Raw genomic sequence first — 42,856 nt, 5'->3', positions numbered from 1 at the left:
GATCTAGTTTCTAGATCTATTTTTCCGATGCCCCCCTTTTTGAGGCTGGTTGGTGGGGGCGCGATGGAATAGATCTAGTTTCTAGATCTATTTTTGCAAAATTGGTTAGTTTGATGGAAATAGATCTAGTTTCTAGATCTATTTTTCCGATGCCCCCCTTTTTGAGGCTGGTTGGTGGGGGCGCGATGGAATAGATCTAATTTCTAGATCTATTTTTGCAAAATTGGTTAGTTTGTCGGAAATAGATCTAGTTTCTAGATCTATTTTTCCGATGCCCCCCTTTTTGAGGCTGGTTGGTGGGGGCGCGATGTAATAGTGTGGTGTCTGAGCTAGCGGCACAAAGCCTCCGCTTCCGGACAAGTTATAATTTTTCGTTAAAGCCGTCCAATTCACGCAACTATTCCTGCAAACCTTGCGTTTATGAGGATAATTAAACCATATTAGAAAAAACAACATTAGGATACTGAAAGGGAGGATTAAGGATGCGAAGTAAAGCGGCTGCTGCGTTGATGCTGGCAGTATTACTGCTGTTTGCACCCGCTGCCGGGGGACCGTTCAAGAAGCTGGTTTCCGCGGAAGCTGATATTCATCTTGTCGTGCGTGGTACAGCTTTATCTACCGACGCTTTTATCGAGAATGGCAATACCGTTGTCCCTTTGCGAGAAATTTCGGAAGCGTTAGGAGCGGAAGTCAGCTATGAAACTGGAACGGACGGCAAGCAGATCATAACGTTGAAGCGTAATGACCGCACCGCTTCCCTTACGATCGGCTCCGCCGTTATGACCGCAAACGGAAAAAGCATTCGATTAGAAGCACCCGCACGTCTTCATTTTGACGTTACGATGGTTCCGCTTCGTGCGATTTCCGAGTCGCTGGGCACGGTCGTAACGTGGGATGCTTCGAAGCGCATCATATCGATTGACGATCCGATAGAGCTGCCGACGGTTGGCTCGGAAGAGAAGCTGCGCGAGCTCATGGAAACGATGAGCGCTCAAAATCGGATCGTTAACAAATCAGGCGTTGTGGCAGATGGAAGCATCAGGGAAGAAAGCGCTGAAATCGCCGCTCCCGCCTCGGATGAATCAAAAAACAGCAGCGACTATTCGCAAACGAATGTACAGGTTGGCGGAGTAGATGAGGCAGACTGGGCCAAAACGGATGGCCGTTTCATTTACCAGCTTAGCGGCTCGCGCGTGCTCATTTCGGACATTGCAGATTCCGCGAGGCCGAAGCTTGCGGCAACCCTCGACTATACGGCAAAGGATGGCTTCAACCCGCAGGAGCTATATGTTGATGACAAACGTTTAGTCGTCATTGGACAGCGTCAAGTCAGACTGCCTTATCCTGCCGCTGGCGGAGACCAACCTGTAACCGGCGGTGCGGCTAGCAGAGAGAGCGGACTTGCTGACGATGCCCCTTCCGATGCAAAGCGAGGTATATGGATGCCCGTACCGATGCTCTCAACGGTGAAGACGTTTATTTACGAGCTAAATGAGGCGGGGCAGCCTAAGCTTGTGCGCGAGACCGAGCAAGAGGGCAGCTACAGCTCCTCACGCAAAATCGGCAGCGCCTTGTATGTCGTAACGAACAAAAACAACTATTCGTATCCGTTATATGATACTGGCAAGGACGGCGGCAATACTGCAAAAGATCAGCTCCCTGCCTCCTTTCAGCCTCTGTATAGCGATTCGGCGGAATCCAGCGAGCTGAAATCGCTGCCTCTTGATTCGATTCGCTATTTCCCTGAATCGCCTGATGCGAATATGCTGCTCGTTGGCGCTATCGATCTTGATGCCGCTGACCAGCCTTTGCAATTATCCGCATATCTCGGCTCAAGCCAGACCATTTACGCCTCTGAAAAGCACTTGTACGTTGCGATCTCCAAATATACAGCCGAAGGAGACGCCTATAAGCAGGAGACGCAGATTCATAAATTCCGTCTAGATCAAGGACGAATCGTCTATATCGGTGAAGGCTCGGTTCCCGGCACGATTTTAAACCAATTCTCCATGGATGAGCACGAGGGCTACTTCCGGATCGCTTTGACGAAGGGCGATATGTGGGCAAGCGGCAAAGACGGCTCAACCAATAATCTTTATGTGCTGGATGAGAAGCTTAACACGGTCGGAAAGCTGGAAGGCTTAGCGCCAGGCGAGCGCATTTACTCCGTCCGCTTCATGGGCGGCCGCGCTTACATGGTTACCTTCCGCAACGTTGATCCTCTGTTTGCGATCGACCTAAACAATCCGGTTAAGCCCGCTGTTCTAGGACAGCTGAAAATTCCCGGCTACAGCGACTATCTGCATCCTTATGACGAGAACCATCTTATCGGCTTCGGCAAAGAAACGGTTGAAATTCCGTCGAAGGGAATGGGCGCGAACGAGACGATGGCCTTTTACCAAGGGATGAAAATAGCCCTGTTCGACGTCTCCGACGTTAGTCATCCGAAGGAAAAATTCAAAGAAACCATCGGTGATCGCGGTACGAATTCCGAGCTGCTGCAGGATCACAAGGCGCTTCTCTTCTCCAAGGAAAAAGGGCTTCTCGCTTTTCCGGTTGAGCTGCTGGAAATTAAGAACAAAGAAACGATTAAGTCCGCCGACTCTCTCGCTTACGGGGAGTTCACTTATCAAGGAGCCTATGTGTATGGCATTGACTTGAAGAAGGGCTTTACGCTGCGCAGCCGAATTACGCATCTGACAGCCGAGGATCTCGCAAAAAGCGGGCAATACGGCTACGATTACAATAAAGCCGTACGGCGCATCCTCTATGCGGGAGATACCCTGTATACGCTGTCCGATCATATGCTCAAAGCAAACAATCTGTCGAGCTTAAAGGAAAGCGGGTCGCTCGCTTACCCGGCTAAGCCGAAGGATAGCGCCATATATCCGGATGGCCGGCAAGTACAGCCAATGCAGATTACCGAATAACCACCCATTCATAGCCCGCCCATCGAACAAAAGATCGCCGCGTCTATCCTAAAAAGGGTAGCTCGTGAGCGATCTTTTGTTATTTCCATGGGAGGAACGATTCCTTACTCCGAAACGGCATGCCTGTAATCAAACCAATGGCCGCGATAAGGGGCAGGCTCATCTATATTAATGCCGAGCTGCTCAGCAGCTACCCTTGGCCAAAAGGGGTTCCGGAGCAGCTCCCTGCCAACCGCGATCAGATCTGCACGCCCGTTTTGCAAAATTTCTTCGGCTTGCAAGCCTGATGTGATCAGCCCGACTGCCGCAGTTGGTAGACCTGAGCCGCGCCGGATCTGCTCCGAATAGGGTACCTGATATCCAGGATAAACCTTTGGTTTGTCCGGATACACGCCTCCGCTGCTGACATCAATCAAATCAACGCCCAGCTCCTTCATCCGCGATGCATAATACACATAGTCTTCTACCCGATTCCCCTCAGGACCGTATTCTTCAGCCGACACACGCACAAACAAGGGGCCGTTCCAGACGCCGCGGATTTCCGTAATGACCTCCTGCAGCAGTCGAAATCTTTTTTCCCTTGTGCCGCCGTACTGATCTTCCCTCTTGTTCGTATATGGCGAGAGAAAATCGTTAAGCAAATAGCCATGCGCGGCATGAAGCTCAATAACATCGAATCCAGCGGCTGCCGCTCGTATGGCTGCTGCCTTAAAGGCATATATCACATCCTGAATTTCTTCCAATGTGAGCACTCTTGCCACTCTTTCTCTATCTGCGATTTCCGAGGCGGATACCGCCATTCCCTGCCTATTCGTTTTACGTCCGGCCAGCCAAAGCTGGATGCCAGCCTTTGATCCCTGTGCGTGCAATAGCTCCGTCAATTCCTTCAGCTTGGGAATGTGGTCGTCGCTCCAAATGCCAAGCGATCCGCTGTCCCTCCCCTGCTCCATCACCGCGCTTACCTCCAGCATGATCAATGCTACCTGCCCAAGCGCTCTAGCACCATAATGCAGCTTATGCCACTCTGTCACTTTTCCATCCTCGCCAGCGGCCAGCGTTCCCATAGGGGACATCATGATGCGATTTTTGAGCTCCACATTACGAATGGTAAATGGCGTAAACAGCAAACTCATATCGTCTCTCTCCTCTCATAAACCTTTACAAAATGTATCTTCATTTTATATGATAATTTTCAAGTGTTGAATGGAAAAACAACGGACTTATCCTCAATTCATCTTTATTTTCATCATAAAATAATGCCCTTACTTATGTTTTTAAAGGAGATGTTTAAATGGACCAGCTTGACCAAAAAATCATTGCCATCATGCAGGAGCAAGGGAGGATTTCACTGACGGAATTAGGAAAATTAGTCGGGCTCTCTCAGCCTGCCGTCACGGAACGGGTTCGAAGACTGGAAGAAAAAGAAATCATCAGCCAATACCGCGCCGTTGTCCCCGCACAAAAGATCAATAAAACGATGACTGCCTTTCTGCTCTTCCATACTAAAGATTGCGAAGGACTTGTTAAATTTTGCAAGCAGGCCGACGATTTAGTGGAGTGCCACCGGATAAGCGGGCAATACAACTATTTGCTGAAGGTCGTAACCGAATCCATGCAGTCGCTGGAGGCATTCATCAACGCATGCGGCAAATACGGCGATTCCACGACGATGATCGTCATGTCTACCCCGATTGACTACAAGCCGCTTATTCCTCTCCTTGCGGAATAATGTCCGGTTCTTTTATTTCTGTACAGTATCTACCAATGATCGTCAAAAATTTGTTACACTAAGAGCAAATTATTTATTAAAGGATGATGACGATGTCTGATCATAACGACCGTGATGAGCTCGCAGATCGCCGTCGCAATAAGCTGAAGGTGCTTCATTTTGATGCGAATGGAAAAGATTTAGTTGAGTCCGAGAAACCGGATGAGACTTTCGCCGATGTGGGTGGACTTGAAGATGTGAAGAAAAAAATTCGCATGAACTTTATTTTGCCGCTGAAGCAGCCTGAGCTGTTTGCGGCCTATGGCAAGGAAGCGGGAGGAAGCCTGCTGCTCTACGGTCCTCCCGGCTGCGGCAAAACCTTTCTTGCTAGAGCAGTTGCCGGTGAAATAGATGCGAACTTCATGCATATCGAGCTGCAGGCCATCCTTGGCATGTACGTTGGGCAGAGCGAGAACAATTTGCATGATATTTTCGAGAAAGCGCGTGAAAATAAGCCCTGTGTCATCTTTATCGACGAGCTCGACGCAATGGGCGGCAGCCGCAACCAAATGCGTCAGCATCATGACCGCATCCTCGTCAATCAGCTTTTGATGGAGCTTGACGGGCTTCGGACATTTAACGATCAAGTATTTGTCATTGGCGCGACGAACACGCCTTGGTACCTCGATTCGGCGCTGCGCAGACCCGGCCGGTTTAACCATATGATTTTTGTACCGCCGCCGGAAGAAAATGAACGGGAAACGATACTGCAGCTGAAGCTTTCAGGCAAGCCGCTCTCCTCGCTCGATTTGAGCAAAATCGCGAAGGAAACGAAGCATTTCTCAGGCGCTGATCTGGAGCAAATCGTGAAGGATGCCGTTGAAGGCGCATTGGAGAGAACACTTGAATCCGGTGTTATTGAGCCGATCTTGCAGGATGATTTGAAGAAAGCGTCCAAGCAGCGGAAAGCGACAACGCTTGACTGGTTTGCCACTGCCAAAAACTATGCAACGTTCAGTGATGTCAACCAAGACTATCAAATCGTGCTCGATTATATGAAAAAAAATAGTTTAAAATAATCGACTAATTGCGAGGTAGGCATTTCTATGATAGAGAGAGCTATAAGCAGCCAGCGACATGATCGCATTCAACAGCTGATGCAGTGGAATAAATATAAAGAGGCTTCCGAGGAAGCGCTCCAGCTTATTCGGGAAACGCCATACGATCCGGATGCTTATGCGCTGCTTGGCCATGTGTGCCTCCGTATGGAGAACTATGATCAGGCCATTCACTGGTCCGGCGAGGCGCTGCAGCGCGACCCGGAAAACGAGCTTGCCTGGTTCGTTCGCGCCAATACGTATTACGAAATGGAACATTGGAAGGACGCATTAGAAGCCATAGACGAAGCGCAGCGAATCGATCCCTATGAGCCTCATTATTTTTTCTTGCGTGCTAATATAAGCAATAAGAAAGCAAAATTCAATGAGAGCAGAGATTACCTGTTAAAGGGGCTCGAAATTTCCCCTGAAAATCCGCTCTATTTGGCTAATTTAAGCTACACGGAAGCTCTGCTGAAAAATAACTCCGAATCTAAACGTTTGTCGAACGTCGCTTTGCGTTTAGAGGTAGAATCGGATTTGGTCTATTTATATTTGGCTTGGTCCGCCGAACAGCGGAGTGATTATGACGATTATTTGCTCATGCTCAAAAATGCGATCAGGCTCGATCCCGACAACAAGCAAATTCGCCAGGAATTTCTTAAGGGGCTGCAAAAAAACTATACGTTCTATCGCATCATGCTTATGCCTGGCAACCTCATTAAGAAAATGAAGCCATGGCAAGTTTTTCTAAGCTGGATCGTGCTTTGGTTCTTATTCAGACCGCTCGTCATCGTCTTTATCGTCCTCTATATCATTACCCACTGGGTAACCAGGCTGCTTGTTCATGTCAAAGTTTTTGGCTGGACGCGCCGAAGGTAGTATTTACCATCTGCAACAACATTCCAATAAAAAGGCGGTTAGCAAAATGGCACAGCCCTATGATTTGCCCCTTGATCAATTACGTGAATATAAGCCGGCTTTGACGCGTCGAGATGACTTTGAAGATTTTTGGACTGCGACGCTGTCCGAATTAGCCAAAGTACCGCTTGCATACGAGCGCACTGAACTGAGCTATCCGGTGAAGGGCATAAAGGTTTACCGCGTCTTCTACCAAGGCTTTAATGACGCGAAAATCGAAGCGCTTCTCGCTTTGCCAGACCAGAAAGAGCCACTGCCGGGCATCGTCTCCTATCACGGCTACAATTGGTGTGTTGACGGCGATGTACATGATACGGTTAATCTTGCCTTGAAAGGCTATGCCGTTCTCAAAATGTTCTGCCGCGGCCAGCACGGAGAGAGCCAGGATAATGTCATTTCATCTAACGGGCATGTTGCGGGCTGGATGGCCAAGGGCATCCAAAACAAAGAGGAATATTATTACCGTGCTGTCTATATGGATGCGGTGCGCGCCATTGATGTACTAGCGGCTATGCCGGAGGTTGACGCTAGCCGAATCGCGGTAACAGGCGGCAGCCAAGGCGGAGCGATTACGCTCGCAGCAGCTGCGCTATCGGACGTTCCTAAGCTTGCGGTTGCAGATCACCCTTACTTATCGGATTTTGAGCGCGCAATCGACGTAACGCCGCGCGGGCCATACAGCGAGTTGAATGACTACTTCCGCCGCCATTCGGGCAGCCCAGCGATCGAGACCAACGCGAAGGAAACGTTGAGCTATTTCGACATTATGAATTTAGCGCCGCGCATTCGCTGCTACTCATGGCTGACGATCGGCCTCATAGACGATATTACGCCTCCATCTACCGTTTTTGCCGTCTATAATCATTTAGCCTGCGAGAAAGACATCGCCGTCTATCGCTACTTCGGTCATGAGCTTGTACCCGGCTCCATTGCGCCGCGCCTGCAATTATTTATGGATTACTTGCAAAGCTAGAGTCATGTAAGACAAAGAGATTTACACAATAAGATATTATTGAAATAAAATATACCAAAATTAAAAGCCTCCAAACCCGCTTCGGAAGTGGAGTTGGAGGCTTAGCTTTCTGATCATTCGTGTTTTAAAGTGGGACGACAAAATTCCCAACAGGACTATTTGGAACAGTCCCTTAGCGATTGCCGGTTTTACCAACCGGTTTTTCGTTTATTCCGCCGACTAGTTGCTCCGCCATAAGCGCATGGGTAATTATTCGGATGCCCCGTTTCACCCATCCCATCCCGCTCCGCATTGGCTTGGATCGAACAAGAAGGTGTGTACCCTGGAATCCCCTGCTTCACGAATTAGCCTAAAGGCCTCGTGTATATGCTCCTTCACTGGCGAAGCTTGAAACGGCCCAAGCGTCATAAAAATATGAGCTTCTTGACTTGTCCCATTTGGAACAGGCGATTTTCTACATCTGATGCCGCTGAATCAAATCCCTCTTCAGTTCCCATAATGCTTCGCTTAAATTGACGCGATACGCTTCAGCGTTCAGCTTCCTCAAATATTGCGGCCAAAACAACTCAAACTGTCCCTGGTGGTAGCTGCGGATTTGCTCGAGGCTTGGCAGCTTGTACACCAATTCCCCCTGAACAAAGATAGGTTTTAATAACGGAACTGCTTTATAATGCTCAATGAATTTGTGAATATAAGGATGAATGGGGTCAAAAAGCTTAATTCGCTCGCCCCTTTCAAGATGCTGCTCCCCTTTAAGCGTAATATAATCCGCCTCTGCTTTTCCGGTTTGCGTATTTACAATGCGGTACAGCTCCTTGAAGCCTGGAGTCGATACCTTCTCCGGGTTAGCCGAAATTTTAATAACCGGCTCGTAGCTGCCAGCCTTCTCACGCGCGACCAGCTTGTACACGCCGCCGAGCGACGGCTGATCCGTAGCGGTAATCAGCTTCGTCCCAACGCCCCATACATCAATCTTTGCGCCCTGTGATTTGAGATTAGCGATAATCCCCTCATCCAAGTCATTGGAAGCAACGATTTGCACGTAGGACAACCCCGCTTCATCCAGCATCTTTCGCGCCATTTGCGATAGATACGCGAGGTCGCCGCTATCCAAACGGATCGCATTCATCCGTTTTCCTTGCTTCTCTAATTCATGGGCAATTTTTATTGCGTTCGGAACCCCGCTTTTGAGCGTATTATAGGTATCGATCAGCAGCGTCACATAGTCAGGCAGCGATTCTGCATAGGCGCGGAAAGCCTCTTCCTCCGTGTCATGTCCCTGTATCCAAGAATGAGCATGCGTTCCTTTGGCAGGAATGCCAAAGAGCATGCCCGCTCGCATATTGGAAGTCGCATGGAAGCCGGCAATATAAGTGGCCCTAGCCCCCCATATGGCAGCGTCAGCCTCTTGCGCGCGCCTCGTCCCGAACTCAAGCAGCACATCATCCGGCGCAACCTGCTTAATACGTGCAGCCTTCGTCGCGATCAGCGTCTGATAGTTCATGACGTTAAGGATCGCGGTCTCTACAAGCTGCGCTTCAAATATGCGTGCCTCCACGCAAAGCAGCGGCTCGCCGGGAAAAACAAGCGTTCCTTCCTCCACCGAATAAATATTGCCCGTAAAACAAAACTCGCGCAGCGCGTCCAGAAACTCTTCCTTGTAATTCTCCTCCTGGGTACGCAAATAGGCAATTTCCTCATCGCCAAAATGGAGCGAGCGGATATAGTCCGCGATTCTCTCTAATCCCGCAAATACGGCAAAGCCGTTGCCGAATGGAAGCTTGCGGAAATAAGTTTCAAATACCGCTTTCTCATTCATCGTTCCTTGCAGCCAATGCGCGTACATCATATTGATTTGATATTTGTCGGTATGAAGTGTCAAATTATTATAGCTCATCCCATTAACTCCCTTCCTTAGTACTCTTTCCTTAAGTCGTATCGATCACTCAAAATAACAAAAATACGCCCTAGAGAGCGTCAATGCCGTCTCGATGGCGTATTATGATTTCAGCTTTTGCCCGCCAGATAATCTCTGAATCGCTTTGCTGATCCGGTCTATTCTCGTTTCAGCCTTCTTCGCCGCTTCAATCCAGCTGACGTATTCTTTCTGATAAGAGTAGGCGAGATTTTGAAAAAAAGCTCCTGCCGCCTCATTAGCCGCTAGCTGATGGGCAAAATCGTCCGGCAACGATATCCTGCGTTCATCCTCGTCGCGTTCCATTGTAACACTAACTTCGCTGCCTGCCTCTGCCTTTGCTGCATCTCTTAACGCTTGGTTAACGACCATATAATGCATCCCGTTGCCATGAGGCATTAGCGACCCTTTGTAGGCAATACCATTTACCGTCCCTTTTACCGCGACCTGCGATTTAGAGCCATAATGCTCCTCTACGTCAAATGGTACCTTCACATATGTCCACGCCCCAACAACCGCCGGTTTCACCAAAACCGCTTCAAAGTGATGGACTTTCATTTGAACCAGCCCTTTTCCTTGAAACGAGTAATCGCTTCAATGCGGTTGCTGACGTCAAGCTTATCGAGAATGACAGATATATAGTTGCGAACCGTTCCTGTCGTAATGAATAGCTCGCTCGCTATTTCCTTCGTATTTTTCCCGTCTGCAACAAGTACAAGCACTTCCTTCTCCCGCTCCGTTAACGGATTCTCCTGGCCGTATGCCTCATCGACCAGTTCAGAGGCGAAGATCCGCCTTCCCGCCATGACGCTCCGAATCGAATTGGCAAGCTCCTCACTTGGGCTGTCCTTCAGCAAGTAGCCGCTCACGCCTGCTTTGAGCGCTCGTTCAAAGTAACCCGACCTAGCAAATGTCGTCAAAATAATGACCTTGCAGCCCTGCCCCTTCAGCTCCTCGGCAGCATCGAGCCCCGTCTTAGCCGGCATCTCAATATCCATAATGCAAATGTCTGGCTTATGCTGATGCACTAAACTTATGGCGTCTTCTCCATTGCTCGCTCTTCCGACGACCTTCATGTCCTCTTCAAGATCAAGCAGCGAAGCGAGGGCGCCCAATAACATGCGTTGATCCTCAGCAATGACGATTCGAATCATAACCCTCAATCCCTTCGTTCGCTAAGCGTTAGTTTTGTTTGATCACATTCGGCACTTTGATCACGAGGGTCGCCCCGTCATCATTCACGATATCCAAGCTCCCGTTTACAAATTCAAGCCGCTCCCTCATGCCTTGAAGGCCATGTCCGCCGCAATTTCTAGCCGAATCGGGGATGCCGACGCCATTATCCTTCACCTTAAGCAGAAAATCGGTGCGCGACGAGTCAATTTTCACCGTGCACATGGAGGCTCCGCTATGCTTCACGACATTCGTGACTGCTTCCTTCAAGCACATGCTGAGTACATTTTCAGTCAATAGATTCGTTTGGCCAAGCTTTAAATCGCCTTCGAGCTCGAACTCAATTTCAGCCGCCTTCAAAATCTGCTTTACCCGAAACATTTCGTCCTCAAGCCTCGTGCCGCGCATCTGCGTCACCATTTCCCGCACTTCCTTTAATGCCATTCTCGCCGTCTGGCGTACGTCATTAATTTCAGCCTGCGCCTGTGTCGGATTTTTGACCATTAGCTTCCCCGCCAGATCGCTCTTTAGTCCGATCAGCGAAAGCTTCTGTCCGAGCGTATCATGCAGATCCCGTGCGATCCGCTGCCTTTCCTCAAGCTTAACCAGCTCCGATATTCGCTTATTCGCATCCTCAAGCTGGCCCTCGAGCTGCCCCTGCTTATTTCGGCTGTACGTATTGAACGGAAGCAGAATCACGACGATCAAGCTTATGAGAATGAAGGGAAACTGGGTGAAAAACAACGAATTTTGAGTAGCAAAGCCATAGTTGACCGTAACGAACGTACTTACGATATGAATCGTGTACAGGGTGAAGAAACCGGCTCGATTCTGAATGTTTCCGATAAAGAACGCCAAAAAAATCGAAAAATAGACGTAGCTGAACAACATCGTCATCGCAATCGATATGACGATTTGCACACTCGTCCAGAAGTATACGAGCCATCCTTTGGAAACGAAGGACAACCGATAACAAATAAAGAACAGGATGATCATAATTATGCCGGATACGACCTCATAGGGCGAGGAAGACCGAAAAATAAAATAAAAAGGCAGAATACAGAAAACTACCCAAACGTATGGGCTGAGGCCTGTTTGTTTATGAAAAATCTGATACCACTTGTTCATGGTCTTCCACCCTTTTTCTATGCCATGCAATGTTTACGTTTGTCGTTCTAATCATTTTATCATATACGTTTGTACAAGTATTTATTTTCCTGGTAAGCGCCATAAACGCCAGAAGCCAGCCTATAACGGCCTGGCTTCTGTGAGTCATGTCTCTATTTACTTAAACTTCAAGCTTGGCTGCGTTGCTTTGAGCTTCTCTGAAGCGGATTCCATTTTCCGAAGACGGTGCTTGATTCCTTTGAAGCTGACAAACTTTTTGTCGGTTTCATCCCATAAGCGGAATTGGAGCGATTCCAAGCTTTCGCTAATCGTAATCGTCGTCGCTCTGTGGAGCGGCGGCGTTGCATTATGCGCTTTTTCCAAGTAATAATTCGGCACTTTCGGGCTCAAATGATGGACATGGTGGAAGCCGATGTTGCCTGTAATCCATTGCAGCACCTTAGGCAGCTTGTAGTAAGAGCTTCCGTCAACGGCAGCCTTTACATAGCTCCATTCGTCTTCATTTTCAAAATAAGAATCCTCGAATTGGTGCTGTACATAGAACAACCAGATGCCGAGCAGACCCGATACAAAGAACACAGGACCTTGCACAAGCAGGAATGCTTGCCAGCCGATTGCCCATATAAGCGAAGCGTACAAGCCTACGATCAAAGCATTCGTTAAATAAGTATTCATTTTTTCCTTGCGTCTCGCGCCTTTTACGTTAAAACGATATTGAATTAAAAATACGCCAATCGGACCAAGCCCAAACATAACGAGCGGATGACGATACATCCGATAAGCGATGCGGCGCATCAAAGGAGCTGCTGCATATTCTTCTATGGTAAGAATCCACAAATCGCCAGTGCCGCGTTTATCGAGATTACTGCTCGTTGCGTGATGAATGGAATGTGAATTTTTCCACTGTCTATAAGGAACAAGCGTCAAAACGCCTGTAATGGTACCAATTATGTCATTTGCCTTTTTGCTTTTGAAGAACGAGCCGTGGCAGCAGTCATGGAAGATGATGAACGTCCGAATCACGAAGCCAGAAGTAAGCAGCACCAAAGGAACAGTAAGCCAGTACGATATCGAGAGACTATAGTAAGCGGCAAACCAGAGCAGTACGAGTGGCACTAAGGTGTTAATAAGCTGTCTGATGCTCGACTTTAAATCTGTTTTCTCAAATGGGGCAACTTCTTTCTTTAGGTGAGCTAATTTCGGCTCTGTCATCGCATTCTTCCTCCTCTATATGACGCTTGGAGAGTATCCCGGACGTCTAACGCAGTATTCTAACTTTATTGTAAAGAAAAGTGTAAGGTGATCACAGTCATAAACGTCAATACGAAAGCATGACAGATGTCATATAGCGAGCTGGAAAGTTACCGGATTTATGTAACAAGTCCCAGAAAACAACAATAAAGGCTATCTGGTAGATGCTTTCGCCTCTTCCAGATAACCTTTTATGCGGAACCTGTGGACTAAAAACTAAATCGCCCAATTCCCTTTACGGAAAATCGGTACACTTGTTCCGTCCTTCGTAATCCCGTCGATGTCCATCTCTGCGGAGCCGATCATGAAATCGTTATGCGTAATGCTTGCGTTGACGCCGTGCGCCTCAAGCTCTTCCGGTGACATCGTTTTGCCGCCCTCAATGTTGAAGGCATAGCCGCTGCCTATCGCAAGGTGGTTCGATGCATTCTCGTCAAACAGCGTGTTGTAGAACAAAATGTTAGACTGCGAAATCGGCGACTCATGCGGTACGAGCGCGACCTCCCCAAGGTAATGCGAGCCTTCGTCGATATCGACCAGCTTCTGCAAAATCTCTTGCCCTTCCTCTGCCTCTACCTTCACGATCCGGCCATTCTCGAACGTCAGCTTGAAACGATCGATAATGTTGCCGCCATAGCTTAGCGGCTTCGTGCTTGAAACGTAGCCGTTTACGCCTGTTTTCAGCGGTACAGTAAATACTTCCTCTGTAGGCATGTTCGCCATGAAGGGAACGTTGTTTACATTCGTGCTGCCCGCCGCGACCCAGATATGCGTCTCAGGCAATTCAATCGTAAGATCCGTGCCCGGAGCTGTGTAATGCAATTTGTGGAAACGGTTCTTGTTCAGCGTCTCGCCTTTGCTATGTAGGTTTTCGTTATGCTCTTCCCATGCTTTAACCGGATCTTCCGCATGCAACCTGACGGAATCGAAGATCGCCTTCCATAGCAGCTCAACGGCTTCCTCTTCCCCTGCTTGAGGGAATACCTTCGTTGCCCATTGCTTGCTGGCGGCCGCAACGACTGTCCAGCTTACTTTGTCGGATTGAATCGCTCTGCGGAATTCTTTTAACCCTTGGCCCGAAGCCTTCTGGAAGCTCGAGATACGGCCCGAATCGATCCCTTTCAGCAAATCGGGGCTTGAGGACACGATAGAGATAAAAGCTGCCCCGCGCTCTACGAACGAGTTACGCTTGCCCGTCTCCCATTCAGGGAACCGCGTGAAAACCTCATCCGCCGCTTTCTCATACTTTAATCGGGACAACGAATCATCGGTCCAATCGACATGTACATTGCTCGCGCCTGCCGCATAGGCTTTGCTTGCTACAAGGCGAACGAGCGCCGCATTATCGACAGCCCCTGTTACGAATACCTCTTGTCCTTGCTGTACGTTCACGCCGATTTTTACAATTAGTTCCGCATACTTATCTAAATGTTGTTCAAAATTCATGATTTGTATTCTCCTTCCATGATAACGATTTTGTACTGTGTTTAAATGCTTGCATAACCTAAATTGTATCGAATTAGGAAGCCCATAGTCAAATGACGCAAAGCAGAGCGGCTTAAACAAATGCATAAATAAAGATCGTCCCCCAGACTTGCCGGAGAACGATCTTTGTTAAGGGTATTAATTATTTTACTATTCCATAACCGTCCATATCATTTTGGCAATTTCGGCACGCGTTACATTCGATTTTGACTCAAAACGATTGCCTCCCTTGCCGTTAACAAGCCCGAGCGTTTTCGCTGCTTCAATGGACTCACGTGCCCAATTCGATGCCAACGAAATATCGTCGAAGCTTTTGCCTTCAAGAGCTGGTGCGCTGGTAGAGTTCACATACGCATAAACTCTCATTAAGATTGCCGCCGCTTCTTCACGTGTAATCGCAGCATCCGGTCTAAATTTTCCTTGATCGCCCGTTACCAGTCCCAGCTCTGAAGCTTTATCGACATACGCCGCATAATATTTGCTGGCGGGAACATCGTTGAACGCGTTTGTTCCAGCTTTCACATCGAAGAAGCCTAGCGCCTTCACTGCTATAACCGCAAAGTCTGCACGCGTTATCGCTTTGTTCGGCGCATAATGATTCGTATCAACTCCATTAATCGCATGTTTGGCTGTTAATTTCGAGATGAATGGCTCTGCCCAATGTCCCGTTACATCCGTAAACGTTTTGCGATACTCAAGAATCGCATAGCTGGAGAAATGATTCGTTACAAAGGCTACTTTATTGTCTTCAAAATGGCTTGGCACATATTCTGATGTGCTGCCGTTCAAGTAATACACACCGGCATAATCGACATCAAATGTCTTTAGCTCCTCCAAGGAGAGCGTACGTGTTACCTTAATCGGCTGATTAAAGCCATGAACGGTTTCAACTGCTCCGCTGCTATTTACGATCTTCAGCTCCAGCGTATAGACAATCCCTGTTGAAGCAAAGCTCTTGTTTTGTTCTACAGCCGCTGCGATCGCCGAAGTCGTCTCATCCGCCGCTTTGACGCTCATGATCAGCTGTATGCTGCTCGCTTGTACGGCCACTTCTGGGAGCGCTCCGACTGGCATGTCCAGCGTTATTGTTCCAGCTGCGATACGAATAGGATGCGCGCTTTGCTGCAGAGCTCGAACGCCCTCTCCGCTAAGCTCAAGTAAGCTAGTTCCAGCAGCTGCTGCGGCGAGTCTCACTTCAATAACCGCGTTTGCAGCCGCGCCGCTAATCGCTTTCTGTACAGCTTCTTTGTCTAACTTGTAGCTGCCATCCTTGATCGCCTCAAGCTCAATTACCGCTTGTAACCCTCCGCCTGGTGTAGGCGTTGGCGTCGGCGTCGGCTCGCCTGGATTCGGTGTTGGCGTCGGTGTTGGCTCGCCTGGATCTGGCGTTGGCGTCGGTGTCGGTGTCGGCGTCGGCTCGCCTGGATTCGGTGTTGGCGTCGGTGTTGGCTCGCCTGGATCTGGCGTCGGTGTCGGTGTCGGTGTTGGCACGCCTGGATCTGGATTTGATGCGCCTGTAGAAAAGCGCCAAATGTCCGAGCGGCCTAAACCGCTATGCTCATCCTCGGCTACCGCATACCATTCATATTCGGTATTGGGGCTTAAATCGCTCCATAATGTCGAAGCCTCCGTACCGCTTTCGGCGTTTACCGTTTCTCCTATTTGCTTGCCCGTATAAACGCGGACGCCAAAATAGTCCGTTGCCACACGTTTGTTTGCTGCGCCTAGATCCAGATCAAGCGAGAATTCATCCTTGCCGGGGAATTCTTTAGGATCGTAGTAATTGTAATCATCAAGCGTTGGCGAATAGGTCTTCATATGAAGCTTGTTATTTTTCATATCAAATTGCATCAATCTTATATAGCCAAGACCGCCATCCTCCGCGCCTTGATAATCAGCAAGCATTTGATACACTGTACGGTCGGCAACACCGTCGCCGTTATCATCAATCGCATCCGACTTCAGCTCTGCATCGTGATAGTGGCCCGATAGCGTAGCGAAAACGTTTTTGTTAGGGAGAACAACCCGTTCATACACCTTATCTGCAATTGGCGCCCGGTTGCCCGAGACTAGCAAATATTCATGGAAAGCCAATATTGCTTTGCGGTTCGGGTATTGCTTCACGATCTTATCCATCCAGTCGATCTCTTCATCGCCGAGGCCCCAGCCCATATAAACGATGATGAAATCATTCCCGCCTGCCGATACCAAATCATAATGCCCCATGTTGTTCTTATATGACCCGCCGAAAGTCGGCTGATCCTTGAAGCGATCCTCGCCGAACCATTTCCAGTAGTCTAGGTAAGAGCCCTTCTGATGATCGACGTCATGATTGCCGGCTAAAACCCCGTAAGGAATTTTTGCGTCATCAAGCACCTTCATATTTTTATCTGCTTCAATCCACTGATATTCCTTGTCCGATTCATCAACGATATCACCGGTGTGGATTACGTATTTGATTTTATTATCAGCCAAATGCTCCCGAATCCAAGCTACGTTGTCACGGTAGTATTGGAAATAAGTTTCCGAATAATATTGTGTATCTGACATCCATACGAATGAGAAATCATAAGGATCATCAGACTCTGCAACTTGGTCCTGCACCATGACTTGAATGCTGCTTCCAACTCTATATTGACCGGCAGCCACCTCAGCACTAAGCTCAAAATCCTCGTTGCCCGCAACGATCGTATCGAGCATGTCCCACTTCTTCGCAGCAGCACTCCATACATACAAGCTGACTTTGCGGCCTTCAAGCGATTTCCCCTTCCAGCTAATCTCAACCAGATCCGTATCCATGACCGACTGATCCAGTGTGATCTCAAAGCGCTGATACGGGAATTGCTCTACCGAGTCGTCGATCAGATATTGTCCGTCGATCTCACTAATTGCCTTATAATCTTCTGCTGCAAAAGCTTTCTCACCGGCAGGCGCCATCTCCTTCGGCGGCTCAACATCCGCTGCGTTGCGATAAGCTTTGAAGCCTGCTTTTGCGTTCGCATCATATTTGAAGCCTTGGAAGAACAGAACCTTCATACTGTCATCGAGCGGATCCTTCACGTTGACAGACAGCTTGACTGCGTTACCCAGATCCGCTGCATTCTGCTGCGGCGAAACGAGCTCTGGCGCAAGCGGATTTTCGTCCGGAACCGTAAAATTCACCTTTGCAGAAGCGGTATTCCCGACCTTATCCGCAGCCGTTACTTCAAACGTGTGCGCTCCTTGCGCAAGCTTTGCCGAAGAAGTCATGTAAGGCAGCTCGATTATTTTGCCATCAAGCGTTGCCTTCTTTTCTTTTACCCCTGCAATCGCATCGGTAATATCTGCGTCAATAACGAATGCACCGCGATAGTCCTTCCCTTCTGTTATAGAAGGCTTAATCGCAGGAGCCGTATTATCAACCTTTACCTTGCGGCTAATCGTTCCCGATGTTTGATGGCTCAACGTTATCCTATGCTCGCCATCCGCTGTTTCTTGCGTATTCCATTTGTAAGCTTTCGCATTCAGCTTCGCATTTGGAATCGCAAATTTAAAATCAACAAATTCATGCTTGCCCGCGCTGTCGCCCATTTTGATAGAAGCGGTCTTGCTCGCGAAGGCAGGATCATAAAGCTCAGTGCCGTCTGCAAGCACGAGGCGAACGTTCCGCACCTCGAAATCATCCTTATTCTCATCGGGGCGATCATCGAACGGGCCTGATTTGGAGCCCGCGTAAATCGACAATACATTCTCGCCCAGCTTTAGACGATCCGCGGAAATCGGCACGGAAAGTGTAGACCAAGCTGGAATAGGATCCAGGAAGGTGTGCAAGATTTCATTGTTTTGGACAACTGCGTTTTTGAAATAATAATCCGCGCCCTGCACCTCGAAGGCGAAGTAGGCATCACGTTCCACGGCATTGTAAGTGTCCGTTGTTAATGCTTTGCCATCGATCGATAGCGCAAGCTCGTCGGCTGCTGCTGCCTCAGCCGTTCCCCGCAGTATTTTGGTGCCGGCAAGGATATCCTCGTTCGATACGTTGAGCCGCAGGTCTGAACGATCCGCCCCGCCAAGAATAGCTACCCGCTTCGGATTGGTCGTTACCGTATTCGTGCCGTCGGATATCTCAAAATAATACTCGATAAATTTGCGGCCAATCAGCTCTGGCGAGAACAGCTTATGGTGATACAAGCTGTCATCATAGCTTATGGTCAAATACCGTTTCGTGTAATCCGTTTGAATATCGGACTTATAATGCAGAAGGAGGGTCTTCACGGCTTGCTCGTCCTGCGCATCACCAATGATTTCAAGCGACTTGGATTGGTCGACCTCAGCAGCCGCCGTTAAATCTGCAATCGTAGGCGGGATATGATCCGCCACAATATGGACCGCCTCAGCCGGTGCTTGTCCTGCAACGATACTTCCTGGTGTAGCAGCGGTGCGGCCAGGACTGTATTTGATCATTGTCGTAGTGCCGTCTGCCGGATATTTATAAAAGATGCCTTTGTCCGCTTTTGTTTCTTCGTCGTTATCGTAATAAGCAGCCGTCACTTCAATGCCGCTGTTCGTTGAAATAACTATCGCGCGCTTTCCGCCATTCGCCATGCCATCGCTGAAGAGCCTAAATAGATTTACGCCTTCCACAAGCTGCGTTCCGCCATAATTGGCGTTAAAGTTAGCCTCAGTTGCAGCAGTATTGTAGCTATTAATGACCCAGAATACGGCCGTCTCTCTTGCCGGGATAATGATATCTTCATTGGAAGTTGGCCAAATCACATCTGCAGATGGGCCGGAATCGGTATAACGGTAACGGATTTTGTAATCCTTCAGATGAATTGGCGCATCGGTGTTATTGTATACCTCTGCGAATTCATAGCCGTCTCCTCCGCCAATATTCGTCGAGTCAGGCACAAGCTCGGTCAATAGCAGCGCCGGAGCCTTCTGCGAGTCAAACTTTTCCGTATTTACTGTTACCGGATACTCGGCGGTCGTTGCTTTGTGAACACCGTCGCTAGCTTCAATGTAATAAAGCATCGTAGCTTCCGTAATGGCTGAGGCAGGAATAAGTGCTTTATAGCTGCCAGCCGAATTTTCCAGCGGAGCCGCCGTGAATAGCTGCTGCGAAACCGACTTGTAATAAATAGTCGCCTGAAGCGCCTCCGGCTTCTCGTCCGTTATGGCAGCGGATACTTGGATGCCGCCTTCCATCTTAGCGTGGCTTACCGATGCGACAACTGGCGCAGCATCGACAGTCTCCGGCAATTTCACCGTTTCAGCGGGAAGCTGATCCGAAGCGTTCGTGCCCGGCGTTGCAGTGAGCTTGCCTGGCTGATCCATCATCCGCATCTGCTTGCTTCCATCAATCGGATATGCATAAAAAATACCTTTGTCGGCCACGGTTTGCTCATCGTTTTGGTAGGATGCGATGGCGATATCGACGCCGCTTCCATCCTTTATGACCAAATCTCTAGCTGATCCATTAGCCATACCGTCATACGTTTGTGTTGGGAACAGTGTCTTATTCGGCACGAGCGCTGTTCCGAACAAGGTGTTGAAATCATCTGCCGTATAGCTGCCGTTGAATTTGTTCTTTACCCATATGACAATCGCTTGGCGCGATGGGATAAGGGCGGCATCTGCCGTTTCGAGCGACCACGGTATATCGGCGCTTGGGCCTTTATCCGGGTAACGATAGGCAAGACTATATGTTTTGAAATCAATCGTTTTGTCTGTATTGTTATAAATCTCTATAAATTCAAATGCGTCACTTCCGCCGCTGTCCGGCACGTTCGTGCTATCGGGCAGCAGCTCCGTAATAAGAAGAGGCGGAACTTTGCTGTAATCAAAAACGTTCGTTTTGACCGTTACTTGGTAAACAGAGGTTCTGGATATCTCAACGCCATCCGATGCCTCGATATAGTAACTTAACTGCGACTCGGTCAGCTTTTCTTTTGGAATGACCGCTTGGAAGCTGCCATTCTCGCTTGTCATCGCTTGCTGCGTAAAAGCAGCATCCGAGCTGTTCTTATAGTAAACGCTAGCGGTTACCGTAACTCCGGATGAGGGCGAGATTTGCGCGGATACCGTCAAGTCATTCTCATACGTTGCATTCGTTACTGCCGTATGCGAAATAACCGGCGGCAAATGAGGCTCCCCCGGAACCTGCGCAGGATCGATGATGCCTGGCGTTGCCGCCATTTCGCCTGCTCTTGCCATCATGACCATATTGACGCTTCCATCCGTAGGATAGGAGTAGAAGATGCCTTTATTTTCTTTCGTTTGATCATCGTTTTGATAGGAAGCGATTGATATAACGTTGTCTGCTTTATCCTTGATGATCAAGTCGCGAGGCGCGCTGTTGCTCATGCCGCCGTCCGTTTTCATCTCGAACACATTTACATCCTCCACCAAGGAGGTGCCATAATTCGCATTGAATTGGCTTACGGCAAGAGCCGGATTTAGCTCATGTATCGTTTTGCCCTTCACCCAAAATACAACCGGCTTATGCGAAGGTATAATGACTTCTTTATCCGTTGACAACGTCCAAGGAATGTTCTGCTCGACATTGGAAGAATCAAAATAGTGATAGATCAGGTTATAGTCCTTAAAATGGATAGGCTGATCTGTATTGTTATACAGCTCGATAAACTCATAAGCATCTGCGCCGCTCACATTTTTCGAATCAGGCACCAGCTCTGTAATCATCAGGGCAGGACCCTTCTCAGCTTCTATAGTCTGCGCCTGTGTCAATGCTTCTTCCGCAAAGCTTGGCTGCGCTAGCGATCCGAATAGCATCGTCGTTAGCGTCACTGCCGATAGCCATTTTTTTATCCGTCTTGGCATTGCTTTCACTTGGATAACACGCTCCTCAAGTAGTTTCAGCCCGAATTCGGGCGCAGGAAAGTTAGCGGAGCCTGCTTGACTCCACCTTATCTGCTGCTTCCCTGTTTATTGCTGGACATACCTCTTATACGCCTGCTCATAGATTCGCATATACTCACCCAGCCCCATTGTCTCTAAGGTAGACGTATAGCGATTCCATGCCGTGAACGCGACATTTCCATTCACAAATTTTAATTCCATATCGCTAACATAGGTTTCAATATCTGCACCTATGGTAGACATAAATAAAGCCTCGTCCTCTGTAAAATGGAATTTCCCCCATACTTCCTTAATCGCGTCCGGCCTTGCTTTCTCCGCTGCTGCCTGCGCTTCCGGCAAGGATTCCGAGCCCTTGAAATACGACTGCTGCACAAAGCCCGGATAGCTGCCCCCGAGCCAAGTAACATAAGGCACTAGCGCCTGATCCTGCGTTAAGCCTTCCGAATGATGTGTAATCGAATCCACATATTCCAGCGTGCCGTCCGGCTTCTCGGTGTAGGTTACGCCCTTCTCTCCCATGAAGAAAAAAGTCGCGCCTTCCTCGCCAAAAAAATAGTCCATCCAGCGTACCGTAGCTTCCGGGTAACGATTGGCGCTCGTTATGGCGAACGCCCCTTGATGGACAAGCGGCACCTTTATTTGCGTATAGAGATGATCGCCATGCGGTCCTTGAAGCGCACCGAGACCTACAAATTCATCTCTTCCCATAACGGTTGCCGGATTCGGGACAATCGCAGCTCCTAGCACACCGTTCTGACCTTTGGCGTTCAATGCGCTTTCTTTTATGGAGAAAATTTCCTTGTCCAGCAGCCCGTCTGCCTTTAAGCCATGAATATACTGCAGCAGCTCCTTATAGGCTGGCTGCGACTTGATGAACCTCAGCTGCCCGGTTACAGGATCAACATCAACCAGCTTATGCCCAAGCCCCCGATTGCCGAGTCCCCAAGCTCCTTTCAGCTGATTGATCAACGTACCAATGCCTACGCCGCTATAAGGCACTTCGTCATGAATCCCGTTGCCGTTCAAATCCGCAGCTTTTACTGCCAGCAAATAGGCTCGAAATTGCTCCGTAGTCTTGGGTTCAGCCATGCCTAGCCGCTCCAGCCATTCCTTGTTCACCCATAGCGGCGTTCCGATCTGCATCGACAAATAGTCCGGATCATAGAAGGACGGGAACGAATAGATATGGCCATTCGGCATCGTAAGCCCTTTGCGCAGAATCGGATACTTGTCCAGCAGCGCTTTGAAGTTCGGTGCATATTCCTCAATTAAGGCATCAAGTGGTATAAGCACCCCCTGTTCCCCATACTTCGCCAGCTCCTCCGATGTAAGGCGTGCCGAATAGAAGGCATCCGGCAACACCTCGCCTGCTAGCGCCAAAGCCCGCTTATCAGCCAACACCTTGAAGGGGACAAGGTCAAATCGCACATTCACATTCGTAAGCTTCGCATAGCTCTTCCAAACGAGAGTCTCTTCGAAGGGCTCGCCATTGTTCGGAGACTTTCCGGTGAAAAAGGTGAGCGTTATCGGTTTTGTTACGATTGGCATCCCAGCCTTGCCGCTTCCTTGCAGCTTGTCTTGATTCTGCATCGACTGGCTGATCGGCGTTAATGCTTTCTCGCCTCCACACCCTGCAATCGCAGTCAATGCCAAGATCCACATCACAAATACATATCTAATAGGCTTACTCACCTGCAAGTAGCTCCCTCTCGTCTCACTCCCCGTTAAGCTTGGATCATACTGCAGTCCGATCTTATAACGGAGCGTTTATTTTTGTGTATCATCGTTTCTTTCGATTGTTGCCCTTTCTTTAGAAACCGCATTAACAATGGAAATTTCAGTATAATCAGGAACTAAACCATAGCTGTAACGACCTGTCTTTACAAAAAATCAAAATTACCGCCATACCCCTACCCGCATGCATGCAGTAACATAAAGAGAGGCTGTCCCATACACCATCGCCTTGACCCCATGTTGAAAGGAGCTTAACGCTTTGACACTCCGTCGCTATTTGCCGTCACGCTCACTCTTTGTTACGAGCTTGCTTTGCTTTATTTGTATCATAGTTTTGTTTTCGCTGTTTAACGGACTCAGCTTTACTTTCTTTAAATCAAAGCTGGAACAAGAAATCATCGCATCCAATCGGATGCTGCTGGAGCATACCGCAGAGCGCTACGCCAACCACTTCGCTAGGCTGGAGACGCTTCTCTACAATAGATATAAGAGCAAAGAGGTACAGAGCTTCAACCGACAAATCCGCGTGTTCGGAGAAGCCAATACCGACTACTTAACCGCCAGCAAAATATCAGCAGCACTTCGGCACGAGGCCAATGACCCGCTGTTTTATTTGGAGAGCCTTATCGTTCATTTCGGGGGCAATGCGTTTGCGGTCGATCAAGAAGGAAGCAGCAGCGCGGAGGATATGTTCGAGAGAGCGTATGCAAGCAGCATGTATCCATATCCATTCTGGCAAGAACAGCTGCTGACGGCGAGCTCGCTCACGCTTTTGCCTGCAACGACTTATAAACAATCAATCGAATTGCCTACGGGCAGCACGCTGCTGCCGCTTGTATTCAAGCTGCCTGGCGATCACTATCAAATCATTGCGCTGCTTGACATGGATAAGGCCCAGCATGCGTTTTTCGGTGATTCGCCCAGTCAGTCGCTTGCCATCATCGACGACGATGGACGTTTTTTGTACCCTGCAAAAGGGAACTCGGCGCTTACCGCTATACCGGCATTCAGCAAGGGGCAAAACCATATGCTGAGGGATGGGAAGTACTGGTTTAGAGCTGCCGATTCAAGGGGGCTTACTTACATATCCGCTGTTCCCGCCATTGAAATCACGTCGCAGCTTCGCAAGTGGAACTTGCTTGCCGCTGCTTTAGCAGCTCTCATGCTGCTGATTGGCTTAGGCGCATCCATTCTCTTCAGCAAAAAGCTGGAGCGTCCCGTCAAACAGCTTATCGCTGCTGTCACGAATCGTCGTGCGGATACGATGGATACCGTGCAAAGTCACATTAAAGAATTCACGTTTATTGACCGCAGCATCCAAGAGCTGCTCAAGGAGCGCGAGGAAGTTCAGGCGAAAATGACCAAGCAGCGTTCCATCTTAACGAGCTTCGGTTATATTAGCCAGTTAAAAAATATAAACGAGGATATTGTGGAGTGGGAAGAATTTTTGTCCACGAATGAAAGCTATACGGTAGTGCTGTACGAGCTTCGTTTTCGCAGTCCAGTGCTGGGCGAACTAAACATCAGGCCGGAGCATGCATCACTTGCCATTCGTGAGCATATCCGTCTAATTGCCACTCGGCATTGTCCGGACTCCCATACGTTTCAAATGGAGAAAAATTATATTTTGACAGTAGTAAAAGGCAGCCGCAAGCAGGAAATCGCGGAAATGCTGGGGGAGCTTAAGGAAATGCTTGATCTTAACAAGCATTACTGTCTGGTGACCGTTGCGGTCAGCTCTCGCTTCGAGCATCCTTCCCAGTTCAACTATGCATACGAGCAGGTACAGTCGCTTTCCAAACAAGCCTGCCTCTTGGAAGAAACACAGCTTATTAAAGCGTTCCGCGAAATACCGGATATGGTTCGCTTAACGGCTATGCAGGAGCAGGAGCTTGCAGCTGTCCTTCAAGCCGGGCATGGGGAAGAAGGATACAGACTCCTTGCCTATATGCTGGATGAAATGTACAGCCGAGGAGCAGCAGCGCTCCAATACCAAGCATTCGCCGAGCATGTATATGCTATGGTGGTGTCTCTGCTGGAGCAGCAGCGCATCGATGCCAGCCAGTCATGGTCAATCAAGCCCATTCACTACCGGCTTGCTTCCTGCTGTACGCTTGCAGAATACAAAGAGGTGCTTTACCGGCTTTTGGAGGCATCAGGGGAGCTGGTGAAGGAGAAAAGATCAGACGTTGCCGCCGACCCTATTATCGTACGGGTGATGGAGATCATCGAGACACGATTCGCTGAGGAGCTGTCGCTTGATTATTTGGCCGATAAGCTGAACATGTCGAGCGCCTATCTATCCGCATACATTAAAGAAAAAACAGCTATCAATTTCAGCGAGCATCTGAACAGCCTTAGAGTCGCGAAGGCGAAGGAACTGCTGACGAGCACGACATTAAATATTAATGATGTAAGCCGCCAGGTCGGATACCATAATATTACATCGTTCAATCGAATGTTTAAGAAGGTAACCGGGCTTGCGCCAGGTGAATTCCGCAAGCAGCATGTGCTGGAGAGGCAGACGGGCTAGTCCTCTGATTATCTATGCCTATACCATGATCTACTCTATCCCGTAGAGCGTATTAATCGCTTTTGCCTCCTCCATAACTTTTGCTCGCAGCTCATCAGGCTCAATCGCTGCTATGCGCGAGCCATAGCTCAGAATAATTTCGCACGCGGACGATAGCGTTTGAAATTCAACCTCTGCCGTTAGCCAGCCCTGCTGCTCGGATGGCCTGCTCTCGATTACTTTCACATATCGCTCCTTGGACATGCGAGCTAGTACCGTTTCGAGCAGCCTTACTGTCGCGGGATATTGCGGCAGCCGCTGCTTGAACTCGCCCATTGACTGCTCCCAGTAGCTCGCCAAATCGAAATCAGACGGCCGCTCAAACCTCTCCTCCAGCACATCGGCCCCCAAAAGCCGCGAGATGCGGTAAGTCCGCATTTCTCCATTCACCTCAGCGACCAAGTACCATACGCTGCGCTTGGCAACGAGACCTAACGGATGAACGATTCGCTCAACATCGCCATCCTCCCGCTGGTAGCGCAGCCGCAATAGACGCTCCTCCCACACGGCTTCCTGCGCAGCGGACAAGTACGGCATCGACTCCTGCATCTGATGCCATCCCGCTCCATCGATATGAATCTTTTGCCTGGCGAGTGCCGCGCCCCTGCTCACATCCGCAGGAGAAGCCGCGAGCAGCTTCTGCACGGCGGCATCATACTGCCCGGCAATACCTAGATCGCCAAGCAAAGCAGAGTGGCTGGCGATGAGCACAGATACAAGCTCATCGGTATGCATCCCGGTCAGATTCGTCCGATAACCCTCGGACAAAACCCAGCCGCCGTGCAGCCCCCTCTCCGCATAAACCGGAACGCCCGCCTCGCTTAGCGATTCCATGTCCCGAATAATCGTTCGCTCGGACACCTCCAGCTTTTCCGCCAGTGCCTTGGACGTCATTTTTCCATTGTTCTGCATCAGCAATACGATAGCGATCAGCCGTCCCGCTCTCATGCCACCAGCCTCCTTAGCCTTTCAAGCTCTTTATTTCATCATAGCATGAATATATGACAGTAGCTGTCGTATATCGTTTGCTAAACTGACAAAGAGTAACCTACAGAACGAAGAATGGAGAGATTCGGGTGAAACCATTACAAGGGAAAATAGCGGTCGTTGCGGGGGCCACACGCGGAGCAGGCCGAGGTATCGCAGCAAGCCTTGGGGAAGCGGGAGCGACGGTATATTGCACAGGAAGAAGCATTCGCGGCCAAGCCTCTGACCTGAACAGGGCGGAAACTATAGAAGAAACAGCAGAGCTTGTCACAGCACGCGGTGGTGTAGGCATTCCGGTCAAGGTTGATCACACGGTAGAAGCGGAAGTACAAGCGTTATTCGAACGAATCAACATGGAACAGAACGGCCAACTTGATGTGCTAGTCAATAACATTTGGGGCGGAGAGAAATTGACGGAATGGGGAAAGCCGTTTTGGGAGCATTCGCTCAGCAAGGGGCTGTTAATGCAGGAGCGCGCGGTGAAGGCGCATCTTATCACGAGTCATTACGGGACGCCACTGATGGTAAAGAGGAGGAAGGGTCTCATCATTGAAGTAACTGATGGGATCGATTACCGCTATCGCGGAAGCTTATTTTATAGTTTAGCCAAAATATCACCGATCCATCTTGCCACAGCTATGGCAGCCGACCTGAAGCCGTTTGAGGTTTGCGCTATTGCGGTAACGCCCGGCTTTCTTCGCTCGGAGGAGATGCTGGACCATTTTGGCGTGACGGAGGACAACTGGTTTGATGCGGTGCAAGGCGGCAAGCCAGATGCCGAGCATTTCAGCCAATCGGAAACGCCGTATTTCGTCGGCCGCGGAATCGCAGCGCTTGCAGCAAGCAAGGGCCTTTTAGAGAAATCAGGACAAGTATTCCCAAGCTGGCAGCTGTCCGATGAGTTCAACATCGTGGATGTTGACGGCAGACAGCCGCACTGGGGAAATTACGCGAAGCAGCATGGCTTCCTATAATTAAAAATTATCCGTTTACGACTTCTCCGCCATTGATATGCAGCATTTGGCCGGACATAAAGCTGGAATCATCGCAAGCCAAGTAGACGTACGCAGCGGCTAGCTCATGAGGCTGGCCCGGGCGCTTCATTGGCGTATCTGAGCCAAACGTCGCCACGGACTGCTCATCGAACGTTGCAGGAATAAGCGGCGTCCAGATCGGTCCGGGGGCGACGCCATTTACCCGAATGCCCTGCTGTGCCAAATTTACCGAGAGCGCTCGAGTAAACGAGACGATGGCGCCTTTGGTAGCCGAATAATCGATTAACAACGGATTGCCGCGGTAAGCAGTGATCGAAGCCGTGTTGATAATCGCGCTGGATGACTTCAAATGTGGCAATGCGACGATTGTAAGATAGAACATGCTGAATACATTCGTTCGAAATGTCGATATAAGCTGGTCGGATGTAATATCCTCGAGCTTCTGCTGAACATGCTGCTCGGCTGCATTATTTACCAGAATATCAAGCTTGCCGAACTCGCTTATCGTCTGTTCAATCACGCTTTTGCAAAACGCCTCATCGCCGACGTCGCCGGAAATGAGCAAGCATTTGGCTCCTGCTTTCTCGGCAATTTCCTTCGTCTTCTTCGCATCCTCATGCTCGTTCAAATAAACGATGGCAATATCGGCGCCTTCCTTCGCGTAGGCAATGGAAACTGCGCGTCCGATACCGCTGTCTCCTCCGGTAATAATAGCAGTCTTGCCCTTTAGCTTCCCTGCCGCTCTATATGAGTCAGACTCATAGACTGGCAGCGGGTTCATTTCAGATTCAATGCCCGGCTGGCGATTTTGGTGCTGGGGCGGGTTAATTGGTTTTTGGGACGCGGAATTTGGCATAAGAAAATCAGCTCCTTATATTTTTTCCATAAAAGATTTCGTCCATTTCGGTCTTCAGTCTTCTCGTTATTTCCTCTTGTTCCTTGGTTGACAGCGAGTCCTTCGTGTAGCCGAACAAATAATTGTTCAAATCAAATTGCTTCAGCTTACACTTGGTATGAAACACATTCTCTTGATAAATATTAACGTCGATCATGTCATACAAAAGGCATTCTTCCTTCGGTATGTAATTTTGAATCGAATTAATGTCATGATCAATAAACAGCTTATGGCCGTTAATATCGCGCGTAAAGCCGCGTACACGGTAATCAAGCGTCATAATATCGGTATCAAAAGAATGTATTAAGTAATTCAGCGCTTTCAGAGGCGAGATCTCGCCGCAGGTAGACACATCGATGTCAGCCCGAAAGGTGCTGATTCCTTCATTCGGATGATACTCCGGATACGTATGAACCGTTATATGGCTTTTATCCAAATGCATGACAACTGAATCAGGCAGCGGGCCAGGAGATTCCTCAAACGATTCATTTGGCCCTCCAACTATAGGACCTTCGGATACGAGCAAGGTTACACTAGCGCCCTGCGGCTCATAGTCCTGCTTGGCAATGTTAAGCACATGCGCACCGATAATCTCTGATACCGTGTTTAAAATTTTCGTCAGCCTATCCGAATTGTATTGCTCGTCAATATAGGCAATATACGCTTCCCGTTCTTCTCTCGTTCGCGTATAGCACACGTCATACATATTAAAGCTGAGCGACTTCGTTAAGTTATTGAAGCCGTGCAATTGAATTCGCTGTTCCGGCGTTAGCTTCAAAGCGCACATCCCCTTTCTTCATAACTACTATTTCCTTTTACCCAAAGAGCAATCCGACAAAACCGCAATATGCAATAAAAAAAGCATTTCACGCTCGGTTTTAACCGAATGCAAAATGCTTTTGTCCTATCTATCCTTGTTCAGAAACTGGCTTTACGCCCTTGATCTCCAGACCAAATGCCAATGCCCGCTTCAGCGAATCCTCGGTAAATTTCGATTTCGGATATTTTTTCTCCACTTCCTCTTTCGTAAGCGGGATCCATCTGAAATCCTTGTTTTGGTAGACGTACTTCTTCATGCCCCAATCAACATGAATCGTTCTGCTGGCTACCTTCGTTACCTTGCCGATCTCCGTTACCAGGTTCGAGGAACCAAATGTTTTGACGCAAAATTTGTTTACGATATCGTTCATGCACTTCTCCTCCGATCCTTATCCGCTAACAACGTATTTCATTTATTAATTAAGCTTTTTCAATTCCTTTATTCGGAGTATAGGGTCGCCCACGTATACTTGTGTTTGGGGCAAAACGCCGTCGCGCTGCTTAATAGCAAGCAAATTAAGCGCATTGACGAGCTCTTCATGCTCCTTCTCTTTCATTTGAAATTGTACGCCGTATTCATAAATATCATTGTCCAGTTCATTGTACCAGACTATAAACCCATATAGCACGTACATTTGATTAACAATCTGGGTTTTGAACATCAAGAGTATATCGCTGTTAACGGGCAGCTTAACGCCAACCATAAAGCGGAGACCGCCAGGGCCGATATTTCTAATCAGCACCTCTGTACTGCCCAGCCGAACGCTTCTGCCCTTAAACATCGTAATCGTCATCTCGGCTATTAGGCAGTGCTTAAGCTCAATTCGAAAGTATTGCCTGCGATTTCGGACCGGCTCCACGCTGCTTCTGGGCGAGATCGGCCCCATAAACGTTTTTTTGCGGAGCAGCTGTACGATGCTGTCCGGCTCCACAGGACGGCTAAAATAATAACCTTGGATCTCATCGCAGCGCTGCTCCCGCAAATAGCTGAACTGCTCCTTGGTCTCTACACCCTCTGCAACCACTTGCATCTTTAGCTCTCCGGCAAGCCGAATAATACACTCGATGATGCTCTTATTGCTCGGCTCCGTCATCATTTCCTCAACAAAGGATCGATCGATTTTTATCGTGTCCAGCGCTAAACGCTTTAATAAGTAGAGAGAGGAGTATCCTGTGCCAAAATCATCAAGCGATACTTTAATCCTTCTCTTCCTCAGCTCGAGCAGCAGCTCTGTTACGACTTTCTCATTGCTAATGAAGGAGCTCTCTGTTATTTCGATCTCCAATCGATCTGGAGACAGGCCTGTCTCTGAGACAATTTGATCAATCGTCTCCAATATATTTTGCTTCAGCAGCTGCTGAACCGAGAAATTAACCGACATCGTAATTGGAGGCAGGCTCATGCCCTGCCAGCGCTTGCTTTGCAAGCATGCTTCGCGCAGCACCCATTCGCCTATCGGTACGATAAGCCCTGTCTCTTCCGCGATCGGAATAAATTCCGCCGGAGACACCAAGCCCCAATCCGGATGGTTCCATCGCAGCAGGGCTTCAACGCCAACAATCTCCATCGTCTGCGCATGGACACGGGGCATATAATCTAAAAAGAACTCCCCTTTTTCCATCGCTTTTCGCAGATCGTTGCTCAGTGAGAACAATTTAAAGGTTTTTACATTTAACGATGAGGAGTAGTATTGGGACTGGTCTCGTCCTTTGGATTTGGCATGATAGAGGGCAGCATCCGCATTTTTCATCAAAGATTCCACCGTGCTTCCGTCGTCCGGTGATTGACTGATCCCGATGCTTGCTGTTACGTTCAGCTCAAAGCCATCGATAATAAATTGCTCTTTAACGAGCTTAATAATATGATCCGCAACATCCGTCACATCGCTCTGCTGCTGCACATTTGGGATTATGATCGAAAATTCGTCTCCGCCAATTCGGTAAGCGACTTGCGACTCGCTAAAATTGCTTTTCAGCCTGATGGCAATTTTCTTCAGCAGCGAATCGCCAATAGGATGCCCGAGTGTATCATTTACATATTTGAACCGATCCAAATCAATAAGCAGAACCGCAAGCCTTTGTCCAAAAAATTCGCTTATTTTAAGCTGTGTTTCAAGCTGCTCCTCGAACTTCCTCCGGTTGGGCATCGCCGTTAAGTAATCGTGGTAAGCCAAATACTCATTTAATTCCTGCGCCTTATTTCTCTCCGTAATATCTAAGACGGTGCCGATGAAGGCTTTCTCCCCCATATGGGAAACTTGATTGACATGCACCTCGCAATGAATGATCGTTCCATCCCGTTTGATAGCCCGATGAAAAAAATTAGGAAGCATCTCTCCTTCCTTCAGCTGCATGACCTGACTGACGATCGAATCACGATCCTCGATATGCAGCGTTTTTTCAACTTCCATTCCAATTAGCGATTCGTATCCAAGCATTTTATCAAGCTGCTTATTCGTATAAACAAAGGTTTTCCGCTGTGCGACAAAAATGCCAACGAGAGACTGTTCAATAATGCTGCTGAATTTTAATTCCGTTTCCGTAAGCGATTGCTCTATCTTCTTTTCCTGCGTAATATCCTTTGCTATGCCATATATTCCGACAATCTCATTATTGATGATCATCGGAATGTTGGTCACATTGACATCGATCTTTTGCCCGCTCTTCGTAATCCACCTCGTATTATAGTTCTGAGACGTCAGAGTTCTGACCGTTTCCTCAAAAAAATGAATCGTACCCTCCAAGCTCTTCTTATCCACTAGGTGGTGAAAGCTGCCTTGCATAATTTCGTCTCTCGCATAACCAAACATTTGCTCCAGTGCAGAATTGCATGACAAAAAATGGCCGTTAACGTCAAATGAAAAGACCGCATCCGGATTATTTTCAAATATCGCTTTGTAATGCAGCTCTTCCACAATTAATCGCTGCTTCAACAATTTATTTTCCGTGACGTCCTGAATCGTGCCAACTGTTTTCGTTACTTCCTTGTCCTCGCCGAGAATAAATGAAATATGCTCGACTACATATCTTATTTCCCCACTAGGGCGAATAATGCGGTACTCGCTAAAAATCTCTTTTTTTAATTCTACCGATTCATAGAACTGCCGCTCCACTCGCTCGCGATCCTCGGCATGGATAAGCTCAAAAAATTTGTCCTGCTTCACCGGTAAACCTGTGCTCATCCCATATATATCAAACATCTGATTCGACCATGACGCTTGTTGCCGAACATGATCGAATTCCCAGTATCCTAAATTAGCAATTTGCTGAACAAGGTCAAAACTATTGACGTTGCCGTTAAAAAGCTTAATATTTTTTTCCATTCCGTAAAATCCTTCCCTCTTCATAGCTTATGCGGTAACCTGTAGTTTGAGGAAGAGGATATAAGTATAGTATCTCTCATCCCTTTGGCAACCCAGCCACCTTTGGAAAATACCTTTAGGCCTGTTGGCTTTGCGTCATTGTCTTTCGACAACTTTGCTCTTTACTAGGACTTTTTACTTACATGATTATTTCATACAATTCCGATATATACCATATGTAATTTCAGAAAATAAGTCGAAATATGTAAAAAAACCTCCCTTGTAGGGAGGTCGAATACAGGAAACTATAAATTAAACCCTTAACCCCATACCTCATTTAAAGCGCTGCGGAACAGGTCATCAAGCTGCTCATCACGCGCCGCCTTGCCATCCGCAAGCGCCATAGCCGTTCGTTCGAAATAGGCGATACGATTCTCCAAATAATCATTGATTGGATGCAGCCTTGGCTCTAAATCCAACTCCTCCCCCGCCTTCTTCCGCCGCAGCAATTGCTCAATCGTCGCGTGCAGCTCGCTTCCCTCAGGTATAAGAACCTCTACCAAACGATCAAACTCGATCGGGGGCATCGTATGGTAGGTTTCAATCCATTCGCATGCTAAAATCGGTCTCAGCACGTAAAAGTATTTTTTAATTTTTACTTGCTCGCCCTGCAGATACTCTCTATAGTTGCCCTTTGCCATATTGAGATAATGATACATACATGATTTTGGCGAAAAGGCTAACGGAGAAATGCTGCGAATTTGTTCTGCCACCGTGTATTTCGTGTAGTAAGGAATCGGCGATTGCAGCCATTCCAAAAGCGGCGGATTCGATTTGCGGAACAGATTTAGCGCCTTGCGCAAATCCCAGCCGTTAATATCGAGCAAATTGCTGATGGGCCGCTCAATGACATCCCGTTTGTCAAAAATCGATAAGTACCATTCCACTGGCCTGACGTAGAGGAATCGAACGTCATAATCGCTGTCCTTTGACGGAAATCCCCACGCCCGGCTTCCCGATTCGCAGGCATAAAGAATGCGCACCTGCTCTTCGCGCTCGATCCGGTCAAGCTCCTCGAAAATATCAGCTCGTATATTAGTCATTCAAATTGCTCCCTTCTTAAGCTTTAAATTAAAAAGACCATGGACATAATCGTCCATGGTTTGGGATGATGAGTAGATCGCGATGCGGCTAACGTAAAGCCCGCACACGTCTCCCTTCAACTGCCATACAAATGGGTCCGATGAGAAAAGAAATGATATTCGTTTTTAAAGCAATAAGAGTTGATTATCTCGTTCCCATTTAATGGATGATTTTCTAGTTGATTGTTTAGCATTCTCCTCGGACCCCCTCAATACCTTTTTGTTAAGTTCCTTTTACAGCGGCAAGCGGCTTGCACTTCGCAACAACCTGCGCAAGCCCGGCGCTTACGACGCTCTCAATAATTTGATCGACATCCTTGTACGCCTGCGGCGATTCATCGACCAGCGATTCCATAGAGCGCTGATTCACGACAATTTCATCATCGGTCCCTACACGCATCGCAGCGGCTACCTCTTCTACGGACACCAGCTGCTTCGTCGCGTTGCGTGAGCGAATGCGCCCAGCCCCATGACAGATGGAATAATGATTGGCCTTCCCTTCCGGGCTGCCGACCATGATGTACGAGGCCGTTCCCATCGAGCCGGGTATGAGCGCAGGATGTCCCGTGCCGCGGTAAGGCTCCGGATTATCCGGATGCCCCGCCGGGAGCGCTCTTGTCGCACCTTTGCGATGAACAAAGTACGCATGCCCCTCCTGCTCTTCCTCCCACGCATAGTTGTGCATGAGATCATACAACGTCCTTAGCTCGAATTTCGAGCCGAACACATCCTTGCCCGCCTCGCGGACTGCATAAGCGATCAAATGACGGTTCACGACAGCATAGTTGAGCGCGGAGTACATGAGATTGACATAGGTTTGCCCCAGCGGGTGGGACAACGGCGCATAAAGCAGTTTAGGATCAGCGGTGCCGATTCCTTCTTGACGCATCATTTTGGCCATATCCGTTCCACAGTATTGACTGACCGCTCCGCCCCAAGCCCGTGAGCCGGAATGAATCATAATGACGACCTGGCCGTCGTATAATCCCCACGCTTCCGCGATTTCCCGATTTTCCTCGGCAATTTCTATCGCTTGAATCTCAACAAAATGATTGCCTCCCCCAAGCGTGCCAAGCTGGCGATGCGCGCGATGCCATATAACTTCCGGGAATTTATCCAGCACCTCTTCGTCAAAATAAAATCGGCTGCTCTCCACGTGTGTCAAGGAGGTTGCTTTACGCGGCGTGTAGGCATCGGGAATATATTTTTTCGGCAAGCCATGCAGACCCTTCTTCACGATATGCTCCAGCCTAATATCTGAGAAATGCCCTCTTGCATGCTCCTCCACTGGCAAATACTTTTCAATCGCTCTAACCAGCTTTCGGCGCAGCTTAACCTCCTTCAAATCATCCTTATGGAGATTCGTAAGCTGTACACGCATCCCGCAGCCAATATCGCTGCCTACGATCGAGGGAGACACGAAGCCGTCGCTCGCGTTCCATACGGCAGTTGTACCGATGCAGGTGCCCACACCAACATGAACGTCCGGCGTATAGCTCATATAGACTTGATTCGGAATTTGCAAATTGTTGTTCGCCATTTCAAACACTTTATAATCCAAGGACGCGAATAGCTCCGGTCCTGCATAAACATGCACCTGTCCCGAGGGCAGTTGAACACGCTGGTAATACGTTTCTTTCATAACGGTAAAAACTCCTTATATTCAAATGAACACAAAAAAGCCATGGACCTTAAAAATGTCCATGGCTTTGCTAGCGCCTTTGTTTCCTAAACCTTGCTAGCCTTCAGCATGCAAAATTTTAGAAAACAGTCACAGGCCCCGCTGAGGCCGATGAAATGGACTTGCTATATAATGCTGCGTTAAATGCTGAATTTTGTTCGTACATGTTCATCGGCCTCCTTTCATTTGATTTACATCATAATACGCTCGTCACCCAGCATCTGTCAACCTTTTTAGAAATTTTCCAATAAGGCATCAATCGTTCCGCGCGACGCAATCACACGAATATTTTATAATTGACCTAATAAGTTCGAACGTACCTCTGCTAGTGTATGATCCCGAACCAGCTTCCCATCCGCAAACACCACTTCAAGCTGATCTTCATCCGCACGCGCCTCGTATTGCGCAGCACTTAGATTATCCATAAAGCTAAGCTTACCATCCTGCTCCGTCACGAGCACTAAACCTGTTTGCGATTTTTTCACGCCGTTATCGGTTTTTGGATCTTTATAAATTTTGCGCTCCTCGCCATTCACAATCGTAAAGGTCGATTTTAAAGCGAAGCCGAACGTATCACGGGTATTGTATTGGTACGTAAACGAGCCGATGCCATACACCATATTCGTCGAAGCGAAGCCTTTGCGCTCCAGCCTCTCGCAAATTTCGCGGCAGCGCGAAATCGTAATCGCATCGCCGTATATTGCGCCAATGTGGCTGTCGAGCTGCTTGTAGCCCTTCTCCGTAACCGTCCCGCCAAAAATATCCCACAGTATTTCAATAACGCCTTTACGCTCGAACTCGCTCCCTCCGTCCGGGTCGCCGCAAATGATCTTAACCGGATCGCCGCTGTCTGGCCGTATGACCACCTTGCCGTCCCTGCTCATAATGTCTTCCTTCAAGCCGCGGATAACGATATCCAGTACGCTCCACAAATCCCAAGTATCCGATACGATCGATACGAAGCCGCTTGGATACACCTCTTTAATTAAATAACGGTACGAAGCCATTTCGTCTCGGCCATGCGCGCACATGACGCTGTGCTCCGTTGCAGGAATCGAAGTGCCGACCAATTCCTTCTCGATATTTGCGTTATAGTAATTTTCCATATATAAAATAGCCGGTATCGTGTCCGTTCCCGTAAACGAGATCAAATGTCCCGCGCTGCTGCCAAGCGCCGATTCCAGTGCGCCCATTCCCCGCATCGAGAAGTCATGTCCTTGGAACGGCACGCCCGACGTATCACCATTTGTTTTGAGCGCGTAGGCCTCTAAGATTTTGCGATATTCAAAAGCCAGCGTAGCGCTCGTAGCCGGCATCCATAGCTGGCACGACATCAACGTCTCCAAATAATTCGTAAGCCAGAAAAATTCCGGCTTCGTATTCTCGATCGTCAGCATCGGCACTCTTATCGGAACGAGGGCGCCTTCTTTGATCGCTTTGATCTTCACCGGTAAATAGCCCAGATCATGCAGCTCCTCAATGTGCGAGGCATCAGGCTCCGCAACCCCAAGCGCATACTGAATAACACGTTTGTACTCCGCTGCGACTTCATCTTTCGTTCTAGCAAAGAAATGCTCGTTAAAATATTCGATCAAATATTGTTTAATAAACGATTGGAAACCAAACGCAACAACCTCGTTAATAGCGTCCAAACGGCTCGTACGTGCGGTCCAGGTCGAGTAGACGAGCTCCGTTCCTTTTGGATACTGATTTTTGTGGCTCACCTTGTAAAAATCACACAACAGCGTAGCTGGATAAACGAATGTTTGAGTCATCTTATAGGCCTCCCATTTCGAATACGTGAATTTTATGATGCTCTGCCTTGCCTAGTATCGTATCGGTCGTATACACCTTATCGATGAGAGCCGAATCCAATATTTTTCCTTTGTATATCGAATTTTCACAATGCCCTACCAGCAAATAAATATGTGTGGCTCCGATTTCCTTCAGCTTCTCCGCGCTAAGCATAAACGTACCGCCATAAGAGCAAAGGTCATCGACGATGATCGCTTTAAAGCCTGCACCGTCTACATTCCCGACTACATCAAGGCTCTTGATCTGTCCCGTCTGGAAGTCTCTCGCTTTAAAGCCTACCAGCTGCTTATATCCCTGAACCTTGCTGTACCGCTTCTGCGCGCCTGCGTCTGGGAAAAATAAGTAGTCCTTCTCAGGATCAAAGCCTACCTCGGCAGCAACCTGCTCCAGCAGCTGGATCGTCGGATACTTTCCGATGCTTCGGTCGATCAGCGCGAGCGATACATCCGAATGCGGCTCGATAATCGTCACGGATTCAAAATTCAAGCTATTGATGAAGCCGGCCGTATATTTTAACGTAAATGCGGACGTACCTTCCACTCGATCCATCCGGCTGTACGGCAAATAATAAATCGTCAGCGTGCTTTTGACTCTCCGATCATCGAGGTAGCTCTTAACGAACATAAGCTTAATGAGATCGCCGTCATCCTCATACTTCCAGATGATCGTATTGAAATCCGCCATATGCGTTAAAATCTCATCTCCGTTCACAAGCGTCTCGCCGTTTGGGAACTGCTTTAAACCAAGCTCCACTCCATTAAACTTCAACATGCCGCCACTCTCCTCATCAGCATCTAGCTATAGATAGACAACCTTGGTTCTTCCTTCGTAAAACGGTACAGCTGAGCCGCTCGCTGCGAATACTGCTTCGACTGCTTCGCCATGCCGTCCCCGTCCGTCGCTTCCTCGATGATCGTGCTGCGGCTCTTCGTCGACGTCAGCTTGCGAATAAAGTTCGGCTCCTCAAAGTCTGGAACGACCGTCTGAATGACCTGGTACAGCTCGCTAAGCGTAAATTCCTCTGGCAAAAACTCCTTCGCAATTGTCGTCGTGAGCATCTTCTTGCGAATCCCTTGCAGCGCGTCGGTCAAAATTTGCTTATGGTCAAAAGCCAGATCCATCTTGAGGGCTTCCTCTACTGTAAACAATTGCACATCCGAGGCATCGACTGCCGCTGCTCTGTTCGCAAGAACCCGCTCATTAACGAGCGCCAGAAACGCATGGGATATGATCCAGCCCCGCGGATCACGGCCGGGCGCGCTGTATACGTTAAAATATTCGATATGAACATCCTCAACTGCCGTCTCCTCCTGCAGCTCACGCCTCGCGCAATCGTATACCGTCTCGTTCTCCTTCGTGAAGCCGCCCGGCAGCGCCCATTTGCCTTCAAACGGCCAAATGTTACGTTGTATCAGCAGTACCTGCAATTCCCTCGTAGGCAAAGCCTTCTTGGCCGACTGCTTCTCCGTTGATACGATCGTAAAGATCACAATATCTGAAGGAGCGCCGTCTGGCGTGCGGTAATGGCTTGCGGAATAATTCGCTTCATGTTCAGCCATCTTTTTTCTCTCCCGATTCGAATGTTGTTTCGATTTGATATTATCATAATGACATTATTAAAAACCGTTGTCAATGTCTTTTACAATAAATAGGTAAATGGTCTTGGCTCGCAGCGAAAAAAAAACGAAGCAGCTGCGCGCCGCTTCGTTTCTCATAGGTGTCTTTATTGGAATGCCGCTGCATCCGCTGGGTATACAAGTCCAATTTGCTTTCGCGCCTCATCCATAATTTCCAGCGTCGTAAGCGAATTTTCAAAAGTATTTACGGTGGACTCTGTACGTCCGGCTTTAATCAGCTCGATAAATTCCTTCGCTTCGTAATACATCGATTTGCTGTTTGTCTGCTGCGAAAGGTCCTCTGCCGATCCATTGCGGTACTGGATTCCAATTTTCCCGGGCTCGCTGATTTTATCAATGACGATGCTTCCGCTTTCCCCTTGGATTTCGGAAGGCAGCGAGGAGTGGGTAATTTTCGAATACATAATAACCGCATCCATGCTTGCATATTGCAGCACGATGCTGCCTTCGCCGTCAACGCCGGATTCCAGCATAACGCCCGTTGCTTTAATCGCGTCTGGCTTGCCGAATAATGCCACAAGCGGATAGATGCAGTAAATGCCAAGATCCATTAGCGCTCCATTCGAGAACACCGGATTAAAGGCGTTAAGCACCGTACCTGCCTTATAAGCATCGTATCTCGAAGAGTATTGGCAGTAGTTTGCAAAATAGCGCCGTACCTCTCCCAGTTTATGTAGATTGTCCTGCACCGCCTTGAAGCTCGGAAGCAGCGTCGACTTCAGCGCCTCCATCAGCAGTACGCCGTTTTCTTTGGCTGCGGCAACCATTTGGCGCAACTCATGCGCGTTCGAAGCGATTGGCTTCTCGCAGAGCACATGTATCCCATGATTCATGCAAGCAATCGCATGTCTAGCGTGGAACGAGTTAGGGCTCGCAATATAGACCGCATCGATCTGTCCGCTAGCCGCCATCTCCTCCAGGTCCGTATAGGAATCAGCAATGCCATGCTTTGCTGCAAAGGCTTCAGCCGTTTCTGATGAGCGCGAATAGACGGCCGAAAGCTTAAAGCCTTCAACCTCGCTTGCCGCATCGATAAATTGCTCTGTAATCCAGTTCGTTCCGATAATGCCAAATCGAATGGTAGTCGTCATTAAAGTCTCTCCTTGAGGTCATTTATTAGATGAAAGATTTAGGCTATTAATAATTGGAAAAGAAAATCCGCTACTGCTTATTATAGCTATTTTAGGGTATGCCTGTCCAAGCAAACTCGTATGGATTTTTGACAACCCGCATGATTTGTATTACTATTTCTAATACAATTAATACTTTGTTAGAAGGGGTGATCCGATGATTATGAAGCTTGATTACAACAGCGGAATACCGATCTACGTCCAGCTCCGCAACCAAATCGTCATCGGAATTGGTGTAGGCGGTCTGGAGTACGGCGAGAAATTGCCAACGGTAAGGCAGCTCGCCGATGATTTGGGCGTTAATGCTATGACGGTGAACAAAGCCTATGCCATTTTGAAAAACGAGGGGTTCATATCCATTGACAGAAGACATGGCGCCAAAGTGTCCACAGTATGGGGCAAGCAAGCCGACTTCATCCAGAAGCTTGAGCGTGAATTAAAGCTTGTCATATCGGAGGCCAGCCTGAAGGGCGTCGGGCAAGAGGAATTTATGCAAATTTGCTCAAACATCTTTACTGACGCAGCCAGCAAACATCATCCCCTGCCAGAATAGGAGTGTTTTCATGAACAATCTTTTTTTGATCATACCAGCCGCAATCGCTTATATCCTCATTATGGTGATATTTCTGAAGCAAGCACAGCCGAGCAACCATATTTTATTCGGCGTTTCGCTTCCTTCGGATGCTCTTGAGGATGCTGCAATTAAGCAGCTTCAGTCCGAATACAAAAAAGCGTACACCATATACGGGCTCATCGCGTTGATTACCTTGACGCCATTCTTCCTGCTTGGCGAATATTTCTCATTAGCCCTTAGCTACATGTTTCTTTGGTTTGCCGCTTTTCTTTATTCGTCGAAGCTTCCCTTTAACAAGATCCATCACAAAGCTGCTGCCCTCAAACGCGAAAAGCAATGGTTTGTCGGAGAAAAACGGATGATCCGCATCGACACCAAAGTATCGCTTTTAAAAAAATCAACGCTTGCTTCCCCCTATTGGTTCATGATTCCCGCTCTTTTATCCGTCGTCCCCATCCTTCTGTCCTTTATTAAATCAGATCCGCTCTTAAAATTGACCGGGTTCGCATCACTTGCGATGACCGTTATTTTATACGCCATATACGCTGCTTTCGGCAATATGAAAACAAAAGAGTATAGCGAAAATCAGGATATTAATGCCGCTATCAACAGCGCAGCAAGGCGCTACTGGTCCATTTTATGGCCTAGCCTCGCTATTTTTGAGAGCATCAACGCTTTTGTCGCTTATACGATTTTGACGCAGGGAAGCTCCATTAGCTTTACGCAATGGATCATTGGCATCATCATGGTGTCGCTGGTTCCGCTCGGCAGCATTTTCTTCGTACATAATAAGGTGCGTGCTTTAGAGGTGAGTCTGGCTGAGACCGATGGCGAGGCTATTCTAAGCGATGATGATGCATATTGGATCAACGGCTCCACCTATTTTAACCCGGATGATAAAGCGGTCATGGTGCCGAAACGTATCGGCATCGGGACAACGGTCAACATGGCCACCCGTGGCGGCAAATGGATTCAATACGGCGGGATTGTGCTTGCCCTTGTTATCATCATTCCGCTGACAGCGTTTGTTGTGCAGTCCGACCATACGTCCCCAGCGTTCACGATTGAAGAGAGCGGCAACGTTTCGATTGAATACCCGCTGTACAATTACAGCTTTGATCTGAGCGCTGTGAAGGGGCTGGCGCTTGAGAACGAGCTCCCTAGCGGCTTCCGAACAAATGGCACGGCAACGGCCGATTATGCCAGAGGCAACTTCTCATTAGAGAAGCTCGGAGCTGCCAAGCTATATGTATTCAAAAACTCACCGCCGTACATTTTCGTCCAGCTGGACGATCTATACGTTATATTTAATGAAAAGGACGCCGCTAAAACAAAAGAGCTCTACGATGAGCTTGCTGCACGCAAGCCTTAACCATCAGCAGGCTAGGAGGAGCCATCGTATACGAACCGCTCCAGCTCTGCCAGCGATTGCTCATCTAGTCCATTTGAGTTGTCAAAATAAAGAACGGAAGACGCTGGAAGATTCCATTTCAGCTCTCTTCTTGCTAACGAGTGGCTAAAGTCGGTCCAGTTGTCCAGCTTGAATTGATCTAATGCTGAGCCTCTCTGAACGATTCGTTCGTAATGGAGCTTATCATTCTGCAGATAGACGAATACAACCTTTACATCAACATCTAATAACGAGGCCCCGATTGCAGCGAGCTCCTGCTCGATCCAATGCGGGGTTTCCGTTTCCTTCGTAAACGGCCCAATTACAAATATATCCCCGCCGATAGCGATGTTCTCAAGCGCAGCATCCATCGTAATCCGGTAGCCTAAATCGCGGCAAAGCGTTTTGTAGGCGATAGAGTCCCGGTCGCTCGGATCAAGACCAGCTTGCGTCATGAGCGCTACTGCAGCCGGTCGCAGCACCGTATCCATATCGAGAATGGCCACGCCTCTCCTCTTCGCTACTGCCTTCGCGAGCGTCGTCTTGCCCGCTCCAGCTCCTCCTACAAAAAATACTAATTTACGCATGGCAACCTCCCTCATCAACCGTATTCTCTTATACATAACAAAAAAACACCTCGCAATGCAAGGTGTTTTGGATGTGTTAATTGGAGCGGAAGACGGGAATCGAACCCGCGACCCTCGCCTTGGCAAGGCGATGCTCTACCGCTGAGCCACTTCC

At 48.5% G+C, this 42,856-nt stretch carries 30 protein-coding genes and 1 riboswitch; of the genes, 9 read left to right on the top strand and 21 right to left on the bottom strand.

Annotated features, from left to right (window positions below; all coding sequences use genetic code 11):
• The first annotated feature begins 482 nt into the window (after positions 1 to 482).
• The gene (locus HI950_RS33925; protein WP_169087147.1) at positions 483 to 2,930 is read left to right on the top strand and encodes a beta-propeller domain-containing protein; all 2,448 of its coding nucleotides are present in this window, start codon (positions 483 to 485) and stop codon (positions 2,928 to 2,930) included.
• A gap of 104 nt (positions 2,931 to 3,034) precedes the next feature.
• Here the strand turns inward: HI950_RS33925 and namA are convergent, their stop codons facing one another.
• Complete coding sequence (namA, locus tag HI950_RS33920; protein WP_169087145.1) at positions 3,035 to 4,063, bottom strand: NADPH dehydrogenase NamA; 1,029 nt, start codon at positions 4,061 to 4,063, stop codon at positions 3,035 to 3,037.
• Positions 4,064 to 4,221: 158 nt separating this feature from the next.
• Here namA and HI950_RS33915 point away from each other — a divergent pair, with 158 nt between their 5' ends.
• The 4 genes from HI950_RS33915 to HI950_RS33900 all read left to right on the top strand — a co-directional run bounded on the left by HI950_RS33915 (position 4,222) and on the right by HI950_RS33900 (position 7,629).
• Entirely contained in the window at positions 4,222 to 4,659 is a 438-nt protein-coding gene (locus HI950_RS33915; RefSeq protein WP_169087143.1) for an Lrp/AsnC family transcriptional regulator, read from the top strand.
• A 92-nt stretch (positions 4,660 to 4,751) separates the two neighbouring features.
• The gene (locus HI950_RS33910; protein ID WP_169087140.1) at positions 4,752 to 5,717 is read left to right on the top strand and encodes an ATP-binding protein; all 966 of its coding nucleotides are present in this window, start codon (positions 4,752 to 4,754) and stop codon (positions 5,715 to 5,717) included.
• Between the two features lie 27 nt (positions 5,718 to 5,744).
• Positions 5,745 to 6,617, top strand: coding sequence for a tetratricopeptide repeat protein (locus HI950_RS33905; protein WP_169087138.1), 873 nt, complete (start codon positions 5,745 to 5,747; stop codon positions 6,615 to 6,617).
• A gap of 46 nt (positions 6,618 to 6,663) precedes the next feature.
• A complete protein-coding gene (locus HI950_RS33900) occupies positions 6,664 to 7,629 on the top strand; it encodes an acetylxylan esterase (RefSeq protein ID WP_169087136.1) in 966 nt (321 codons plus the stop codon).
• A 454-nt stretch (positions 7,630 to 8,083) separates the two neighbouring features.
• On the opposite strand, the gene HI950_RS33895 is transcribed toward HI950_RS33900, so the two are convergent.
• From HI950_RS33895 to HI950_RS33860, 8 genes are all read right to left on the bottom strand, one after another.
• Entirely contained in the window at positions 8,084 to 9,526 is a 1,443-nt protein-coding gene (locus HI950_RS33895) for a nicotinate phosphoribosyltransferase (RefSeq protein ID WP_169087134.1), read from the bottom strand.
• Between the two features lie 102 nt (positions 9,527 to 9,628).
• A complete protein-coding gene (locus HI950_RS33890; RefSeq protein WP_169087132.1) occupies positions 9,629 to 10,102 on the bottom strand; it encodes a YdeI/OmpD-associated family protein in 474 nt (157 codons plus the stop codon).
• Positions 10,099 to 10,698: a response regulator transcription factor gene (locus HI950_RS33885; protein ID WP_054026617.1), complete on the bottom strand. Its 600-nt coding sequence runs from the start codon at positions 10,696 to 10,698 to the stop codon at positions 10,099 to 10,101. The genes HI950_RS33890 and HI950_RS33885 overlap by 4 nt, the downstream gene beginning before the upstream one ends.
• A 28-nt stretch (positions 10,699 to 10,726) precedes the next feature.
• On the bottom strand, positions 10,727 to 11,845 hold the full coding sequence (locus HI950_RS33880; protein ID WP_169087130.1) for a sensor histidine kinase: 1,119 nt from the start codon (positions 11,843 to 11,845) through the stop codon (positions 10,727 to 10,729).
• A gap of 156 nt (positions 11,846 to 12,001) precedes the next feature.
• Positions 12,002 to 13,057: a Delta(5) desaturase DesA gene (desA, locus tag HI950_RS33875; RefSeq protein WP_169087128.1), complete on the bottom strand. Its 1,056-nt coding sequence runs from the start codon at positions 13,055 to 13,057 to the stop codon at positions 12,002 to 12,004.
• 255 nt (positions 13,058 to 13,312) lie between these two features.
• Positions 13,313 to 14,542 (bottom strand): aminopeptidase, encoded by a 1,230-nt coding sequence (locus HI950_RS33870; protein ID WP_169087126.1) that lies wholly within the window; start codon positions 14,540 to 14,542, stop codon positions 13,313 to 13,315.
• Between the two features lie 189 nt (positions 14,543 to 14,731).
• Positions 14,732 to 21,403, bottom strand: a complete 6,672-nt coding sequence (locus tag HI950_RS33865) for an S-layer homology domain-containing protein (protein WP_223285665.1) — start codon at positions 21,401 to 21,403, stop codon at positions 14,732 to 14,734.
• 105 nt (positions 21,404 to 21,508) lie between these two features.
• Positions 21,509 to 23,104: an extracellular solute-binding protein gene (locus HI950_RS33860; RefSeq protein ID WP_169087422.1), complete on the bottom strand. Its 1,596-nt coding sequence runs from the start codon at positions 23,102 to 23,104 to the stop codon at positions 21,509 to 21,511.
• A gap of 331 nt (positions 23,105 to 23,435) precedes the next feature.
• On the opposite strand from HI950_RS33860, the gene HI950_RS33855 reads away from it, so the two are divergent.
• Complete coding sequence (locus HI950_RS33855) at positions 23,436 to 25,709, top strand: helix-turn-helix domain-containing protein (protein WP_169087122.1); 2,274 nt, start codon at positions 23,436 to 23,438, stop codon at positions 25,707 to 25,709.
• Between the two features lie 30 nt (positions 25,710 to 25,739).
• Here the strand turns inward: HI950_RS33855 and HI950_RS33850 are convergent, their stop codons facing one another.
• The gene (locus tag HI950_RS33850; protein WP_169087120.1) at positions 25,740 to 26,696 is read right to left on the bottom strand and encodes a helix-turn-helix transcriptional regulator; all 957 of its coding nucleotides are present in this window, start codon (positions 26,694 to 26,696) and stop codon (positions 25,740 to 25,742) included.
• A 128-nt stretch (positions 26,697 to 26,824) separates the two neighbouring features.
• Here HI950_RS33850 and HI950_RS33845 point away from each other — a divergent pair, with 128 nt between their 5' ends.
• A complete protein-coding gene (locus HI950_RS33845) occupies positions 26,825 to 27,709 on the top strand; it encodes an SDR family oxidoreductase (RefSeq protein ID WP_169087118.1) in 885 nt (294 codons plus the stop codon).
• A 7-nt stretch (positions 27,710 to 27,716) separates the two neighbouring features.
• Here HI950_RS33845 and HI950_RS33840 read toward each other — a convergent pair whose 3' ends face one another.
• The 10 genes from HI950_RS33840 to HI950_RS33795 all read right to left on the bottom strand — a co-directional run bounded on the left by HI950_RS33840 (position 27,717) and on the right by HI950_RS33795 (position 40,112).
• Positions 27,717 to 28,586 (bottom strand): SDR family oxidoreductase, encoded by an 870-nt coding sequence (locus HI950_RS33840; protein WP_169087116.1) that lies wholly within the window; start codon positions 28,584 to 28,586, stop codon positions 27,717 to 27,719.
• A gap of 7 nt (positions 28,587 to 28,593) precedes the next feature.
• Complete coding sequence (gene speD, locus HI950_RS33835) at positions 28,594 to 29,403, bottom strand: adenosylmethionine decarboxylase (RefSeq protein WP_187768212.1); 810 nt, start codon at positions 29,401 to 29,403, stop codon at positions 28,594 to 28,596.
• A 130-nt stretch (positions 29,404 to 29,533) separates the two neighbouring features.
• Positions 29,534 to 29,815: a hypothetical protein gene (locus HI950_RS33830; RefSeq protein WP_169087112.1), complete on the bottom strand. Its 282-nt coding sequence runs from the start codon at positions 29,813 to 29,815 to the stop codon at positions 29,534 to 29,536.
• A gap of 45 nt (positions 29,816 to 29,860) precedes the next feature.
• Entirely contained in the window at positions 29,861 to 32,767 is a 2,907-nt protein-coding gene (locus HI950_RS33825) for an EAL domain-containing protein (RefSeq protein WP_169087110.1), read from the bottom strand.
• Between the two features lie 83 nt (positions 32,768 to 32,850).
• Positions 32,851 to 32,936, bottom strand: a riboswitch (cyclic di-GMP riboswitch).
• A gap of 130 nt (positions 32,937 to 33,066) precedes the next feature.
• Positions 33,067 to 33,849: a nucleotidyltransferase domain-containing protein gene (locus HI950_RS33820; RefSeq protein ID WP_169087108.1), complete on the bottom strand. Its 783-nt coding sequence runs from the start codon at positions 33,847 to 33,849 to the stop codon at positions 33,067 to 33,069.
• 262 nt (positions 33,850 to 34,111) lie between these two features.
• Positions 34,112 to 35,530 (bottom strand): RtcB family protein, encoded by a 1,419-nt coding sequence (locus tag HI950_RS33815; RefSeq protein ID WP_169087106.1) that lies wholly within the window; start codon positions 35,528 to 35,530, stop codon positions 34,112 to 34,114.
• A 329-nt stretch (positions 35,531 to 35,859) separates the two neighbouring features.
• Positions 35,860 to 37,344, bottom strand: coding sequence for a nicotinate phosphoribosyltransferase (locus HI950_RS33810; protein ID WP_169087104.1), 1,485 nt, complete (start codon positions 37,342 to 37,344; stop codon positions 35,860 to 35,862).
• Position 37,345: 1 nt separating this feature from the next.
• Positions 37,346 to 38,155, bottom strand: coding sequence for a ribose-phosphate pyrophosphokinase (locus HI950_RS33805; RefSeq protein ID WP_169087102.1), 810 nt, complete (start codon positions 38,153 to 38,155; stop codon positions 37,346 to 37,348).
• Between the two features lie 23 nt (positions 38,156 to 38,178).
• The gene (locus tag HI950_RS33800) at positions 38,179 to 38,943 is read right to left on the bottom strand and encodes an NUDIX domain-containing protein (protein WP_169087100.1); all 765 of its coding nucleotides are present in this window, start codon (positions 38,941 to 38,943) and stop codon (positions 38,179 to 38,181) included.
• A 164-nt stretch (positions 38,944 to 39,107) separates the two neighbouring features.
• Positions 39,108 to 40,112 (bottom strand): Gfo/Idh/MocA family protein, encoded by a 1,005-nt coding sequence (locus tag HI950_RS33795; RefSeq protein ID WP_169087098.1) that lies wholly within the window; start codon positions 40,110 to 40,112, stop codon positions 39,108 to 39,110.
• A 196-nt stretch (positions 40,113 to 40,308) separates the two neighbouring features.
• Here HI950_RS33795 and HI950_RS33790 point away from each other — a divergent pair, with 196 nt between their 5' ends.
• The gene (locus HI950_RS33790) at positions 40,309 to 40,704 is read left to right on the top strand and encodes a GntR family transcriptional regulator (RefSeq protein WP_169087095.1); all 396 of its coding nucleotides are present in this window, start codon (positions 40,309 to 40,311) and stop codon (positions 40,702 to 40,704) included.
• A 10-nt stretch (positions 40,705 to 40,714) separates the two neighbouring features.
• On the top strand, positions 40,715 to 42,097 hold the full coding sequence (locus HI950_RS33785; protein ID WP_169087093.1) for a DUF5808 domain-containing protein: 1,383 nt from the start codon (positions 40,715 to 40,717) through the stop codon (positions 42,095 to 42,097).
• Positions 42,098 to 42,108: 11 nt separating this feature from the next.
• Here HI950_RS33785 and HI950_RS33780 read toward each other — a convergent pair whose 3' ends face one another.
• Complete coding sequence (locus HI950_RS33780) at positions 42,109 to 42,702, bottom strand: P-loop nucleotide/nucleoside kinase family protein (protein WP_169087091.1); 594 nt, start codon at positions 42,700 to 42,702, stop codon at positions 42,109 to 42,111.
• Positions 42,703 to 42,856: the final 154 nt, after the last annotated feature.

This window comes from Paenibacillus sp. PL91 (assembly GCF_012935325.2).
Taxonomy (GTDB): Bacteria; Bacillota; Bacilli; order Paenibacillales; family Paenibacillaceae; genus Pristimantibacillus.
This window is presented reverse-complemented; position numbering and strand designations above follow the sequence as displayed.

What these genes read in the sequence shown, in the direction of transcription:
- HI950_RS33885 (WP_054026617.1), bottom strand. Translation starts at nt 10,698, where the DNA reads ATGATTCGAATCGTCATTGCTGAGGATCAACGCATGTTATTGGGCGCC.
- HI950_RS33820 (WP_169087108.1), bottom strand. Translation starts at nt 33,849, where the DNA reads ATGACTAATATACGAGCTGATATTTTCGAGGAGCTTGACCGGATCGAG.
- HI950_RS33800 (WP_169087100.1), bottom strand. Translation starts at nt 38,943, where the DNA reads ATGGCTGAACATGAAGCGAATTATTCCGCAAGCCATTACCGCACGCCA.
- HI950_RS33805 (WP_169087102.1), bottom strand. Translation starts at nt 38,155, where the DNA reads ATGTTGAAGTTTAATGGAGTGGAGCTTGGTTTAAAGCAGTTCCCAAAC.
- desA (WP_169087128.1), bottom strand. Translation starts at nt 13,057, where the DNA reads ATGACAGAGCCGAAATTAGCTCACCTAAAGAAAGAAGTTGCCCCATTT.
- HI950_RS33925 (WP_169087147.1), top strand. Translation starts at nt 483, where the DNA reads ATGCGAAGTAAAGCGGCTGCTGCGTTGATGCTGGCAGTATTACTGCTG.
- HI950_RS33865 (WP_223285665.1), bottom strand. Translation starts at nt 21,403, where the DNA reads ATGCCAAGACGGATAAAAAAATGGCTATCGGCAGTGACGCTAACGACG.
- HI950_RS33825 (WP_169087110.1), bottom strand. Translation starts at nt 32,767, where the DNA reads ATGGAAAAAAATATTAAGCTTTTTAACGGCAACGTCAATAGTTTTGAC.
- HI950_RS33780 (WP_169087091.1), bottom strand. Translation starts at nt 42,702, where the DNA reads ATGCGTAAATTAGTATTTTTTGTAGGAGGAGCTGGAGCGGGCAAGACG.
- HI950_RS33870 (WP_169087126.1), bottom strand. Translation starts at nt 14,542, where the DNA reads ATGAATTTTGAACAACATTTAGATAAGTATGCGGAACTAATTGTAAAA.
- HI950_RS33790 (WP_169087095.1), top strand. Translation starts at nt 40,309, where the DNA reads ATGATTATGAAGCTTGATTACAACAGCGGAATACCGATCTACGTCCAG.
- HI950_RS33900 (WP_169087136.1), top strand. Translation starts at nt 6,664, where the DNA reads ATGGCACAGCCCTATGATTTGCCCCTTGATCAATTACGTGAATATAAG.
- HI950_RS33860 (WP_169087422.1), bottom strand. Translation starts at nt 23,104, where the DNA reads ATGTGGATCTTGGCATTGACTGCGATTGCAGGGTGTGGAGGCGAGAAA.
- HI950_RS33915 (WP_169087143.1), top strand. Translation starts at nt 4,222, where the DNA reads ATGGACCAGCTTGACCAAAAAATCATTGCCATCATGCAGGAGCAAGGG.
- HI950_RS33895 (WP_169087134.1), bottom strand. Translation starts at nt 9,526, where the DNA reads ATGAGCTATAATAATTTGACACTTCATACCGACAAATATCAAATCAAT.
- HI950_RS33815 (WP_169087106.1), bottom strand. Translation starts at nt 35,530, where the DNA reads ATGAAAGAAACGTATTACCAGCGTGTTCAACTGCCCTCGGGACAGGTG.
- HI950_RS33810 (WP_169087104.1), bottom strand. Translation starts at nt 37,344, where the DNA reads ATGACTCAAACATTCGTTTATCCAGCTACGCTGTTGTGTGATTTTTAC.
- namA (WP_169087145.1), bottom strand. Translation starts at nt 4,063, where the DNA reads ATGAGTTTGCTGTTTACGCCATTTACCATTCGTAATGTGGAGCTCAAA.
- HI950_RS33880 (WP_169087130.1), bottom strand. Translation starts at nt 11,845, where the DNA reads ATGAACAAGTGGTATCAGATTTTTCATAAACAAACAGGCCTCAGCCCA.
- HI950_RS33795 (WP_169087098.1), bottom strand. Translation starts at nt 40,112, where the DNA reads ATGACGACTACCATTCGATTTGGCATTATCGGAACGAACTGGATTACA.
- HI950_RS33910 (WP_169087140.1), top strand. Translation starts at nt 4,752, where the DNA reads ATGTCTGATCATAACGACCGTGATGAGCTCGCAGATCGCCGTCGCAAT.
- HI950_RS33890 (WP_169087132.1), bottom strand. Translation starts at nt 10,102, where the DNA reads ATGAAAGTCCATCACTTTGAAGCGGTTTTGGTGAAACCGGCGGTTGTT.
- HI950_RS33785 (WP_169087093.1), top strand. Translation starts at nt 40,715, where the DNA reads ATGAACAATCTTTTTTTGATCATACCAGCCGCAATCGCTTATATCCTC.
- HI950_RS33905 (WP_169087138.1), top strand. Translation starts at nt 5,745, where the DNA reads ATGATAGAGAGAGCTATAAGCAGCCAGCGACATGATCGCATTCAACAG.
- HI950_RS33850 (WP_169087120.1), bottom strand. Translation starts at nt 26,696, where the DNA reads ATGAGAGCGGGACGGCTGATCGCTATCGTATTGCTGATGCAGAACAAT.
- HI950_RS33840 (WP_169087116.1), bottom strand. Translation starts at nt 28,586, where the DNA reads ATGCCAAATTCCGCGTCCCAAAAACCAATTAACCCGCCCCAGCACCAA.
- HI950_RS33830 (WP_169087112.1), bottom strand. Translation starts at nt 29,815, where the DNA reads ATGAACGATATCGTAAACAAATTTTGCGTCAAAACATTTGGTTCCTCG.